We start from the raw sequence: 55,824 nt of genomic DNA, 5'->3' as shown, positions 1-55,824 counted from the left end.
CGCCGTGAACACGTCGGGCCGCAGCAGCGCCGAGTTGGCCGCGATCGTCGAGCCCCAGTCATGCCCCACGATCGTCGCGGTCTGCGCACCCGTCTTCGCACCCGCACCCGCACCCGCGTCCGCACCCGTCTCCGCGCTCAGGGCGCGCACCACTCCCACGTTGTCGGCGACGTGCGCCAGCACCCGGTACGCGTCCACGTCACGCGGCTTCGACGAGCGCCCGTAGCCCCGCACATCGATCGCCACCGCACGGAAGCCCGCCTCGGCGAGCACCGGGAGCTGGTGGCGCCAGGAGTACCAGGACTCGGGGAAGCCGTGGACGAGGAGGACGAGCGGGCCGGCCCCCTGCTCCACGAGGTGAATCCGCCCACCGGGTACGTCCACCAGTCGGTGGCGCTGCGCGTGGCGTTGCCCGTGGCGTTGCGCGTGATGCGGCATCTGCCCCTCCCGGATCAGTGAGTACGTCGTACGTCATGATCCTGGGCCCATGCCTCCCCCGCCCGCGAGAAACTTTGCCGGGTCGGCAAATGGCTCAGCCCGCGCCGGCCCGGAAATCCGATGGACAGCGCCCGGCGCCGTCGCCGATAGTGCCGCGCATGGCCTCTCTTGTGCGTCACCTCACCTTTGACTGTTCCGATGCCTACCGTCAGGGCACCTTCTGGGCCGAAGTGCTCGGTGGGAAGATCGCCGAGGATGACTTTCCCGGGGACCCGGAAGCCCTGGTCACCGCCGACGGCATCACCGTGCTCTTCGTGACCGTGCCCGACACCAAGACCGTCAAGAACCGTCTGCACGTCGACCTCCAGCCGCAGGACCGCACCCGCGACGAAGAGGTCGAGCGGATCGTCGCGCTCGGCGCCAAGATCGTGGGCGACCACCGGGTGCCCGACGGGCGCGGCTGGGTCACCCTCAGCGACCTGGAGGGCAACGAGTTCTGCGTCGAGCGCAGTGCCGCCGAGCGTGCGGCGAGCAACTAGGTCCGGCGGAAGCGGAGTTCGTGTTTGACGACCTTGCCGCTCGCGTTCCTCGGCAGGTCCGTCACGAACTCGATCTCCCTGGGGACCTTGTAGTTCGCCATCTCCCGGCGTGACCAGGCGATCAGGTCGTCCGCCGTGAGGACCGCACCCGGGCGCCGGACCACGTACGCCTTTCCGACCTCACCGAGCCGCGGGTCCGGTACGCCGATCACCGCCACGTCCGCCACCTGCGGGTGCACGCCGATGAGTTGCTCTATCTCGGCGGGGTAGGCGTTGAACCCGCCGACGATGAACATGTCCTTGATGCGGTCGGTGATGCGCAGGTTGCCCGCCTCGTCGAGGACCCCGACATCGCCGGTCCGCAGCCAGCCGTCCGGCGTGAGAGCCTTCTCCGTCTCCGCCGGGTCCTCGAAGTAGCCCTGCATGACGTTGTGTCCGCGTACGAGGATCTCGCCGGGGTGGCCCGGCGAGAGCACCTCGCCGCCGGGGCTCACCACCCGCACCTCCGTGTCCGGGATGGCCCGTCCGGAGGTGGAGGCGATGACTCGCGCGGGGTCTCCCTGGCGGCACATCGTGACGATGCCGCTCGCCTCCGAGAGGCCGTACGCCGTCAGGACGGTGGCGATGTGCAGCTCGGTGCGCAGGCGCTCGACCAGTTGCAGCGGGACCACCGCCGCGCCCGTGACCACCAGGCGCAGGGCCGACAGGTCGTGCTGGTCGCGGGCGGGATGGTCGAGGAGGGACTGGTGGAGGGTCGGCGGCCCGGGGAGCACCGAGATCCGTTCCGCCGCGATGTTCGCGAGGACGGTGTCCACGTTGAACACCGGTTGCGGGATCATCGTCGCGCCGCGCATCAGGCAGGCGATGATCCCCGCCTTGTAGCCGAAGGTGTGGAAGAACGGGTTGACGATGAGGTAGCGGTCGCCTTCCCGCAGGCCCGCCAGCTCGCTCCAGATGCCGTAGCAGCGCATGGTCTGGGCGTGGGTGATGACCGCGCCCTTGGGGCGGCCGGTCGTGCCCGAGGTGTAGACGATGTCCGAGGGGGCGGCGCTGTCGATGCCCGCCGACCTGGCCCGCACCTCGTCGCCGCTCACCCCGTCGCCGCCGGCCACGAACTCCTTCCAGGTGCGGAAGTCCTCCGGGGCGTCGTCCGCGAGCACGACCACCTGTTCCAGGTGCGGGAGACCAGGCAGCGGGCCGTCCCCCTTTCCGTCCCCGGCCGCACGGCGCAGCGAGGCCACGTACGACGTGCCGAGGAAGGTGCCTGTCGCGAAGAGCAGCTTGGCGCGGCTGCGGTGCAGTACGTAGGCGGCCTCGGCGCCCTTGAAGCGGGTGTTGAGGGGCACCAGGACCGCGCCCGCCGACACCGCGCCCAGCGCCGAGACGATCCAGTCGAGGGTGTTCGGGGCCCAGACGGCCACTCTGTCACCGGAGTTGACCCCGCAGGCCATGCACGCGGCGGCGGCCCGCTCCACGCGCCGGGCGAGTTCGGTGTACGAGATGCGGGTGCGGCCCTCGACGACCGCCTCCCGGTCCCCGTACCGCTCGGCCGCCGCTCGGACCAGCCCCGGGATGCTGTCCCACTCCAGGTCGCCGTGCATCGCAAGCCCCTCCGCCGCAGTAGCTGACTAACCGTCAGATTAGCTGTAACCTGACGCGCTGTCAGCAGTCGGGACGACGTAGGGCGAAGCCCCGGTGCCTCGCCACTCGCGGAGGTGTCGTTGCCCATGGCTTCACTCAAGGACGCTACAGCGATAGTCGGGATCGGGCAGACGGCGTTCGCGAAACAACTGCCCGAGGACGAGAAGACGTTGGCCTGCCGGGCGATCGTCGCCGCGCTCGACGACGCGGGCATCGCCCCGTCCGAGGTCGACGCCTTCGCCTCGTACACGATGGAGGAGACGGACGAGGTCGAGGTCGCCAAGGCGATCGGCGCGGGTGACGTGACCTTCTTCAGCAAGGTCGGTTACGGCGGCGGCGGTTCCTGCGCGACCATCGCGCACCTCGCGTCCGCCATCGCCACCGGACAGGCGAGCGTCGGCATCGCCTGGCGCTCCCGAAAGCGGGGCAGCGGGCCACGCCCCTGGAAGAACACAGCGGTCCAACTCCCCACCCCCGGCCAGTGGACACGCCCCTTCGGCCTGCTCCGCCCGGCGGACGAGATCGGGATGCTGGCACGCCGCTACATGCACGAGTACGGGGCGACCCGCGACCACCTGTTCAACGTCGCCCTCGCGTGCAGGAACCGGGCGAACCAGAATCCGGCCGCGATGATGTACGAACGCCCGCTGACCCGCGAGATGTACATGTCCTCGCGCTGGATCAGCGAGCCGCTGTGCCTCTTCGACAACTGCCTTGAGACGGACGGCGCGTTGGCGTGCGTGATCGTCTCCGCAGAGCGGGCGCGGGACTGCCGCCAGAAGCCCGTGTACGTCCACTCCGTCGCCCAGGGGCTGCCCGCGCAGCACCACGGGATGGTCAACTACTGGAACGAAGACCCGCTGACGGGCCCCGCGTGGACGGCGGCCCGCCACCTCTGGAAACAGGCGGACTTCGCCCCCGAGGACGTGGACGTGGCCCAGATCTACGACGCGTTCACCCCCCTGATCCCGCTGTCCCTGGAGGGCTACGGCTTCTGCGGCCGGGGCGAGGGCGGCGCGTTCACGGAGGGCGGCGCGCTGGAGAGCGGGGGCCGCCTGCCGATCAACACCGGGGGCGGCGGCCTGAGCGAGGCGTACGTCCACGGCTTCAACCTCATCAACGAGGGCGTGAAGCAGCTGCGGGGCACGAGTACGGCGCAGGTGCCGAACGCGGCCACGTGCTTGGTGACGGCGGGCGAAGGTGTGCCCACGTCGGCGGTGCTGCTCCGGGCCCCGTAAGGAGCGCGGGGAACTGCGCGAGCAACCACATCCCACCCGCAGCCGCAAAAGGACACTCCCATGGCAGACGCGACGAGCGAACCCCTCCTTGCGCCCACGATCGACGCAGACGGCGCCCCCTTCTGGCAGTACGCCGCCCAGGGCGAACTGCGGATCCAGGCCTGCGCCAACCCCAGCTGTGGGGAGCTCCGGTGGCCGCCAAGGCCCTGCTGCCCCCACTGCCAGTCCTTCGAAAGCGAGTGGCAACGCATGAGCGGCAGGGGCCGCATCTGGTCCTACGTCCGCCCTCACCCACCCCTGCTCCCCGCGTACGCGGAACACGCCCCGTACAACGCGATCATCGTGGAGCTGACCGACGCCCCCCGCATCCGCCTGGTCGGCAACCTCGTCACCGCCCCGGACGCCCCGCTGGACTCCGTCGACCCCGACCGCCTCCGTATCGGCGCGAAAGTGCAGGTCACGTTCACCGACGTGGACGGCATCGCGATGCCCCGCTGGCTCCTGGAGCGGCCATGAGCGTGCGGACGGCGATCGACAAGGACACGGGCGTCACGGTCGTCACCCTCGACCGCCCCGCCCGGCACAATGCCATCGACGCGGAGACGGCATCCCAACTCATCGCCACCTGGAAGGAGTTCCGCTTCGTCGACTCCGTGCGGGCGATCGTCCTCACCGGCGCCGGGGAGAAGGCGTTCTGCACCGGCATCGACCGCGACACGGATGTGCCGCAGCCCGGCTCCCCCTACTCGATGGACGATCCGCTCCTGTCCGTCGGCCCCAAGGCCAACGACCTGTGGAAGCCGGTCATCGCCGCCGTCAACGGCATGGCGTGCGGCGGCGCCTTCTATCTCCTGGGCGAGGCGGAGTTCGTCATCGCCGCCGAGCACGCCACGTTCTTCGACCCGCACACCACGTACGGCATGGTCAGCGCGTACGAGGCGATCCTCATGGCGCAGCGCATGCCGCTCGGCGAGGTCGCCAGGATGTCGCTGATGGGTACGGCCGAGCGGATCTCCGCGCGGAGGGCGTACGAGACGGGTCTGGTCTCCGAACTGGCCCCGCCCGCCGACCTGTTGGCGGCGGCCACCCGCGCCGCGGAGGTCATCGCCTCGTACCCGACCGAGCCGGTCCAGGGCACGGTACGAGCGATCTGGGCGGCGAAGGAGGCCGCCCGCACCCAGGCCCTGGCCCAGGCCCCGCACCTCATCGCACTCGGCAATCTGCCCCCGGAGCGACAGGCGGGGCTTTTCACGGGGCGCGGCCGCGACTTCCGGATCAGGTGAGCGAATCAAACAACCGCCTCGCGCGGTTCACGCACTCGGCGTAACGTCACGAGTGGACGGCCGCCGTCCGGAGCCCCTTCCAAAGCTGGTACGACGGCCGTCACGAGGCGCGTCCCGCACCTGACGCGGCTCGACGCGGGGTGCTCGGGTGGCGGGCGGGGAAAAATCCGCCGCGAAGCGGCGGCGCAGGCCGGACACAACCCGCACCCGAGAGACAGGCACCCAGGTCCGCTAGGACCGCGCGGTGCCCGTCCCCCGCTCCGCGTCCAGCGCGTACACGCACCGGTCCTTGCTGCACGCGTACACCACGCCGTCCCGCACCACAGGCGCCCCGGTGATCTCGCCGCCCGTGGCCAGCTTCCAGCGCAGGCGGCCGTCGTCCGCCTTCAGGGTGTACAGCAGGTGGTCCGTCGAGCCGAAGTGGATCCGCCGGTCGGCCACGACGGGCGTGCCGACGACCTCGCCGCCGGCCTGGAACCGCCACTTCGGCGTGCCCGTCACCGCGTCCAGGGTGTAGAGCCCCTTGCCGCTGCCCACGTGGACGTGGCCGTCGGCCACCAGGACGGGCTCGATCGACGCCCGGGACTCCGTGGCGATGCGCCACCGGTCGCGGCCGTCCGTGGCGTCGAGGGCGTACACGGTTCCGAGGTAGTCCGCGAGGTACACGCCGCCGCCGGTGACCGCGGGTCCCGGCGCGAACGCGGGCGGACACAGGAACGCGGCGGGCGCCTCGAAGTGCCAGCGGACATGCCCGCCGGACACGTCGATCGCGAGGACCCGGGAGCCCGCGGACACGTACACGTACCCGTCCTGGGCGGGCGCGAGCCGCACGGGCACGCCGCCGCAGGAGGCCGCGTCGCCGATGGGGTACGACCACCGCTCGTCGCCGGTGCGGGCCTCCAGGGCGCGCAGGCGCGCGTTCTGCCAGACGTAGACCGTGCCGTCGTGGACGACGGGGCCCGCCTCGGGGGTCTCGAAGTCGGTCTGGGCCCCGGTGATCTCCCAGAGCTTCTCGCCGTTCGCGGCCTCCCAGGCCTGTACGCCGCCGCCGCGTGTCCCGGTGACGACGGTGCCGCGGTCGGCCTGCAGGGAGTACACCCAGGCGTCGGTGTTCAGGCGCCACAGGTCGGTGCCCTCGGCGCCGTCCAGGGCGTAGAGCGTGGGGCCGTCGGAGGCGTGGATACGTCCGTCGGCGACCGCCATGGACCAGGCGACGTCCCGCGTCTTGAAGCTGCGGCGGCCCGTTCCGACGTCCAGGGCGTGGACCTCGAAGGACGTGACGTACACGAGGTTCCCCGCGACGGCGGGCGTCCCCCACACGTCGTTCGACATCCGGAACCGCCACGGCCGCCACGCGGACCCCGCGTCCGGCGCGGCGGAGGGGGCGGGCACCACGGGGTCGACGCCGTTCGCCGCGGCCTTGGACCGCGACCACGAGGCGGCGAGCCCGGTGTCGGCGGGCACGGTGCCCACGGCGGCGCGTGCGTCGGCCACCCGCGGCCCCGGACCGATCGGCACCTTCGCCCCGGCGAGGTGCACGGGGCCTGCGTCCGGCACGCCTCCGAAGGGCGGCGGCTGCGTGGGCGGTGGCGGCGGGGCGTGCTGCGGAGGGGGCGGCGCGACGGCGGGGGCACCGCCTCGGCCACCGCTCCTGCCCGAGGAGGCGAGCACGGCCCGCGCGGGCGGACGGCCGCCCCTGCGGGCCTCGATCAGCGCGACGGCCCGCTCCGGCAGCCACGCGGACGCGGTGCCGCTGTCGCCGTCCTCGCTCTCCGAGGCGAAGAGGTGCGGCGCGAGCTGGGCCTGGAGGTCGGCGGGGCTCGGCCGCAGCGCCGCCTCCATCTGCATGCACGTCTCGATGAGCGGACGCAGCTCTTCCGGGAGTCCCTCCAGGTCAGGGCCTTCGCGGAGCAGCATGAAGACGGTCTCGACGGGGTTCGCCCCGTGGAAGGGGGCGTGCCCGGTGGCGGCGAAGACGAGCATCGAGCCGAGCGAGAAGACGTCGCTGGCGCCGGTGACGCTGCGCGAGTCCTTCGCCTGCTCGGGCGACATGTAGGCGGGCGTGCCCACGGCGACGTTCGTCATGGTCAGGCGGGTGTTGGAGACGCCGGACGCGATGCCGAAGTCGATCACGCGCGGGCCGTCCTCCACCACGAGGACGTTCGAGGGTTTGAGGTCGCGGTGGACCAGGCCCGCGCCGTGGATGGACTCCAGGGCCTCTGCGACGCCGGCCGCGAGCCAGCGCACGGCCTGGGTGGGCAGCGGCCCGTGCTCATTCACTATTTCCTCGAGCGAGGGAGCGGGCACATAGGCGGTGGCCAGCCACGGCACGGCCGCACGCGGGTCGGCGTCCACCACGGCGGCCGTGTAGAAACCGGACACCGCCCTTGCCGCCTCGACCTCGCGCGTGAAGCGGACGCGGAACAGCTGGTCCTCGGCGAGCTCGGTCCTGACCGTCTTGATCGCCACGCGCCGCCCTGACGCGGAGCGCGCGAGGTAGACAAGGCCCATGCCACCGGCTCCGAGCCGGCCGAGCACCTCGAACGGGCCGATCCGCCTCGGATCGTGCTGCGTCAGCTGATCCACCACTTGCCCTGCCACCTCCCCGTACGCGGGCGCCGTATGGGCGGCCCCGTGCAGCGTCTCACCACCGAGCCGCTACGGCGGCACGCACCCTGATTCTTCCTGTCCGGGGCGGTGGTTGCGAACCCGGGGCGGGATCGGGGTGTTGTGGGACAAAGAAGACGCAAGAAGAAGGAGATATGTGAGCGAAACCGGATTCGAACCTGTGGTCTATTCCATTCCGGCGCCCGGCAGTCGCCCGATCCGCCGCCGGACGGTCGTCCCACCGGCGTGCGCAATCGAGGCGGATACGCCCCTCAATTCGGCCCCCAACCCCATTTGCACTCGGCCGAATCGCGCTCCGATCACCCCTCGGTAAGCTGACGGCATGACAGGACAGGTACGTACCGTCGACGGCCGCGTGGCCGGTCGACGTGGTCAGGCGACGCGTCAGAAGCTGCTCGACTGCCTCAGCGAGATGCTCAGCTCCTCGCCCTACCGGGACGTCAAAGTCATCGACGTCGCCCGGAAGGCGGGGACTTCACCCGCGACCTTCTATCAGTACTTCCCCGACGTCGAGGGCGCCGTTCTCGAGATCGCCGAGCAAATGGCGGCCGAGGGCGCGGAGTTGACCCAGCTCCTCGACGGCCGCTCATGGGTCGGCAAGGCGGGGTGGCAGACCGCACAGGAGCTGGTCGACGGCTTCCTCGACTTCTGGCGCAAGAACGACGCGATCCTGCGGGTCGTCGATCTGGGCGCCGCGGAGGGCGACAAGCGCTTCTACAAGATCCGCATGAAGATCCTGAACTCGGTCAACAACTCCCTTACGGACACGGTCAAGGAACTCCAGGCCAAGGGCAAGGTCGACAAGGACGTGAGCCCGGCGGCGATGGCGGGTTCACTCGTGGCCATGCTCGCCGCGGTCGCCTCGCACCAGCGCGGCTTCCAGTCCTGGGGCGTCAAGCAGGCCGAACTGAAGCCCAACCTCGCACTGTTGGTGCATCTGGGCGTAACAGGCAAGAAGCCGACGAAGTAGGGCATCGAGTACGTTACTTCTGACGCTTTCCCAAGTCCTGTCACCTCAGCGGCGGATCACGGTGTTCCAGTGATCCGCCGCTGTTCGCTACCCGGACGGCTGCTCCGCGTTCCCCCTGGCCGTACGCCGCTCCAGCCGGAACAGACGGATCTCCCGCTCCACGCGGGACTGGTACGTCGCGTACGGCGGCCAGAACCTCAGCACCGCCTCCCATGCCGCCGCCCGCTCATCCCCCGCCAACAGCCTTGCCCTGACCGGAATGTCCGCGCCCTGCCAGCTGACGTCGGCGTCCGGATGGGCGATGAGGTTGCCGGTCCACGCCGGATGCCCCGGACGGCCGAAGTTGGAGCCGATCAGGATCCAACTCCCCGGCTCCTGTGGCATGCAGGCCAGGGGAGTGCGTCGCGGGACGCCGCTCCTGGCGCCGCGCACCGTCAGGATCACCCCCGGCAGCATCTTCGCGCTGAGCAGCACCTTGCCGCGCGTGAGGCGGTGCACCGTGCGGTCCATCGCGGGAATGAAGTGCGGGGCGATCTTCGCGAAGGCCCGGGTGGACGACACCTTCTGCATCAGGCGGACACCGGGCGGCATCAGACGGCCACCGTCGGCTGCGCCCTGGGGGTCGACGCCGTCGCCGCGCCGAACAGCTCGGCCCGCTCCGCCGCGCGTGCCCGCAGCCGGTGCACGGGCCCGAAGAGCAGCTCGTCGCTCGACGCCCGCTTGAAGTACAGATGCGCCTCGTGCTCCCAGGTGAACCCGATGCCGCCGTGCAGCTGCACCGCCTCCGACGCGGCAATCCGCAGCGCGTCGAGCGACTGCGCGAGCGCGACCCCCCCCACCTGCTCGGACGTCTTCCCGGCCCCCTGCTCGCAGGCCGCCCCGGCGGCCCACGCCGCGTAGTACGCCGCCGACCTCGCGGCCTGCACCTGGACGTACACATCCGCCAGCCGGTGCTTGACCGCCTGGAAGGAACCGATGGCCCGCCCGAACTGCTCGCGCTGCTTGACGTACTCCACGGTCCGCTCAAGGGCCCGGTCCGCGGCGCCCACGGCCTCCGCGGCGAGCACGGTCGCGGCGATGTCGCCGACGGCGGCGAGCGCGCCCGGCACATCGGCGTCGTCGGTGGCGCCGAGCAACTCCGCCTCGACGTCCCGCAGTTCGACGCGGGCCTGCGGTCGTGTCTCGTCGAGGGATGTCTGCCGGGTCCGTACGAGCCCGGCGGCACCCTCGCGCACGAGGTAGAGGAGCGTACGGGAACGGGCGAAGCCCCCCGTGTGCGCGGCCACGACGAGCAGCCCCGCGCTGTGCCCGTCCAGGACCTGCTCGGCCTGGCCGTAGAGTCGCCAGCCGCCGTCCGCGAGCTTGGCCTGCACGCCGCCGGCCCGACCGCCGCCCGACCAGTCACCGAGGTTGTCGCCGGTCAGGCCGAGCGCGGTGGCGAGCCCGGTGCCGGGCACGGCGAGCGCGGCGGTGAGAGCGCCCGCGGCGATCCGGGGCAGCAGCTCGGACCGCTGCTCGTCGGCGCCGAGACGCTGGAGGAGCGGGGCGACGAGTGCGGCGGTGGCGAAGAGGGGCGAGGGGGCGAGCGCGCGGCCGAGCTCCTCGCTGCTGAGGGCGAGCTCCGCCGAGCCGCACCCCACTCCCCCGTACGCCTCGGGTATGGCGATACCGGGCAGGCCGAGCTGTTCGGCGAGGGCGGACCACAGGGCGGCGTCGTATCCGGCGGGGGTGCGGACCGCGGCCTTCACCTCGTCCGGCCCGCAGCGTTTGGTGACGAGCTCACGAAGGGTGCGGCGGATTTCTTCCTGCTCCGCGGTGAAGGCGGCGTCCATCGGCGGGCTCCTCCCCCGGGTCGCGGCCGTGCCCCTCGGCGCCGTGCACGAGGGCGAGCCGACCCGGATCTGACGGGCCGTCATGCTAAGGCGGCATCCGCCAGATGCACAGGGCCGCGACAGGACGTAACACCTCCCTGACCGAGCCGTATCTGATGTACCGTCAGATTTATGCCAACTCCCCTCCCTCCCAGCCCCCGTGAGGCGCCGACCAGTGCGGGCGCGGCGGCGGTCCGCCCCCGCAAGGTGGCCGTCGTCGGCATATCCCTCTCCGACTGCGGCCGCGTCGACGAGGCAACCCCCTACGCCCTGCACGCCCAGGCGGCCCGCCGCGCACTGGCCGACTCGGGCCTTGGCCGCGAGGTCATCGACGGCATCGCCTCGGCCGGCCTCGGCACGCTCGCCCCCGTCGAGGTCGCCGAGTACCTGGGCCTGAAGCCGCGCTGGGTCGACTCCACCTCCGTCGGCGGCGCCACCTGGGAGGTCATGGCGGCCCACGCGGCGGACGCGATCGCCGCCGGGCGCGCGAACGCCGTACTCCTCGTCTACGGCTCGACGGCGAGGGCGGACATCAAGGCGAGGCGGCGCACCTCGAACCTCTCGTTCGGTGCGCGCGGGCCCCTCCAGTTCGAGGTCCCGTACGGCCACTCCCTCATCTCCAAGTACGCGATGGCCGCGCGCCGCCACATGCACGAGTACGGCACGACGCTCGAACAGCTCGCCTCCGTCGCGGTCCAGGCACGGGCGAACGCCGCCACCAACCCCGACGCGATGTACCGCGACCCGATCACGGTCGACGAGGTCCTCGGCGGCCCGATGATCGCTGACCCGTTCACCAAGCTGCACTGCTGCATACGTTCCGACGGCGGCTGCGCGGTGCTCCTCGCGGCGGAGGAGTACGTGACCGACAGTGCTTCCACCCCCGTCTGGGTGCTCGGCACCGGCGAGCACGTCTCGCACACGACGATGTCGCAGTGGGAGGACTTCACGCTCTCCCCCGCGGCGGTGAGCGGGCGTCTGGCGTTCGAGCGTGCGGGGGTGCGCCCCGAGGACGTCGACGTGGCGGAGATCTACGACGCCTTCACCTACATGACCTTGGTGACCCTGGAGGACCTGGGGTTCTGTGCGAAGGGCGAGGGCGGCGCGTTCGTGGAGAAGGGCCGCCTGCTGCGGGACGGCGAACTGCCGACGAACACGGACGGCGGGGGCCTGTCGGCCCAACACCCGGGAATGCGCGGCCTGTTCCTCCTGGTCGAAGCAGTACGGCAACTGCGCGGAGAGGCGGGCGAAGGCCGCCAGGTACACAAGACGCAGGGACGACTTCCCGAGGTGGCGGTGGCGTCGGGGACGGGCGGCTGGTTCTGCTCGTCGGGGACGGTGGTCCTTGGCCGGGGGTGATGAGGGAGCCCTGAGGGGCGGCGCCTCTCCGGGGTGCGCGGCGGCACCTCACGTAGATTCGCCGGATGGACGACACCGATACCAGGCCTGATGACACCGCCCACGGCCGCGCCCTCCTCCGCGCCCTGCGCGTCTGGGACGTCGAACTGCCCGCCTTCGACCCGGAGACCGCCCCCGCCGACCCGCTCCCCCTGTTCTGGCAGTGGTTCGTGGACGTGGCCGAGGCCGGTCAGGTGGAGCCGCACACCATGAGCCTGGCCACGGCGGACGAGTCGGGCCGCCCGGACGTACGGACGCTGATGCTGCACGACGCGGACGCGGCCGGCTGGCACTTCGGCTCGCACGCGGGCAGCGCCAAGGGCCGTCAGCTCGCGGCACGCCCCGAGGCCGCGCTCGGGTTCTACTGGCCCGCGCAGGGCCGCCAGGTCCGGGTGCGGGGCCGGGTCACGACGGCGAGCGCCACCGAGAGCCGCGCCGACCTCGCGCGCCGCTCGCCGGGCGCACTGGCTTCGGCACTGGTGGGCAGGCAGAGCGAGGTGCTGCCGTCGTACGGGGATCTGGTGGCGGCAAGCCAGGCCGCTTGGGAGCACGCGCAGGCGGAGCCGGATGCTCCAGCTCCGAGTTGGACGCTGTACGTACTCGAACCGGAGGAGGTCGAGTTCTTCCAGGGGGACGCCCGGCGCCGGCACGTGCGGCTGCGGTATCGGAGGGAGAGGGATGGGAGCACGGGCGGGGGCTGGGTCAAGGAACTGCTGTGGCCGTGAAGTTCACCGCGTACGAGCAGTTCTCCGCGTAGGGGATCACGGTGCAGGGGGATCACCGTGTACGGGATCACGGTGCAGGGGGATCACCGTGCAGGGGATCACCGTGCAGGGGATCACCGCGTGAAGCTGTACTGCGTGAAGTCCCGCACCGGGCGGAACCCGAGCCGCTGATACAGCCCGTTGCTCGTGGGGTTGCCGACGTCGGTGAAGAGCAGCACCTCTTCCGCGCCCGCCGCGAGCGCCGCGCTGCTCACCGCGGCGGTGACGGCGCCCGCGTAGCCGCGCCCGCGCTGGTGAGCCGGAGTGTAGACGGGGGCGATCCGGACCTGGCCCGCGATCCGGCGGGTGTTGCCGGCCATGGCGACGGGGGTGCCGTCGGGGGCCTCCCAGAGGGTGACACCCCCGTAGGAGATGCGGGAGTCGGCCCACTCGCCGGCATCCGTCCCGCCCTTCTCCCCCATGGCCTCGTGGAACTCCCCGTGCCAGCGCGCGAGCAGCGCCCGGTCTGCGCCGGTGACGACGCGCGCGCCGCCGGCCGGTGCGGGCCCGGCCGGGGTGAGGGTGCCGAGACGGTACAGCCGCTGGGGGAAGCTGACGGCGGCGGTGGCGTTCGTCCGCCGCTGCCAGGCCGCCGAGAACGCGGCCGCGGTGGCGCTCTCGGCCCCGACCCCGGCAGGCGCAAGGCCCGCGTCGGCGAGCACTCCGGCGAGCTCGTCGGCTGCGGCATCGTCGGCGAGCGGGCTCAGGGCGAGCCGGTGCGGCGGGGTCCACACGAAGACGCCCTCCACGGCGCCGCGGTCTCCGGAGCGGATGCCAAAGTGGGGCGCGTCGTCCCCGTAGACATGGAGCCCGCGCGTGCGCAGCGCGTCGGTGACGCTGAGCTGCACGGTGTGCAGGGCGGGGGCCGAATGCAGGAAGGCCGCCGCGCGGTCGTGGAAGTCGTCGAGGTCGGTGGTCAACTGCCAGGCAGCCGGGCGTGAGTTCGAGGGGGCCATAGGCCATGATCCCCCGTGCCGCACGGTCGACGGAAGCGAATTACGGCTCCCCGAAGTGAGTCCGTAGGACGGTGAAGCCGTAGGACGGTGAAGCCGTAGGACAGTGAAGCCATGGGTGTGCGATGTGTCCCGTGGAGCTACGCAGCAGCCCGGGGCCGGAACACCGGAATCACCGCCCCCTCACCCACGTCCCGGAACCCCGCCTCCAGCGCCATCCCGATCCGCAACACGCTCTCCTCGCAGTCGACGATCTCCGTCATCATGCGTGGGCCTTCGGCGAGGTCGACGACCGCGGCGACGTACGGCACGCGGGTGCCGAACGGCGGCAGATCGTTTCGGTGCACGACGGACCAGGTGTAGAGCGTGGCGTGGCCGCCCGCCCGCTCCCAGGTGACGTCCTCGCTCCAGCAGTGGGGGCAGAACTCCCGTGGGTAGTGGTGCGCCTTGCCGCAGCCGCCGCAGCGACGTATCAGCAGGTGCCCCTCGGCCGCCGCGTCCCAGTAGGGGCGGGTGAAGGCGTCGGCCTCGGGGAGGTCGAAGCGCGGTGTCACGTCATTCACCAACCTCTGTAATTCCTTGCACTTCTGACGGTACGTCAGTTCAGCGCACGCTCGCCGTGTGCGCAAGAGGTGTACGCATGGGGGCGTACGTCACGCGGGCCCGCCGACGTGTCGCGAAACCCCCGGACGGAGGGCGTACCGCGCATACCCGTGATCAATTCGCAACCGGTTTGGCGCTTGACCGTCCCCCATCAAGTGACCACGTGATTACTCTCAGGTTCATGGCCGACACCACTCCCCCACAAGCACCACAGCAAGACCGCCCTGTGTACGTCGTCGGCGGCGGACCCGGTGGGCTCTCCGCCGCGGCCGCGCTGCGTGCCCGCGGCATACGCGCGGTCGTGCTCGAGAAGTCAGACCGGGTCGGCGCCTCCTGGCGCACGCACTACGACCGCCTGCACCTGCACACGACGCGCCGCCTCTCCGCCCTGCCGGGTCTCGCGATACCGCGCTCCTTCGGACGCTGGGTGTCACGTGACAACGTGCTCCGCTACCTGGCGAAGTACGCCGAGTTCCACCAGCTGGAGATCGTCACCGGTGTCGAGGTGTCCCGCCTGGAGCGGGCGGCCGACGGCGTCGGCTGGCTGCTGCACGCCACCGGCGGACGGGAGTTGACCGGCAGCGCGGTGGTGATCGCCACCGGGTACAACCACACGCCCCACGTGCCGGACTGGCCGGGGCGCGACACGTACTCGGGCGAGCTCGTGCACGCGAGCGCCTACCGCGACCCGAGCCCCTACGCGGGCAAGGACGTCCTGGTCGTGGGCGTCGGCAACACAGGAGCCGAGATCGCCGTCGATCTCGTCGCGGGCGGCGCGGCGCGCGTCCGCCTCGCGGTGCGCACCGCGCCGCACATCGTCCGCCGTTCCACGGCGGGCTGGCCCGCGCAGCGCACGGGAATCCTGTGCCGCAGGCTGCCCGTCCCGCTCGTGGACCGGCTCGCGGGCCCGATCGCCAAGGTCAGCATCCCCGACCTGTCCGCGCGGGGGCTGCCGCGCCCCGGCACCGGCCTGTACTCCCGCGTCAAGGAGGGCGCGATCCCGGTCCAGGACATGGGCCTCATCGACGCGGTGCGCAAGGGCAAGGTCGAACCGGTCGCGGCCGTCGACTCCTTCGAGGACGGCAAGGTCGTCCTGGCCGACGGCACCCGGATCGTCCCCGAGGCGGTCATCGCGGCCACGGGCTACCGCCGCGCCCTCGAACCACTCCTCGGCGACCTCGGCGTACTCGACGAGAAGGGCACCCCGCTGGTCCGCGGCGCCCGCACCCCGAAATCGGCCCCCGGCCTCTACTTCACCGGATTCACGAACCCCATCAGCGGAATGCTGCGCGAGATGGCCCTGGACGCGGAAAAGATCGCGAAGGCGGTGGCAAAAACGCTGGGCACGCACCGCTGACGGCGAGCGCCCCGTAAGGGGCGCGAGGAACAGCGCGACCAGCCAAGACGACGCCGCACCCACCCCACAACCCTTCACAAGCCCCCCCGTGGCCGGTACTGCACCCTCCCGGAAGCCTCCCGGAAGCCCGTCCCCCGGAGGGGGAGTAGCCCCCCAGGGCACCCGGGTACTGCTAAAGGGCCGCCCCCACTTCGTGCAGCACTGTTCCTGACACAGCGTCAGTTCAGTAATCTGACTATGCGTCAGTTGAGTTGCTGTCACACAGGAGCGGGGCGGACCGATGCTTGGATCGACTTACGGCACCTTCACCACCGACCCCCGCCGCGCGCGTGTTGTGGCCTGCGGCGAAGCCCCGGCACCCGCCGTCCACGGACAGGCCGCCACGGCGGACGACCTGGACGTCAGCGGACGCCCCCTGCACGCCGACATACCGGATCTGGACCGGTTCTTCTGCCCGGAGTCCGTCGCCGTCATCGGCGCTTCGGACGCCGAGGGGCGGCCGAACACCGGCATCACGCGCCAGCTCATGGACTGGGCCGAGCGGGGCGGCGCCCGGCTGCATCCCGTGCACCCCACCCGTCAGACCGTCTTCGGCACCCCCTGCTACCCCTCCGTCGCGGACCTGCCGGAACAGGTCGATCTGGCCGTACTCCTCGTCAGTGATCCCCTTGCCGTGATCGAGGAACTCGCCGAGTCCAAGGTGAAGTTCGCCGTCGCCTTCGCCTCCGGATTCGCCGAGACCGGCGAGGAGGGCGCGGCGGCCCAGGCCCGCCTCGCCGCCGCCGTGGAGCGCTCGGGGCTGCGGCTGCTCGGGCCCAACACCAACCTCAACGCCTTCGAGAAGTTCCGTGACGACCTCGAAGGCCCTGCGATCGCCCTGATCACCCAGTCCGGTCACCAGGGCCGCCCCGTCTTCACGATGCAGGAGATCGGCGTACGCCTCTCGCACTGGGCGCCCACCGGCAACGAAGCCGACCTGGAGACCTCCGACTTCATCTCCTACTTCGCCGAGCGCCCCGAGGTCGGAGCCATCGCCTGCTACGTCGAGGGCCTCAAGGACGGCCGCGCCTTCCTGCTCGCCGCCGACCGCGCCGCCCAGCGCGGCGTGCCCGTCGTCGCGGTCAAGGTCGGCCGCACCGAGACCGGCGCCCGCATGGCCGCCTCACATACCGGCAAGCTCACCGGCGCCGACACGGTCGTCGACGCCGCGATGCGGCAGTACGGCGTGATCCGCGTGGACGGGCTCGACGAACTCCAGGACACCTCCGCCCTGCTGGCGCGCGCGAGGCCTCCGCAGGCCGAGGGCGTCGTCGTGTATTCGATCTCGGGCGGCACGGGCGCGCACTTCTCGGACCTGGCGACCGAGGCGGGGCTGCGACTTCCCGCGCTCTCGGACGCCAAGCAGGCGGAGCTGCACCAGTGGATACCGGACTATCTGAACGTCGCCAATCCCGTCGACAACGGCGGTCACCCGGTGGGCGACTGGCGCGGCCGGAAGATCATCGACGCGATCCTGGACGATCCGGAGGTGGGGGTGCTGATCTGCCCCATCACCGGCCCCTTCCCGCCGATGAGCGACAAGCTGGCGCAGGACCTGGTGGACGCGGCGGAGCAGACGGACAAGCTGGTGTGCGTGGTGTGGGGCTCGCCCGTCGGCACCGAGGAGGCCTACCGCACGACGCTGCTCGGCTCGTCGCGCGTCGCCACCTTCCGCACCTTCGCCAACTGCATCACGGCCGTGCGGGCCTATCTGGACCACCACCGGTTCACGACCCGCTACCGCTCCCCCTTCGCCGAGGCCCCGCGCACGGCCTCGCCGTCCTTCCGCAAGGCCCAGGCCCTGATGCGGTCCGGCCAGCAGCTGAGCGAGCACGCGGCGAAGCAGCTGCTGCGCGCGTACGGGATTCGCGTACCGCGCGAGCAGTTGGTGACCAGTGCCGCGGCGGCCGTGCGGGCGGCCGGGCTCGTCGGCTACCCGGTGGTGATGAAGGCGTCCGGCGCGCGGCTCGCCCACAAGAGCGAACTGGGGTTGGTGAAGGTCGGACTGACCTCCGCCAGTCAGGTGCGGGACGCCTATCGGGAGCTGACCGACATCGCCCGCTACGAAGGGATCGCGCTGGACGGTGTCCTCGTCTGCCAGATGGTGGCGCGAGGCGTCGAGATGGTGGTGGGCGTGACGCAGGACGATCTCTTCGGACCGACGGTGACCGTCGGGCTCGGGGGTGTCCTTGTCGAGGTCCTGCGGGACGTGGCCGTGCGGGTGCCGCCCTTCGGGGAGTCCCAGGCCTCCGCCATGCTCACCGAACTGCGCGGGCGTGCGTTGCTCGACGGGGTCCGGGGGGCGCCCCCTGCCGACGTCGACGCGCTGATCGAAGTCGTCCTGCGGGTGCAGAGGATGGCCCTTGAACTGGGTGATGAGCTGGCGGAGTTGGACATCAATCCGCTGATGGTACTGCCGCAGGGGCAGGGGGCGGTCGCGCTGGACGCGCTTGCCGTCTGCCGGTGAGTTGCCTTTCAGGCCGCCGCCTCGCGGCGAATCTCTCCCGCCCACCCATCCGTTTACCCCGCAGCGAAATGGAGTGCCTCGCCCCATGTCACCCTCCCCCGAAGTCGGAACTGATCCCCTCGACTCATTGGTACTCCACGCCACTGACAACGGCGTCTCGTGGATCACGCTCAATCGGCCCGAAGCCATGAACGCCGTCACCTGGGACCAGCGCGAACGCGTCATCTCGCTGCTCGCCGACGCCTCCTCCGACCCCGGCGTCCGCACCGTCGTGATCACCGCGACCGGCAAGGGCTTCTGCGCGGGGGCCGATCTGCGCGGTACCCCAAGCGGCGCCGAGCGCGTGCCCGGTGACGTGGCCCGCACGATCAGGCTGGGCGCCCAGCGCCTCATCGCCGCCGTCCTGGACTGCGAGAAGCCGGTGATCGCCGCGGTGAACGGGACCGCGGCCGGGATCGGCGCGCATCTCGCGTTCGCCTGCGATCTCGTCGTCGCCGCCGAACAGGCCAAGTTCATCGAGGTGTTCGTGCGCCGGGGCCTGGTGCCCGACGGTGGCGGGGCCTATCTGCTGCCGCGCCTCATCGGCCCGCAGCGGGCCAAGGAGCTGATGTTCTTCGGGGACTCCGTGCCGGCCGCGGACGCCGAACGGCTCGGGCTCGTCAATCGAGTCGTACCGGCCGACGAGCTGGAGAAGACGGCCCGCGCCTGGGCGGAACGCCTCGCGACGGGGCCGACCCGCGCCATCGCCTTGACCAAGCAACTGGTCAACGCGTCCCTGGAATCGGACCGCGCTTCAGCCTTCGCGGCGGAGGCCGCGGCGCAGGAGATCAACATGACGACGGCGGACGCGAACGAGGGCGTGGCCGGCTTCGTGGAGCGACGTCCACCTTCTTTCGAGGGCCGCTGAGGCTGCCCCCGGCCCACCAGAAGCCGGAGGCTGCCTCAGTCCTTCACCAGTTTCTCGATCTCGGGGGCGTCCGGGTCGCCGGACGTCACGAACAGCTCGGGGGTGTCCTCCGTGCCGCCGATCGACCAGGCCTGCGAGCCCTGGCAACCGTCCAGCTCGATGTCGACCGTGGGCCGGCCGTCGGTGTCGTCGACGCCGACCGTCCAGGTGCCGGTCACTTCGCAGCCCGAGAGCCCCGTCTCGTCCAGGGCATCTTCGGGGGCGACGATGCCGGGCTGGTCCTCCTCGTCGGCCGGAAGCTCCGCGAGCTCGGCGTGCCCGTCCGCCGTCAGCTTCAGTACCGCCCTGTCGCCGCCCTCGTCCCGCCACACCCCGGCGAGCTGCTCATCGCTGAGCCGCGGCGGCTCGTACTCCTTGATGAGTCCCGTGGCGGTTGCCACACCGGCCACCGCCACGAGCAGCACGCACAGCCCCACCGAGGCGAGCCCCGACCGGAACCAGATCCTGCGCAGTCGCACGGGCCCCTCACTCGCCCGCCTCTCCCAGTACGCGAGGGCCAGCGCGGGCAGCACCCCGCTCGCCGCCCCCCACAGCATCGGTTCGACGAACGGCCCGCCCAGAGCGGCGAAGAGGAGCCCCCACCCCACACCCGGCACCATTTGGGCACCGACCACCCAGGCCCGCTCCGGGCCCCGCCCGGCCTTCTGCCGCGCCGCCCGCCCGATGAGTGTCGCCGGAACGACCTGCACGCACGCGTGCACCAGGCCGAGGACCGGAAGGAGCAGCGGCAGGAAGACGACGACGCAGGCCAGGCCGATGGCGCCGCCCTCGGCTGCCCCGTAGTTGTCGTTGTCCAGGGAGAGCACGAAGGCGACCACTCCGGCCGCGGGCAGTTGAGCGGCGCACGCCGCACTGGCCGCCGCCATTCCGCCGCGCCAGGGATCCCGCGCGCCGCCTCGTGTGTCCCCCCACTTCATGGGCCTGAAAATACGCGGGCCCTCCCACGGCCGATAAGGCAGCCCGCACCCTTCCTATCTGACGGCCCGTCAGCTTCAATGGCTGGTGTGATGGGACACGCAGGGATGGCGGCCACCGTCGTCCGATACCTCAGGTCGGTCGGCGCACCGACCACCACCGGCCCGGTCGAAGCCCTTCCGCGCCCGCAGCTGCGGGCGGTCGGTGACGACGAGCGTGCGCCGCTCGACCCGGGTGAGTTCCGGCGCGTGCTCGGGAACTTCGCGACCGGCGTGACCGTTGTCACGGCACCGGCATCCGAAGGCGAGGACGGCCCGGCCGGATTCGCCTGCCAGTCCTTCTCCTCGCTCTCCCTAGACCCTCCCCTGGTCTCCTTCATGGTCGCGCGTACGTCGACGACGTGGCCCCGCATCGCGCGCGCGGGCGTCTTCTGCGTGAACGTCCTCGGCGCCGACCAGGGCACACTGTGCCGCGGCTTCGCGGTGAGCGGCGCCGACAAGTTCGCCGGTGTCGTGTACGACGCGGCGCCCGTCACCGGCTCGCCCCGCCTGACCGGCGTACCGGCCTGGATCGACTGCACCATCCAGGCGGTGCACACCGGGGGCGACCATCTGATCGTGGTCGGCCGGGTGGACGCCCTGGGCGCCACCGACGACGGCGAGCCGCTCCTCTTCCACCGGGGCAAGTTCGGCAGGTTCGACACGCCTGCCACACCCAACACATCCCGCACACCCAACGCATCCAACACATCCAACACATCCGCTACGTGAGCGCGGGCCCCGCCACCTTCTCCTCACCGGCCCGCCGGATGACCAGAGCCATCAGCGCCGCCGCCGCGCACAGCGCCCCAGAGGCGATCCACATCACGTCGTACGACCCGAAGGTGTCCCGTACGACACCGCCGACGACGGCCACGATCGCGGCTCCCACCTGGTGCGACGCGAGCACCCAGCCGAAGACGATGGCGCTGTCGTCGCCGTACTGCTCGCGGCACAGGGCCAGGGTCGGTGGCACGGTCGCCACCCAGTCGAGGCCGTAGAAGACGATGAAGAAGATCATCGGCGGGTGCACGGTCGGCGCGAGCAGCAGCGGCAGGAAGAGCAGCGAGACGCCGCGTAGCGCGTAGTACACGGCAAGCAGCCGCCGCGCGTCGAAGCGGTCCGTGAACCAGCCGGACGCGATCGTCCCCACGACGTCGAAGACGCCGATGACGGCGAGGAGCGACGCGGCCGCCGTGATCGGCATGCCGTGGTCGTGCGCGGCGGGCACGAAGTGCGTCTGGACCAGGCCGTTCGTCGAGGCGCCGCAGATGGCGAAGGTGCCGGCGAGCAGCCAGAACGGGCCGGTGCGGGCCGCCTTGAACAACACGGTGACCGCACGCCGCGCGGCGCCCGTGGTGGGCGGGGGCTTCTCCACGAACTCCTCGGAGCCGTACGGCTTCAGGCCCACGTCCGCCGGATGGTCGCGCAGCAGCAGCCACACGAACGGGACGACGGCGAGCGCGGCCAGGGCGACGGTCACCGCGGCGGGCCGCCACTCGTGGGCATCCACGAGCCAGGAGAGCAGCGGCAGGAAGATCAGCTGGCCGGACGCGGAGGCCGCCGTCAGGATGCCGGTGACGAGCCCGCGCCGCGTGGTGAACCAGCGGTTGGTGACGGTGGCGGCGAAGGCGAGCGCCATGGACCCCGAGCCGAGGCCGACGAGCAGCCCCCAGCACAGCAGCAGCTGCCAGGCGTGCTGCATCCACACGGTGAGCCCGGAGCCGAGAGCGATCACGACAAGAGCGACCGCCACGACCCGGCGGATGCCGAAGCGGTCCATCAGCGCGGCGGCGAACGGCGCGGTGAGCCCGTACAGGGCGAGGTTGATGGAGACCGCGAGGCCGATGGTGCCGCGCGACCAGTGGAACTCGCTGTGCAGCGGATCGATGAGCAGGCCCGGCAAGGAGCGGAACGCGGCGGCGCCGATGATCGTCACGAAGGTGACGGCGGCGACGAACCAGGCCCGGTGGATACGGCGCCGACGGCTCGGCACCTCCAGGGGCGGCTCGACCGTCTGATTCACGTCTGTCTGGGTCACGACAACCAGCATCCGGATCCGCCCACTCCCGAACGAGTGGCCCAAAGGACAGCATTAGCTAGGATCGGGCCATGGCCTCAGTGACCGGCGCCCCGAGTTCGACCACCCCTCGCCACCGCGTGGTGGTCCTGGCCCTGGACGGTGTCATCCCCTTCGAGTTGGGCATCCCGCAGCGGATCTTCGGCCGCGCGAGAACCGCCGAGGGCCGGCGCCTCTACGAGGTCATCACGGCCTCCATCCGCCCTCCGGGCCCGGTGCGCACCGACGCCGACTTCTCGATCCTCGTGGAGAACGGCCCGGAGTGCCTGGCCACCGCCGACACAGTGGTGATCCCCGCGTCGTACGAACTGGGGCCGGTCTACGAGGAGGGTGTCCTGACCGAGGAACTGGCCTCGGCCCTGACGCACATCACACCGGGCACGCGCCTGATCTCCATCTGCACGGGCGGGTATGTGCTGGCCGCCGCGGGCTATCTCGACGGCCGCACCGCGACGACGCACTGGTCGTCGGCCGAGCACTTCCAGCGCCTCTTCCCCCGGATCACGGTGGATCCGGAGGTCCTCTTCATCGACGACGGGGACGTCCTCACCTCGGCGGGCGTGGCCGCGGGCCTCGACCTCTGCCTCCATGTCGTACGCGGTGACCACGGGGCGGCGGTCGCCAACGACGTGGCCCGGCGTACGGTGGTGCCGCCGCACCGGGACGGGGGCCAGGCCCAGTACATCCAACGCCCTGTCCCCGAGCCCCAGTTCGCGACGACGACCTCTGCGCGGGCGTGGGCCCTCGCGCGTCTGAACGAGCCGATTCAGCTCCGCGACATGGCGGATCAGGAATCCATGTCCGTACGCACCTTCACGCGCCGCTTCCGTGAGGAGGTGGGGATCAGCCCCGGCCAGTGGCTGGCGCAGCAGCGGATCGAGCGGGCCCGCCACCTTCTGGAGTCCAGCGATCTCTCCGTGGACCGGGTCGCGCGGGACGCGGGCTTCGGTACGGCGCAGTCGATGCGGGGGCACTTGCAGGCGGCTCTGGGGGTGACCCCGACCGCCTATCGCCGCACTTTCCGTGACGGCGCGCTCTCCGGGCCCGGGCGGTGACCCCGGCCCCCCGCATCCACCCCTGCCCGAACAAGCCTTTCCCACCACCCACCCGATCACCCCGCATCCACCCCTGCCCGAACAAGCTTTCCCGACCACCCACCCGATTGCCCCGCGGTGATGGGGGTGGGTGGGAGCAAGAGTGCGGCGGGGCGAGGGGGAGATGGCAGGTGGGGTGGGATGGGACAGCTCCACGCGCCCGCAGTCGGCATCGAGACGCGAGGGGACGTGCCGGTATGTCTGCCCGGAGCACGGTTCGCGGCGCTCCGGTGCCGAAGCAGCCGCGCGGCCACCGGACGATAGCGAGGACGGACATACCGGCGCGGCCCCGCCCCCCGGAAGGCCAGCCCCGCTCCGGCACCGGAAACGGGGCCCCGCCCCCAGGACGGACCCGCACCGAACCCCACCCAAGCCCCGCAGGGACCCCACGGGCCCCACCCCCAAGACAGACCCGCACCGAACCCCACCCAAGCCCCGCAGGGACCCCACGGCCCCCACCCCCAAGACAGACCCGCACCGAACCCCGCCCAAGCCCCGCAGGGAACCCACGGCCCCCACCCCCAAGACAGACCCGCACCGAACCCCGCCCAAGCCCCGCAGGGAACCCACGGCCCCCACCCCCAAGACAGACCCGCACCCCACCCAAGCCCCGCAGGGAACCCACGGCCCCCACCCCAAGACGGACCCGCACCGAACCCCGCCCAAGCCCCGCAGGGACCCCGCAGGGAACCCGCAGAGACCCCTCAGAACGTCAGCACCCCCCGCGCCACCCGCCCCGCCTCCGCGTCCCCCACCGCCTTCGCGAAGTCCTCCACCGGGTACGTCTCCGTCACCAGCTCGTCCAGCATCAGGCGCCCCGCCAGATACAGCTCCGCGTACAGCGCGAAGTCACGCTGCGGGCGGGCCGAGCCGTAGCGGCAGCCAAGGATCGACTTGTCCAGGAACAGGGACGACACCAGGAACGACGCCTCGGCCGTGGCCGGTGGCACCCCCAGCAGGATCGCCTGTCCATGCCGGTCCAGGAGGTCGATCGACTGGCGGATCAGTTCGACCCGGCCCACGCACTCGAAGACGTGGTCGGCCCCCGTCGGCAGCAGCTCCCGCACACCCTCCGCCTCCGCCGACACGAAGAAGTGCGTGGCGCCGAACTGCCGTGCCACGCCCTCCTTGTCAGCGTTGGCGTCCACGGCCACGATCCGCGTGGCCCCGGCGATCCTCGCCCCCTGGAGGACATTCAGCCCGATGCCTCCCGTACCGATGACCACCACGCTGTCGCCCCGGTCGACCTTCGCGCGGTTCAGGGCGGCGCCGACCCCCGTCACCACCCCGCATCCGATCAACGCCGCCGACGTCAGCGGAATGTCCTGGGGGATCTTCACGGCCTGCACGGCCTTCACCACCGTCCGTTCCGCGAAGGCGGAGTTCGCCGCGAACTGGTAGATCGGCTCGCCGCCCCGCGAGAACGGCTGATCCGGCATCCCGATCGCGCGCCGGCACATGGTCGGCCGCCCGCGATTGCACTCACCGCATGTCCCACAGCTGGCGATGGTCGAGAGCGCCACGTGATCACCGGCCGTCACATGGGTCACCCCCGCACCGACCGCCTCCACCACCCCCGCCCCTTCGTGCCCGAGCACCACCGGCGAGGGGAAGGGGATGGTCCCGTCGATCACCGAAAGGTCGCTGTGGCACAGGCCCGCCGCCGCGACCGCGACAAGGACCTCCCCCGGCCCCGGACCCCGCACCTCGAGGTCGTCGACGACCTCGACCCTGCTCCCCTCGGCCCTGCTCCTGTCGAAAACGACACCCCTCATCGCGCCTCCCTCGGCAGGCCGAGCACACGCTCGGCGATGATGTTGCGCTGAATCTCGTCGGAGCCGCCGTAGATGGTGTCGGCCCGCGTGAAGAGGAAGAGCCTTTGCAGGGCGTCGAGTTCGTACGGCGCGCTCTCGCTCCAGTCCCCCGGGCCGACCGCCCCCACGACACCCCGCACCGCCATGGCGAGCTCCCCAAGGCGCTGGTGCCAACCGCCCCACAGCAGCTTGGCCACGCTCGGCGCCCCCGCGGCTTCGTACCCGCCCGAACTCCCCAACGTACGCAGGGCGTTGAAGCGCATGACCCGCAGCTCCGCCCACAGCCGCACAAGTCGGTCCCGCAGCACGGGATCGCCGACGGCCCCCCTGTGGACCGCCTCCCGGACGACGCCTGCCAGCTCCTCCGCGAACCCGATCTGCTGCACGAGGGTGGAGACACCGCGTTCGAAGCCGAGCAGTCCCATGGCGACGCGCCAGCCGTTGCCGGGCCCGCCCACCACATGCGCGGCGCGCGCGACCGCACCGTCGAAGAAGACCTCGTTGAACTCGCTCGTCCCCGTCAACTGCCTGATGGGGCGCACCTCGACACGTCCGGGCTGATCCATCGGCACCAACAGGAACGAAATCCCCCGGTGACCGGTGGACCCCGCCTCCGTCCGCGCCAGCACGAAGCACCAGTCCGCCTCCTGGGCGAGCGAAGTCCAGACCTTCTGCCCGGTGACACGGTAGACCTCGCCGTCCCGCACCGCCGCCGTCCGCAAGCCCGCAAGGTCCGACCCGGCCCCGGGCTCGCTGTACCCCTGACACCACAGCGCCTGCCCGCGCGCGATGGGCGGCAGGAACTCGTCCCGCTGCTCCTGACTGCCGTACGCGAGCAGGGTCGGGGCCAGCAGGTTCTCGCCGATGTGGCCGTAGCGCCCGGGTGCCCGCGCCCGCGCGTACTCCTCGGCCCAGACGACCTGCTGGGTCAGCGTCGCCCGCCGATTCCCGTACGTGTGGGCATCCCCCGCGGACCAGCCGATCCCGATCCAGCCGCCCTGGCCCAACTCCCGCTCCCAGGCCCGGCGTTCCGCGGCGTCCTCATGCTCGCTGCCGGGCCCGCCCCGCCCCGCGGCTCCCGCGAACACCCCCGTCAGGTGCTCGCCGAGCCAGGCCCGGGCCTCCGCGCGGAACTCCTCGTCCCGCGGCCCGAATCCGAACTCCACCGCCCGGCCTACGCGTTCGGCCGGTCTTTGGCGGCGGCGGCCTTCGCCATCGCCTCCAGCTGGGCCAGCATCGGCATCGGATCGACCCCCACCGTCCCCGGCAGGAAGTCGGCGATCTTCTCCGGGGTCCAGCCGCCCTCGACATACCCGGCCCGCAGCTCACGCGGCTGCGCCCACACCGCGATCTTCGGGCCCGCGACCGTGTAGACCTGCCCGGTGATCCTCTCCTCCCGGGCCCGCTCGCTCAGCAGATACGTGACAAGGGCGGCCACGTCCTCCGGCTCCCCGATCTCCTTCAGCTCCATGGGCACGTTGGCGGACATCCGGGTCCGCGCGACGGGCGCCACCGCGTTCGCCGTCACCCCGTACTTGTTCAGGCCGAGCGCCGCGCTGCGCACCAGCGAGATGATCCCGCCCTTGGCCGCGCTGTAGTTGGCCTGCGCGACGGACCCCTGGTGGTTGCCGCTGGTGAAGCCGATCAGCGTGCCCGTGCCCTGCTTGCGCATGACCGCCGAAGCGGCCTTGAAGACGGTGAACGTGCCCTTCAGGTGCGTGGCGACCACCGGGTCCCACTCCTGCTCGGACATGTTGAAGAGCATCCGCTCCCGCAGGATCCCGGCCACGCACACCACACCGTCGATGCGCCCGTACTCGGCGAGCGCGACGTCCACGATCCGCTGCCCGCCCGCCATGGTCGAGATGTCATCGGCGACCGCGACGGCTTCGCCGCCCGCCGCCCGGATCTCCTTGACCACGCCGTCGGCTATCTCACTGGTCGGCTGCGCGCCCTCCATGGAGACGCCGTAGTCGTTCACCACGACTCTCGCACCCTCGGCCGCGGCGGCGAGCGCGACCGCCTTGCCGATGCCGCGCCCGGCGCCGGTCACGGCCACCACCTTGCCTGCCAAGAAGTTCCCCACGTCCGGCCCCTTCCCGCGGTTTCTGACGGACCGTTAGATTCTATGACCCGTCAGATACCGGAATACAAGCCCCGGGGAGGGCCCATGTCTCTGCCGCCCGAATTCCACGACATCGCCAAACGCGTGAACAACTGGGGCCGTTGGGGCACCGACGACGAGATCGGCACCCTCAACCTCATCACCGACGAGGTGGTCCGCGAAGCCGCCGCCACCCTCCGCACCGGCCGCCGCATCCCGCTCGCGCTCGCCCTCAAGGAAGACGGCGTCCAGACGGGCCTGATACCCGGCCGGGTCAACCCCCTTCACACGATGGTGCAGATCAACCAGGAGCTCTTTGGTCCCGGCACGGTCGCCACCAGCGACGACGCCGTCACGATGGGCCTGCAGACAGCCACCCACTGGGACGCGCTCACCCACGCGTCACACTCGGGGAAGATCTACAACGGCCGCCCCGCGGACACCATCACCGCCCACACCGGCGCCCGGTTCAGCGGAATCGACAAGGTGCCGCACCTCGTCTCGCGCGGCGTACTGCTTGACGTCGCGCGCGCCAAGGGCGTGGACCGGCTGCCCGGCGATCACGCGGTCACCCCCGAAGACCTGGCGGAGGCCGAGGAGTTCGCGGGGATCACCGTCCGCGCCGGCGACATCGTCCTCGTACGCACCGGGCAGATCCAGACCTATCTCGCGGGCGACAAGCACGCGTACGGATATCCGTCCCCCGGCCTCTCGGTCCGTACCCCCGAGTGGTTCCACGCGCGCGATGTCGCGGCGGTCGCCAACGACACCCTCACCTTCGAGATCTTCCCGCCCGAGATCGAGAACCTCTGGCTGCCCGTGCACGCGCTCCACCTGGTCGAGATGGGGATGCTGCAGGGCCAGAACTGGAATCTGGAAAAGTTGTCCACAGCCTGTGCAGAAGTTTCCCGCTACAGCTTCCTTCTCTCCGCGATGCCCGAGCCGTTCATCGGCGGCACGGGGACACCGGTCGCGCCGGTAGCGGTGCTGTGAGCGTTCCGTGACCCTCCCCCGGCCCTTCCCCTGAGCCTTCGGATGGCGACGGCCCGGCTCCCGCCCCGAGCGCGTCGCCGCGCGCGCCGCCATCCGGCTCCGGCGCGCTGGTCCTGCCCTCTGCGGCCACGAAGGGACCGGCGCCGACGGCGACCCACGTCTCGTCAAGGACCGGGTCACAGACCACCGCCCCTCGACGTCCCCTCGCGGCGAATCGCTGCACACAAGCGTGATCAATCGGACACGGTACGTCAACACCCGTCCGGCGGTTAATGAATTATGCCGCTTTTGCACCGACCGCGCACGGCCGCGCACCGTGGCACGTGACGGCGCATACGGGCGCCCGGCACGGCCGCGCGGGACTCAGGCCTCATCCGCACGGGACCCAGACCGCAGCCGCGCGGGACTTCAGACCGCCTCGTACGCGACGTCCTCGTAAGTCGTTCCGTCGAACGCGACCGCCGCGACGCCCGGCTCGCACCGGTCCACCTCGCACCAGATGCTCTTTCCCGCGCCTTCGGTCTGCCAGCCCCAGCGGTCGGCGAGGCCGTCGACGAGTTCGAGACCCCGGCCGTTGGTCGCGTCGCCGTCCGCGTGCCGCTGCTTCGGCGGACGCGCGCTGGCGTCGGCCACCTCGACCCTGACCGTCCCCGGACCGGCCTCCGCGGCCTCCTCGGGCACATCCGGGACGTCCGGCAGCAGCATGCGCAGCACGGCCGGACAGCCCGTGTGCACCACCGCGTTGGTGACCAGCTCCGAGATCAGCAGGATCAGCGTCTCGGCCAGTGGCTCGTCGGCCTCTATCCCGCACACGGCGAGCCGCGAGCGCGCCCACCTCCGGGCCCGCCCCACCTCGGCGGGGTCGGGCCTGACCTCCAGCTGAACTTGAAGCACCTGCACCGCTCACACCATCCGAACCGGCGGACACATCGCCTCGCGACTCCACGGGGTCACGGAACGTGATCCCCTTGAGAGACAGCATGGTTGACGTTCAGTCACCCCAACAAGCGCTTCAGGCATATTCCAGCGCGAAGGAGTACGCGTGCGGCATACTGTGCGACGCGCGCTGCGGGGGGTCGAACAGGTGGGCATGAAGCCCCTTCCTGCACTGCGAGCGGCACGCATTGCCGGGTCCGGCGCCGCCTCAGGGGCAACACCGGCATGGCTCGACCTCAGAACCACTCGCATCTCACACAAGGTACCGGAGCGGAAGCCCGACTCCATGCCGTGACGAGTCACGCATAGGACACAACCCGGTATCGACGCTCAGTAGCCTCCCCCCACTTCGGGAACTTCACAAGTCGATCACTCTCCGCGCCCACGAAGGCTCACAGCGCCGCCGCCAGCTCCTCCTCCGCGCCGGACGCCGACTGCCCGAGTCCTGCCCGCACCCAGGCACGCTTCAGATGCAGATGTACGTCGGCTTCCCAGGTGAAGCCCATTCCGCCGTGCACCTGAAGGCAGTCGCGCGCGCCCCGCACCGCCGCCTCGTCGGCGAGCAGTCCGGCCGCCGCGATCTCCGTTCCGTCACCGGTCACTGACGCCGCGTACACGGCGGCACGGGCGACCTCCGTGCGGACGAGCATCTGGGCGCAGAGATGTTTCACGGCCTGGAAGGATCCGATGGACCGGCCGAATTGGGTGCGCTCTCGGGCATACCGGACCGCCATCTCGCAGGTCCTGCCCGCGCTGCCGAGCTGTTCCGCGGCGAGCAGCAGATCCGCATCCGATGCCGCCGCCCCTCCCGGGTGTTCGCCCGGCATCCGGTGCAGCGGCGTCAGCGGGTCGACAGAACGCAGGGGTACGGCGCCGGAGACATCCCCGTGGACCACGTCCGCCGCGTCAAGCCAGGGAACGAGCCCGCCCGAGGCTGCCGTCACCACGGTCGTCCCCTGGGCGGCGCCCGCGACGTCGCCCGCCGCGAGGAACGTGGCCACCAGCGGCCCGGGGAGCAGCGCGCGCCCCGCCTCCTCGAAGACCAACACGGCCTCCGGGAGCCCGAGTCCGACCCCGCCTTCCTCCTCCGGCACCCGCAGCGAGAAGAACCCGGCGTCCCCGAGCTCCCGCCACAGGGCCCGGTCCAGCGAGGGGGCCCCGGAGTCCGCGGCCTCCCGCAGGGCGGCCCCGTCGAAGCGGCCCTCCAGGAGCTCCCGCATCCCGCCCCGCAAGGCCCGCTGGTCCTGCGTGAGTTGGAAGTCCATCCGCGCCCTCACCGCCCCTTCGGCAGGCCGAGTATCCGCTCGGCCACGATGTTCTGCTGGATCTGCGAGGTCCCCGCGGCGATCGTGTACGAGAGGGAGGAGAGCCGGTCCAGGGTCCACTCGTGGCCCAGGTCGAGCGCTCCGGGCCCGAGGACCTCGCCCGCCGCCTCGTACAGCTCCTGGCGTGCGTGCGAGTAGCGGAGCTTGAAGACGGACCCGCCGATGCCCGGGACCCCGCTGCCCGCCCGCTGCGACTCGCTGACGTTCCACTGCGTGAGCCGCCACAGCGCCCCGAACTCCGCGCTCAGCCTGCCGAGCCTGCGCCGGAGGGCCGCGTCGTCCCAGCGCCCGTTCTTGCGGGCCTCGCGGGCGAGATCGCCAAGGACCCGGCGGCAGGCGACGACCTCCCCCACGAAGGCCGTCCCGCGCTCGTACGACAGCGTCACCATCGTCACGCGCCAGCCGTCGTTCTCCGCGCCGACGCGGTTGGCCACCGGGATGCGCACCTCGTCGAGGAACACCTCGGCGAACTCGGTGGAGCCCGCGAGCGTACGCAGGGGGCGGACCGTGATCCCGGGGGTGTCCATCGGCATCGCGAGCCACGAGATGCCGCGGTGCTTGGGCACGTCCTCGCTCACCGGCGTCGTCCGCACGAGGAGCTCGCACCAGTCGGCGACCTCCGCGTGCGAGGTCCAGATCTTGGACCCGCTCACCACGTAGTCGTCGCCGTCCCGCCACGCGCGCGTGCGCAGCGACGCGAGGTCGGAGCCCGCGTCCGGCTCGCTGAATCCCTGGCACCACACCTCGTCACCGCGCAGCACGGGCGGCAGCCACCTGGCCCGCTGCTCCGGCGTTCCCTCGGAGGCGATGGTGGGGCCCGCGTGCAGCAGGCCCACGAAGTTCGCCCCCACATAGGGCGCTCCCGCCTTCTCCGTCTCCTCCAGGAAGATCAGGTGCTGTGTCGGGGTCGCTCCGCGGCCACCGGCGTCGACGGGCCAGTGCAGCCCCGCGTACCCGGCGTCGTACAGCCTGCGCTGCCATCCCATGTCGTACGCCCGGCGCCCCGGCCAGTCCAACGGGTCGGGTCGCGGGGGCAGTTGAGGGAGCGTTCGGGTCAGCCACTCGCGCAGGCCCGCCCGGAAGGATTCCTCCTCCTGCGTGTAGGTGAGGTCCACGTCGTCTCCTCCGGTCATCCCTCCGGCCCCTCCGGGATATCTGATGACCCGTCAGACGGCAGGCTAACTGTGCGCCTCTGGACCGACAAGGCGGTGAGCCTTACGCTCTCGACACGATCTGACTGACCGTCAGTTAGTCGCCTTGCGTGAGGGGATCGCATGAGGAGCTCGGACAACGAGACCGCGTACGAACTGGGAGCGTCCCGCACTCTCTGGGAGCTCGTCGAACGCCGCGCCGCACTCACCCCCGACGCCCCCGTCCTCATCCAGGCCGCGGCGGACCCCGCCGACGACCGGACGCTGACCTTCGGCCAACTGCGGGCCCGCTGCGAGCGCGTGGCCGCGGGGCTCCACGAGATGGGGGTGCGCCCCGGCACCGTGGTGGCCTGGCAGCTGCCCACCCGCATCGAGACCGCCCTGCTCTCCTTCGCGCTCGCCCGCATCGGCGCGGTCCAGTCGCCGGTCATCCCCTTCTACCGCGACCGCGAAGTCGGCTTCGCGCTGCGGGAGTCGAAGGCCGAGTTCTTCGCCGTGCCCGACGTGTGGCGCGGCTTCGACCACACGGAGATGGCACGACGGCTCGGCGCGCGCGGCGTCTTCGGGGCACACGCCTACGAGGACCTGCCGGACGGCGATCCGTCCGTCCTGCCACCGCCGCCCTCCGACGGGACGTCGGTGCGCTGGATCTACTGGACGTCGGGGACGACGTCCGACCCCAAGGGCGTGCTGCACACGGACCGTTCACTGATCGCCGGCGGCTCGTGCCTGGCGCACGCCCTGCACCTCTCGGCGGACGACGTCGGCTCGATGGCGTTCCCCTTCGCGCACATCGCGGGCCCCGACTACACCGTGATGCTGCTCCTGTACGGCTTCCCCGCGGTGATGTTCGAGACCTTCGCGCTGCCGGACGCGCTCGACGGCTACCGGCGGCACGGCGTGACGGTGGCGGGCGGTTCGACCGCGTTCTACTCGATGTTCCTCGCCGAGCAGCGCAGACTGCCGTCCGGCGAGAAGCTCATCCCCTCCCTGCGCCTCCTCGCGGGCGGCGGGGCGCCGAAGCCGCCGGAGATCTACCACGCGGTCGTACGGGAGATGGGCTGCCAGCTCACCCACGGCTACGGCATGACCGAGGTGCCGATGATCACCATGGGGGCGCCGGACGACACCGCCGAGAACCTGGCGACGACGGAAGGGATGCCTCCGCAGGGCATGGAGATCCGGGTCACGGACGCCGACGGCAAGGAGGTCCCCGCCGGTGTCGACGGCGAGGTGCGGCTGCGCGGGGAGGCGGTCTGCCAGGGCTACCTGGACCCTGAGCAGAGCGCGGGCGTCTTCGACGCGGACGGGTTCCTGATCACGGGCGACCTGGGGCACGTACGGACGACGGGGCACCTGGTCCTGACCGGGCGGGCCAAGGACATCATCATCCGCAAGGGCGAGAACATCTCCGCGAAGGAGATCGAGGACCTGCTCCACCGGCATCCGGCCGTGGGGGACGCGGCGGTGATCGGCCTGCCGGACCCCGAGCGGGGGGAACGGGTCTGCGCGGTGGTCGAGCAGCGGTCGGGCGCGCATGACGACGCGGGCACGCTGACCCTGGAAGCCATGACGGCGTATCTGCGCGGGGAAGGACTCTCCACGTACAAGCTGCCGGAGCAACTGGAGCTGGTGGAGGCCCTCCCCCGCAACGAGACGCTGCGCAAAGTGCTCAAGTACAAGCTGCGGGAGCGGTTCACGCGGGGCTAGCTCAGCGGGGCTAGCTCAGCGGGGCCGGCTCAGCGGGGCCGCCTCACGTGCCTGCTCACTCGGGAACGGTGAAGTACCCCGCGAAGGCCGCGACGATCTCCTCCTCCGTCACCCGCCCGTCCCCGTCGGTGTCGAGCGAGCCGCCCGCGGCGCTCGCGATGTCCTGGGGGACGCCGAGCGCCTTCAGTGCGCGCTCGACCTCCTGAGGGCTGACCGAACCGTCCCCGTCGCCGTCCGCGACAGCGATCACGGCGTCCAGGAACGGCCGTGCGATCTCGGCGAACCGGGCCGGGTTGTCCCGCAGGCGCTTCACCGCGCCGCCCACGAACTCCGGCTTGGTGATCCGCTGGTCGCCGTCACGGTCGGCGATCCCGGCCATGCCCTGCCAGAAGCCCTCGGCCCCGATGTACAGGGCCTGCCCCTTCTCGGAGCGTGCCGTCGCGCCGAACTCGGTGAGCAGGGCGGCGGCCGCCGTGCTGAAGTCCTCACGGGAGATGTAGCCGTTGCCATCCTGGTCGAAGGTGGCGAAACGGGCCGCGATCCTACGCTCGTACTCGGCACTGTCCATGGTGTTCGGGCCGCCTCACTTCTGCGGTTGGGTGCGTGTGCACAGGGGGTTCCCCGGGGTGTCTCTGGCAGCGAGCGTACGTGTTCGGCGACCGCCCGGAGGCGGGAAGCCGACGCTTGTGCCAAGACCGGGACAAGAGAGGTTGTACCAGGAGTCGGGCGTCGGTGATCTTCTGGGTCCGCCTGGGGTCCGCCTCACGCGGAGAGCGGGATCGCCTCGTCGTCCACCGCCGCCGTCACGTCCGGGAAGACCTCGAAGAGCCGGCGTACGCCGAGGGCCGCGAGGACGCGGTTCACATGGGAGCCGTCCTCGGCGCCCTGCGCGGGCAGTATCAGGCGCAGGCGCCCCTGGCAGGAGCGGAACAGGCGGCGCGTCGCGATCAGCACGCCGACACCGCTGGAATCGCAGAACAGCACGTCGGAGAGGTCCAGGACGAGACTGCGGCGGCCATCGGCCACGGCGTCGTGCACGCGCTGGCGCACGACAGGCGAGGTCACCAGGTCCATCTCGCCGGACACCCGCAGCACGGCCCAGCCGTCCTGCTCGTCCACGGCCACCTGCAGCGTCACTCGCACGCCTCTCGCTCGCTGATACCGCTCGCTCGTAGCTCGCCGATGCGGAAGCCTTCCCTACGCTTCCTACGTCGCGGCTGCCCCGCCTCTTCTCCATGAAACACCAGGGATGCCGCTCCCTATCATCCGAGGCCGGGCGCGGGCGCACTTTGCCTTAAAGGGAGTGCGTTGTCGGCGGTGGCGACTACATTCGATGGAGGGTTTCGATCGGGTCGGGCAAGGAACGGCACGCGCAGAGGGGGCCGCATGGCGAAGGAAGCGCCGCGCCGCTGGGACCGCCGCATGCAGCAGCGACTGGCGCACGGGGAGGCAGCCGCGCTCGGCGAGCTGTACGACCGCTTCGCCTCGCTCGTGCACGGCCTCGCCCACCGCGTGCTCGGCGACGAGGACGCCGCCGACCGGATCACCCGCGAGGTCTTCGCCCACGTCTGGGAGAACCCCGACGCGTACGACCCCAAGCAGGGCCCCCTGCGCTCCTGGGTGGCCACGCTCACCCACCAGCGGGCCGTCCGGCGCCTTCGCCAGACCGAGTCCGCCGCCCTGGCCCGCGGCGGCGAGGGCACCACGGAGGACCTGGAGCGCAAGGTGCGCCGCGCGTCGGCCGCCGCCCGCGCGGACTACATCGTCACGGCCATGCCCGCCCCCCTGCGCGCCGCCCTGGAGCTCGCCTACTTCCAGCGGCGCGACTATCGCCAGACGGCGGCCGATCTCGGCGTGACGGAGGACGAGGCGCGGCGCCGCCTCCGCCTCGGCCTGCAGCTGCTCTCCACCGCGAACGACGTGGCGGGGCCTGCGGAGCCGCACCCCTCACCGGGCGCCCGTCCCGGTTACGGGAGAGCGCTGTGAAGGGGCCCGGCCGGCAGGAACCGTTCGAGGAACCGGACCGCCCCGAGAACGGCGGCGAGGGCGCCGGCGGTCAGGGAGACGGCGGCGGCGAGGGCGCGGGCGGCCACGGAGGAGGCGGTCAGAACGACGCCCGTCGACCGCCTCGCATACCGCTGCCCCGCACCTCCATAGAAGACACCGGGAAACCCTTGCCCGACCCGCCGCTCGCCCTCGACCACCGCGTCCTGAAATCCCTGCTCGGGGCCTGGGCGCTCGCCGCCTGCTCCGTCGAGGAAGCCGTCGCCGTCGAGGAACACCTGGGCCACTGCGGCCCCTGTGCGGAAGAGGCGCTGCGGCTGCGCGACGCGGTGGGCCTGCTGCATCAGGAGGAGAGCCTCGACCTCGACCCTGGCCTGCGCAACCGCGTCATCGAGAGCTGCCTCGGGCGGCGCCCGCCTCGTATCCCGGTGCCCGAGTGGGCCGTTCCGTACGACGCCGAGACCGCGCGGCTCGACGCGCTCCTACGGGACATCGGCGACTCGGAGTGGCACGCTCCGGTGCGCCTGCGATGGTTCGACGAGGACCATCCGGTCAGCCGCAAGACGACGGTGGCCGGGGTGATCGCGCACCTCCTCGCCGTCGACGGCCTGGTCGCGCTGGCCCTGGGCCTGGACGACCCCCTGGGCAGGGAGACACCGCCGCGGTCCGACCCGGGACAACGCACCGAGGCGTACTGGCGCGCTTCGTACTTCCCGCCCACGCGCGCGGTGCGCGGGCCCTGGCGGGAGCAGACCCACGAGCTGATCCGCACGGTGTCCTTCACGGGAGGCGGCACGCACGGCTGCGGCTCCGGCGGCCTCACCGTCCCGTACAGCGCCCCGGACGAACGGGGCCACCGCGTCGAACTGCCGCTGCGGGACTCGATGCTGGACCGCGCCTTCGAGTGCTGGATCCACGCGGGCGACATCGCGGAGGCGGTCGACTACCCCTACGAGCCGCCGTCCCCGCGCCATCTGCACCGCATGATCGACCTCGCCGCCCGGCTGCTCCCCGGCACGCTCGCCGACCGCCGCCGCGCGGGGCTCGCCGCTCCCTCGCACGGTCTGGTCGCGGCGGGCGCACCCGGCCGGAGCCTGCGCCTGGAGGTCGAGGGCATGGGCGGCGGCGAGTGGTTCATCCCTCTCGACTCCCCCGGCGCCAGCGCGTCGGCGGACCGTGAGGTGGCCCATGTCGCGCTGGACGGCGTCGAGTTCTGCCGCCTGGCCGCGGGCCACGTGTCTCCACAGGAGGCGGCAGCGGGGCAGGTCGGGGACCGCGAGGCGATCAGGGACGTGCTGTTCGCGGCGGCGTCGCTGAGCCGGATGTAGCTCGGGGAGACGCGCTACGCGAAGACGACCGTCCGGCGGCCGTTCAGCAGGATCCTGCGCTCGGCATGCCACTTCACGGCCCGGGCGAGCGCCTGGCATTCCACGTCCCGGCCGATCGCGACCAGCTGGTTCGGCGTGACGTCGTGGCCGACCCGCTCGACCTCCTGCTCGATGATCGGTCCCTCGTCGAGGTCCGCCGTCACATAGTGCGCGGTGGCGCCGATCAGCTTCACACCGCGCGCGTGCGCCTGGTGGTACGGCTTCGCGCCCTTGAAGCTCGGCAGGAAGGAGTGGTGGATGTTGATGATCCGGCCGCTGAGCTGCTTGCAGAGGTCGTCCGAGAGCACCTGCATATAGCGGGCGAGCACGACGAGCTCCACGTTCTCCGCGCGCACCAGCTCCAGGAACTGTGCCTCGGCCTGCTCCTTGTTGTCCTTCGTCACCGGGATGTGGTGGAAGGGGATGTCGTACGAGGCGACCAGCTCGGCGAAGTCCGTGTGGTTGGAGACGACCGCCGCGATCTCGACCGGCAGCGCGCCGATCCGCGAGCGGAACAGCAGGTCGTTCAGACAGTGCCCGAACTTCGACACGAGAAGGACGACGCGCATCTTGTCGTCGGCGCGGTTCAGCTGCCAGTCCATGTGGAAGGAGTCGCCGATCGCCGCGAAGCTCGCCCGCAGCTTCTCCACCGTCACCGGCGGCTCCGCCGAGAAGTGGACGCGCATGAAGAAGAGTCCGGTGTCGTGGTCGCCGAACTGCTGGCTGTCCTCGATGTTGCACCCGGTCATGAAGAGATAACTCGACACTGCGTGCACGATGCCCTGCTTGTCCGGGCAGGAGAGGGTGAGGACGTACTGCTCAGCGGGGGCGGGGACCTTCTCGTTCATGCGCCCAAGGTTCCCACAACCGAGGCACCCCAGGGGACCAAAGGCCGTTCCCCCTGACCTGCCGACCGGCCCGCCGACTAGCCCGCCGACCGAGTCATGATCCGCAGCACCTCGAGCGTCCGCGGCGGTACGTCCGGTTCCTCCCCGTCACTGACGGAGAGCCGCACATGCGCGTCCCGCGCCGCACGGACCGCCTCCGGCCACCCCGGGTGGTCCAGATAGGCGGAGACCAACGCGTCGGGCCCGACCTCGTGCATGATCCGCAGCACTCGCAGAACCGCCGCGTCGACCAGGGCCGCCTCCTCCGCGTCGCGGAAGATCGTCCCCACGTACTTCTCGGCGGACCAGTTGTCGAGCCACGTGTCCTCGACGAGCCGGTACACGGCGTCGGTCACGTCCCCGTACTCGTCACGCCCGGCGAGCCAGCACTCACGCTGGAACCCCGGGTCGGAGAGCATGTGCAGCGCCGAGCGCACGTTGCTGCGCCAGCGCCACCACGGCATGTCGTTCGTTGGCATGCCGCCCATGGTGCTTGAGCGACGGCCACGACGGGAAGAGTTCTCCGAACCTTGCACGGTCATCGATCGTACGTTCCCCCTCCAGGCAGCCGAATCGGCCCCTGCCATTCACCTTCTTGTCACCATGCGTTGAGAGCGCGTCACTCCTTGGTTGGCGCTGTGGCGGAATCGTGCATGACCATGCCCGTCTCGCGACGCACCTTGCTCCCTCGCCCCTCCAAGACCGCAGCGCTCACCGCGTCCGCCCTGGTGGCGGCGGGTGCGTCCTTGATCACCGCGTGCGAGGTCATCCCTGGTTCCACGGGGGGATCCAGGGAAGACCCCGTGACCGTCATGACCTGGGCCCCCGAGAAGACCAAGGCCACGAACAAGCCCGGCGTCCCCGCGATGGCCCAGGCCTACGCGCGCTGGGTCAACGCGAACGGCGGCCTGGACGGCCGTGAGCTCAAGGTCATCACCTGCAACGACCACAACGACCCGGTGGGCGCCGCCGACTGCGCCCGCAAGGCGGTCGACATGGACGTCGCCGCCGTCGTCGGCTCCTACAGCCAACACGGCCGTTCCTTCCTCTCCCCTCTCGAAGTCGCCGGTATCCCCTACATCGGCGGGTACGGAGTCACCGACGAGGAGTTCAGCAGCCCCCTGTCGTATCCCGTCAACGGCGGCGAACCGGCGCTCATGGCGGGCAACGGCCGCCAGCTCGCCACCCGCTGCGAGCGCGTCTCCCTCGTACGCCCCGACACGATCGCCGGCGACGATCTCCCGGGGCTCCTGGACGCGGGCCTCACGGAGGGCCACCGCAGGCCCTCCTCCGACATACGGGCACCCGAGGACGGCACCGACTTCACCGCGCAGGCCGAGCAGGCCCTGGAGCGGGCGGGCACCGGCGGCTGCGTGACGGCGGCGCTCGGCGAGCGCACGGACACGTTCTACGACTCCTACCGGCGCACCGAGGACGCGTACCCGACCGCGAGAGTCTCCTCCGTGCTCGGCAGCGTCGACCAGTCCCTCGTCGACCGCACCGGCGGCGGCAACGGCCCGTACGAAGGCGCCTACCTCACCGGCTGGTACCCCGCGGCGAGCGACGCCCGCTGGGGCGCGATGCGCGAGGTCATCCGCCGGCATGCCTTCGGCGACAACCGGGTGGACCCGACGGACGCGGGCGTGCAGACGACGTGGATCGCCTACACCGTCCTGAAGCAGACCGTCGAGTCGCTCGACGGCGGCGAGGTCTCGAAGCGGACGCTGCGGCGGGCCCTGGACGATGGGCTCAAGGTGCGGACCGGCGGGCTCACGCCGACCCTGAGCTGGCGCTTCAAGGACATGCTCGCGGCGAGCGACTTCCCGCGTCTGGTCAACGCCGACGTCACGTTCCAGATGGTGCGCGACGGCCGCCTGGTCCCGGCCCGCAAGGGGTTCGTGAACGTCTCGAAGACCCTGGAGCAGGTGAGGTGACCCGGCTCCCCGGCCCGCGCTCCCGCCCTACAGCTGGGACTTGTCGCGCGTCGTGAGCCCGTACTGCTTGGCGATGGCGTTCCACAGCCCGGCCGCTTCCTGCTTGGCCGTGGTCGCCTCGCCGCTCGACTTGTTCGCGGCGACCGCCTGCGGCGTCGTGCGGGCGTGGCCCTTCTTGCAGCCCTTCTTGCCCGCGACCTGGCCCGCCCACGCGGCGTAGTGGTTGTCGGCCGCGGCGGACGCCTTCCAGGCCTTGGTGAGGGAGGCGGTCAACTGGGCGTTGGCCGGGAGCTTGTCCACGGAGAGCCCCGACAGACGCGTGACCAGGCCGTTGCGCTGCTTGGCCGCGTTGCGCAGGTCGGTGGCCGACTTGGCGAGGTCGGCGCACTTTCCTACGTTGCGTACGGCGCCGATCACCGAATCACGGCTGTTGTTGCTGTCGGCGAGGAGCTTGTCCAGGGCGACGGCCTGCTCCTTGGCGGGGTCGACGGACGGCGAGGGTTTCTCGTCGGCGGGCGCGGACTCGGAGACCGTCTTGGGACTGTCCTTCTCCTCGTCACCGCCGCCACTGAGGAGGGCGCCCGCTCCGACGCCGATCAGCGCGATGACGACACCGGCGGCCGCGAAGATCGGCACCTTCGATCCGGTGCGGCCCCCGCCGCTCCCGCCGCTTCCGCGCGAGGGAGCCGCCGCGGCGGCGCGGCGCGATGCCCGGCCCCCGCCGTCACCGTGGGCCGCGGGCTGGGGCGGCTCGAAGCGGGGCATCTGCTGGGTCGACGCGGGGCCTTCGGGCTCCGGCTGCTCAGTGCGGAAGAGGCTGTCGAACTCGGCGGGCGGCTGCCGGTCGCCGGGGGCGCCTGGACGTATCCCGAAGGGCGCCTTGCCGGGCTCGGCGGGCACGGGGGCGATGAACTGCGTGGGCTCGTTGTCGGAACCGGCCGCCGGGGGCATGGGCGCACCCGGCATGGGCGCGCGCCCCAGGAACTGCGTGGCCTCTCCCGCGGGAGCCTCGGGCGGCAGGGCGCCGGGAGCCACGGGGGGTATGTACTGCGTGGCTCCTTCGTCGACGCCTGTGCCTGCGGCGGGCGTAGCGGGTATGTACTGCGTCGCGTCCGCGTCACCCGCGCCGGCGGGCGGCAGCGGTGCGAGGCCTCCCGCGACGGGCGGCAAGGGCGCACCCGCACCGGAGCGACCGGAGCCACCAGCGGGAAGCTGCCCGGCCTGAGCGGCGGGCGGAAGCTGCCCGGCCCCTCCGTGCTGACCGGCCTGCGGAAGCGGTTGTCCCTGCCGGCCGGGATACGAGTCATCGGCGGGCTGCCCGGCGTGCGCTCCACCCGCCTGCTGTCTCGCGTGGGCGCCACCCGCGGGCTGCCCGGCGTGGGCCCCGCCCGGGCTCTGCCCCGCGTACGGCACATCGGTGGCGGGCTGCCCCGCGTGCTGGCCGCCGTGAGCGTGGCCCGCGTGCTGGCCATGCTGGGGCTGACCGCCGTGCGACTGACCCGGGTACTGCCCGCCCTGCGGCTGACCGCCGTACGGCGCACCCTCGCCCTGCGCCGCCCCGTAGGCCGCCCCATAAGAGGCACCCGGAGCCTGCCCGCCGTAAGCCCCACCCGGAGCCTGCCCGCCGTACGTGCCGCCCTCCGGCTGAGCTCCGTACGAGCCGCCCATCGGCTGGCCCCCGTAGGAAGCGCCCGGCGTGTAGTCCTGTCCGTGCTGTCCGTGCTGTCCGTGCTGTCCGTGCTGCGCGCCCTCGGCGGGCAGCGGGGTGCCCGCTCCGTACGTCTGCTGCGGGGGTGCGGAGTCCCATGCCTGGCCCGAGCCGGGCGGCGGGTCCGCGGGGGCCGGGCCCCACGGCTGGCCCCAGGGGCTGCCGCCCGCGGGGGCCACCTGGTCGCCGGTGGTGCCGGGCATCAGGGGCTCGCTTCCGTCGGCAGGCAGCACGATGCCTTCGTGCGCGTGCCGGTCCGCGGGATGCGGATCGGAGGAAGCGGCGCCCTGCCCGCTCTGCTGCGTCACCGGGACTCCTACGAATGGGGGACCTACGGAACCGTCGGCTCACGCTACCGGGTCGCCGCAGCCATCTGCCACGCAGCTCAAACCTCCGGCGCCGCATCAATCACGGAAGTAACAAAAGCTCTCCGCGAAACGCTGACTACGTCACCAGGGAGGACTGACAGCGGACGGGAGTTCGCCGTTCACGGTGCGGAAAGGGCGGGGACGGGCCACGTTCACGGGTGCGCGACACACATCACAAACTCTTCACGCCCCACGAAGCCCTCACCCACCCGATCCCGCGCTCCCTCACGCCGCCTGGGTGTCCATCCGCGCCCCGAACTCCCTTACCACCGGCTCCTCGCGGTACGGATCGAGCCGCTGCTGGAAGTCCTCCAGATACTCGGCGCCGCGGTTCGACCGCAGCGTGCCGAGCAGTTCGACCGCCTTCAGGCCCGTGTGGCACGCCTGCTCGACGTCCCGCCGCTGCACCTGAGCCGTGGCGAGCAGGACGAGACCGATCGCCCGCCGCCGCGCCCGTGTCTCCGGATGTCCCGCGAGGGACTCCTCGGCACTGCGGGCCGCGGCGTCCGCCTGCCCCAAGTCACGGTGGCAGTGGGCCAGTTCATCGGCCAGATAGGCGTGGTCGAAGTGCTTGATCCACACCGGATCGTCACCCGAATCCCCTTCCCCGGCCGCCCGGTCCATCGCCTCGACCGCACGGCCCGCGACGACCTGCGTGGAGCGCCCGTCCCCGAGCAGCGCGTGCCCCCTGGCCTCCGCGGCGTAGAACATGGCCTCCGCGCGCGGGGTGACCCGCCCGCGCGTCCCCTCCTGGGCCGCCCGCGCCAACTGCGCGATCTCCCGCGGGTTTCCGAGCTGGGCCGCGAGATGGCTCATGGACGCGGCCAGTACGTAACCGCCGTACCCGCGGTCGCCCGCGGCCTGCGCGAGCCGCAGCGCCTGGATGTAGTACCGCTGGGCCAGGCCCGGCTGGCCCGTGTCCACCGCCATGTACCCGGCGAGCTCCGTCAACCGCGCGACGGCGGAGAACAGTTCGCGCCCCACCGCCTCGCGGTACGAACCGGCGAGCAGCCCCGACACCACGCTGTTCAGGTAGTGCACGACGACCGGCCGCACATGCCCGCTGCCGTACTGGTGGTCGAGCTGCTTCAACGCCTCCGTCATGGCCCGCACCGCCGCCACGTCACAGAGCCCGACCCGCGGCCCGGCCATCCGGCCGACCTGCGCGTCCGGGGACGAGATCAGCCAGTCGCGGCTCGGCTCGACGAGCGCGGACGCGGCGACGGAGGAGCCGGACAGGAAGTCCCGCCGCCCCACGTCGCTGCGCCACAGCTCGCAGACCTGCTCGATGGCGCCGAGCACGGTGGGCGAGAACTGCAGGCCGACACCGGAGGCGAGGTTCTTGCCGTTCGCCATGCCGATCTCGTCGATCGTGACCGTCCGGCCCAGCTTGCGGCCAAGGGCCTCCGCGATGATGCCGGGCGCCCTGCCGCGCGGCTGCTGACCGCGCAGCCACCGGGCGACCGACGTCTTGTCGTAGCGCAGATCGAGACCATGCTCCGCGCCGCACATGTTGACCCGGCGGGCCAGGCCCGCGTTCGAGCAGCCCGCTTCCTGAATGAGTGCCTGCAGCCTTTCGTTGGGCTGCCGCGCGACGAGCGGCCTTGCGGCCATGGCGTACCCCCTGATGTGCACCGTGGTTCATCTGACGGAGGGGCCGGAATCGGCCACCCCAGATGATCAATGCCCTTGGAACAAACGGAAGATGCACCACAAACGGACGATAAGTCGGCAACTGGGCATCTTCGGAGTGCCACAGCCTTGGCTACCCGCACATGGAACCCATTCCCCATGCGCGCCCCCGCCCGTGCACCCATGCGCCCCACATGCAGGATCGATGCTCCGCCCCCGCGCACGCGCGAGCCGTAACCGTAGGTGTCGGGCGGAGTTGAGAAGTCCGTGGAAGAGACCATGGGAGTCACGTCAGCCGCGCACATCCCGAAGCAGCGCGGAGAATCCTTGCTGGACACGGCCGTGCGATACGCGGAAGAGCGCCACTGGGACGTGTTCCCCGGGACGTGGCTCGAGTCCGCCGAGGGGGCCGAAATCTGCTCGTGCGGTGACACCGCGTGCACGACACCCGGTTCGCACCCGGCGCGCGAGGACTGGGCCACGCAGTCGACGGGCAGCGCGACCGTCGCAAGGCGGCTGTGGTCCAAGCAGCCGAAGTCGTCCATCCTGCTGCCGACGGGCCGTACGTTCGACGCCATCGACGTGCCGGAAACGGCCGGGTTCCTCGCGCTCGCCCGCATGGAGCGGATGGAGCTGACGCTCGGCCCCGTGACATGCACACCCGATCGCCGGATGCAGTTCTTCGTCCTTCCCGGCGCCACCGCGAAGGTGCCCGACCTGGTACGCAAGCTGGGTTGGCCGCCCGCCGCGATCGACCTCGTGTCACTGGGCGAGGGGGCGTACGTGGCCGCGCCCCCGACCCGCTTCGGCGCGTCGGGCGCCGTGCAGTGGGCCTGCCGCCCCACCGCGGCGAACCGCTGGCTCCCCGACGCGGAGGAGATCATCTCCCCGCTGGCGTACGCGTGCGGGCGCGAGGCGCGGCGGTAGCCGGCACAGGGGGCGCAGACGCCGGACGGGCTGGATATCCAGCCCGTCCGGCGTTTTGGCTGCCGACCGACGTATCGTGCGGAAACGGCGACGAAGGGCGGACACGGTGAGCGGAGAAGTACCGGCAGCTGTACGGGTGCAGGGGCTCTGGAAAGCCTTCGGCGAGCAGATCGCCGTCGCCGGGATCGATCTCACCCTCCCCGCCGGCAAGTTCATCGGCCTCGTGGGCCCGAACGGCGCCGGAAAGACCACGACCCTCTCCATGGTGACCGGGCTCCTGCGCCCCGACCGGGGCACGGTCGAAGTCGTCGGCCACGACGTGTGGACCGACCCCGTCCAGGTCAAGGCCCGCATCGGCGTCCTGCCCGAAGGGCTGCGGCTCTTCGAGCGCCTCTCGGGACGCGAACTCCTCGCCTACACCGGGCGGCTGCGCGGGCTCCCCGGCGACGAGGTCGACAAGAGAGCCACCCAGCTCCTGGACGTACTCGACCTCGCGGGCGCCCAGCACAAACTGGTCGTCGACTACTCGACGGGCATGCGGAAGAAGATCGGTCTCGCCGCCGCCCTGCTCCACAACCCCGAAGTCCTCTTCCTCGACGAGCCCTTCGAGGGCGTGGACCCGATCTCCGCACAGACCATCCGCGGCGTCCTGGAGCGCTACACCGCGTCCGGGGCGACGGTCGTCTTCTCGTCGCACGTCATGGAGCTCGTCGAATCGCTCTGCGACTGGGTCGCCGTGATGGCCGCGGGCCGCATCCGCGCCCAGGGCACCCTCGCCGAGGTCCGCGGCGACGCCCCCTCGCTCCAGCAGGCGTTCCTGGAACTGGTCGGCGCGAACAGCCGCGACACCGGCTCGCACCTCGACTGGCTCGGTGGCGGCAGGCTCGGCGGCGCCCGATGAGTACCGCGCCCTCCCCGTCGGTCACCCCCGTCTTCGTACGGCTGAAGCTCTCGCTCCTGCGCAACGGCCTGCACCAGTCGACAGGACGCCGCGCCGCCTACATCGTGTCCGTCGTCGCCGCCCTCCTCGTCGCCGCCCTCCAGCTCCTCGGCCTGATCGCCCTGCGCGGCAACGAACACGCCGCCACCGTCTCCGTCCTGCTCACCGCCGTGCTCGCGCTCGGCTGGGCCGTGATGCCGCTGTTCTTCGCCGGCGGCGACGAGACTCTCGACCCCACCCGCCTGGTGATGCTCCCGCTGCGCCCACGCCCACTGGTGCGCGCGCTGCTCGTGGCGTCCCTCGTGGGCATCGGCCCCCTCTTCACCCTCTGCCTCGCGCTCGGCTCGGTCATCTCACTCGCGCACGGCGCGACGGCGGCCCTCACCGGCGTCCTGGCCATCGCCCTCACCCTGCTCATCTGCGTGGCCCTGGCGCGCACGGTCGCCGCCGCCAACATCCGCCTGCTGACCAGCCGCAAGGGGCGCGATCTGGCCGTTCTGAGTGGTCTGGTCATCGCGGTCGGCGCGCAGGTCGTCAACTTCGGCGCGCAGCGGCTCGGTTCGTCCGGGCTCTCGCAGCTCAACCCCGCGGCGGACGTCGTGCGCTGGATCCCGCCCGCGTCGGCGATCGGCGCCGTCGACTCGGTCAGCGAGGGCTCGTACGCCACCGGGATCGCCCAACTCGCCCTGAGCGCGGCGGCCCTCGTCGCCCTCCTCGCCCTCTGGCAGCGCAGCCTGACCCGCCTGATGACGTCCCCGGACGGCTCGACGCTCGCGGCGGCGGAACCCTCCAAGGTCCGCGCGGCACGCGGTCCGGGACGGCTGCTCCCCGGCGGACGCACCGGCACGGTCATGGAACGCAGCCTGCGCTATGTGTGGCGCGACCCCAAGACGAAGGCGGCCTGGGTGACGTCCCTGGCCATCGGCCTCATCGTGCCGCTCTTCAACGCCCTGCAGGGCACGGGATCGATCTACTTCGCGTGCTTCGCGGCCGGAATGCTCGGCGTCCTGATGTACAACCAGTTCGGCCAGGACACGTCGGCGTTCTGGATGGTCGCGATGACGATCTCGTCGACGTACGACGCGTACGTGGAACTCCGCGCCCGCGCACTGGCCCTCCTCGTGATCACCCTCCCGTACGCGACGCTGGTGACGGTCGTCACGGCGGCCGTACTGGGCGACTGGACGGGCCTCGCGGAAGCCCTCGGCCTCTCCTTCGCCCTGCTCGGCGCGATGCTGGCGACCGGCGCCTGGTCGTCGGCCCGCTTCCCCTACTCGATCCCGCAGGAGGGCTACAAGAACGTGGCCCCCGGTCAGGCGGGCCTGGCCTGGATCTCCATCTTCGCCGGGATGGTCGCGGCGGCCCTGCTCTGCGCCCCGGTGCTCGCCTTCACCATCTGGCTGCACGTCTCGGGCGAGAGCTCCTGGTCCTGGGTGCTGCTGCCACTGGGCGGGGCGTACGGAGCGGTGATCACATACCTCGGCCTGCGACTCGCGGCGCCGAGGGTGGCGCGGCGGCTGCCGGAGATCCTGACGGCGGTCAGCAAGGGCTGAGGGTTCGCGCGGGCCCGGAACGCAGACGACCCGCGAGCCGTGGTCCCCGCCGTACGGAACGGCGGGGAGCCGGCCGGACGTACCGGCGGCTCGCGGGTCGGGTGACTGCTTGGGATTGGGCCGGCTGCACGCACGTCACACGTGCTGGTCCGGCGCCGAAATCGAGTTGCGACGACGGGCCACTAGCCCGCAGTCACCTCACGCGTCCGGTTTCCATACATCTGCCGAACCACCTCCTCTCCGTGATGACTCACACCATAGGAACCGGGTCGGCTCGGCTCAACCGGTTTTTCGAGAAGGTGACGAGACGAGCTCCGGCCGAGTGTCGTAGGCGTATCCGTCGCCGCGCTGCAGCAGCCGCAGATTCCTGTACGAGACGTTGATCCGCCCCGCCGGCCCCCCTTGAGTCGGTCCCCCGCACTCATGGAGTGGGTGTCGAACGTGACGCTCTCCACGTGAATATCCGTCACCGGCGCGTAGCGACAGAAACGGTGAGCGAGGGAGGTCGTGGTGTCGACCCGGTGGCGCAGCGATGGGGCAAGCCATCGCGCCGGACGGGTGCGGTTGTCGCTTCTCGGCGCTCGGTGACGGAGGTTCGCGGATCGTCGTCTGCGCCGGTACCCGGCGCGCTGTCCCATGCAGTGCCGGATCTGCTCGCCGCGGTGCCGGAGCTCGGCCGTCACCAATCCCCGGCGCACGAGGACCGCGTGTCCGCGCTTGTCGGTCTCCGTCTTCTCGTCCGTGAGGGCGAGGCCGGTCCCTTGCGAGCCGGGGTCGACACGTAGCTGCACTCCGTCGACCTCTGAGTCGGCGGTGGCACGGCATCAACGGCCGCTGCTCCTTGGCCAGTACGAACACTCTGCTCGCACCGACGCCCCCGGTGTATCCGGGGGATGCGGGAACGTCACCGCTCCCGTTCTCTGCCGTCTCCGCCGTCGCAGCGGCCGATTCGGCGTGACGCCGACGGGGTTTGACGCGATGCCCGCCGGTCTCCCCTCGCCCATGTTCCCCGCCGGTGCCCCGCACGGTGGCGGGGAGTCCGTGAGCCGTTTCGTCCTTGCTCCTGAGGGTGTCTGCTCTCACGGATTCCAGAGCGGGCTGCTGAGGAAGCACAGCCCGGTGGGTCTGCTCGCCTGCGGAAAACGTAGTCATCGAAGAGCGCCTTTTCTCTGACCTGTAGGCCTGCCTCGATATGGCCTGATGGTCTTGATGACTGGGGCTGATCACTCGGCCTGTCCCGCGAGGGGCCAAGCTCCGACTTGAGCCGAAGAGCGAGTGATCTCCCTTCGTGTGTGTCCGTTGCCGACGCTATCGATCACCCGGCTCCGGGCATCTGAAGCACTCGACGCCAGCCGTTTGTGCGAATCTTTGGACGTGCGTCTGATTCTGGGCACCCCGCCCCCGCTCCACATTTCGCGGGCAACGATTTCGTTCGACTTCTGGGAAGTACCTGTGGGCTGCGTCACGTTCGAGTTCAATGATCTGACGTGCGGTACACGCGGAACATGCAGCTCATGAGGACACGGCCTGCAGGGGGTGCCAGGTGAGTGCTTCCCGGCGTAGCGGAACCACCGACGAGCTGGGGCCTGAAGAACCCGAGCCCGGTGGGGCCGAATTGCTCGCGGCATTGCTGGACGGGATGGACGCCGCCCTGTGCGCGTTCGACGCCGATGGGGTGGTGACGCACTGGAATCGTGAGGCCGAGCGGATTCTCGGGTGGTCGGCGGCGGAGGCCGTCGGACGGCAGGGGTTCGCGGGGTGGGCGGTGCGGACCGCCGACGCCGAGGAGGTCGAGGCGCGGCTCCTGTCGGCCATGGAGGCGCACGGGCGGCAGGTGCACGAGTTCGCGCTCCTGACGAAGGACGGCGGGCGGGTGCTCGTGCGGACGCAGTCGGCGGCCGTGCGGGGCGGGGACGGGAAGCCCTCCGGGGTGTACTGCGCGTTCAGCGAGGTTCATGCGCAGATCGACCTGGAGCGGTCCATCGCGCTGAGCGAGGCGTTGTTCGAGAGCGCGTCGTGGGGTGTGGTGCTCGTCGATGCCGATCTGCGTCCCGCCGTGGCGAACGAACATGCCGCGCGGGCCCTGGGCATGGGGCGTACGGCCTTGCTGGGGCGGCCCCTCGGGGAGTTGCTCGGGCAGGGTGTGGAGGAGCTGGAGAGCGCGCTGAGTCATGTGCTCGCCGAAGGGGCTCCGCCGGCGCCCGCCGAGATGTGGGTGTCCGTGCGGGCCACGGAGAGCGGTGAGCCGGAGCGACGTTGCTGGCGCAGCGGCTTCCTGCCGCTCGCGTCGCCGCTCGCGGAGGAGCCGGTGCCGCTGGGGGTCGCCTGGCTCTTCCTGGACGTGACGGAGGCCAAGCAGACGGAGCAGGAGGCGGCGCAACTGCGCTTCCGCTCGCAGCAGTTGCACCGAGCCGCGCGGGCTGCGGGCGAGTGCGAGGACCCGACGGAGGCGGCCACCGTCCAGCTGGACTTCGCGCTGGCCGGTTTCGCCGATCACGCGTTGATCGATCTGGTGGCGGGTGACGAGGATCCGGTACGGCTCGTGCGCGCCGCCGCCACGCCCGCGGGCGCTCCCGGCCCTTGCCTGCCGGTGGCCAAGGCAGGCCTGCCCGTCCGCTATCCGCCGGGTCACCCGGCCCCGCAGTGCGTGGATCGGGTGGGTTCCGTACGGGCGAGTGCCGGCACCGCGCCGCCGGAGCGTGCCCGGGAGTGGGCGGCGGCCAGGCAGTGGCCGGAGGACTCCGTCCACGCTCTGTGCACGGTGCTGCGCAGTCGGGGGCGGACGTTGGGGGTGGTGACGTTTCTCCGGGGGGCGTCCCGTGCCCAGTTCGAGCGGGCGGATGCGGTGTACGCGGAGAGCGTCTCGGCGAGGGTTGCGGCCTCGCTTGACCTGGCCCAGGTGCTGGGCGGCTGAGGGCTCGGCCCTCCTCCCCCCGGAGGGGGGCTCCCTGCGGGGGCGGGTGTTCGAAGCCGCCACGTCCCCGCCGTCCGGTGGGCGGGTGATCAAGGCCGCCGCTGCGCGGCGAATCTGTCCCACCCACCCATCACCCGGCGGTGTCCGCCGCCGGGCAAACGGGTGGGCGGGTGGGGAGAATCCGCCGCGGAGCGGCGGCCTTGAGACCGGCCGGCGGCCAGCCGAGACGCATCCGCCTTGAGACCGGCCGGCGGCCAGTCGAGACGCATCCACCCAGGCCCTGGCCCCCGGCCCCCCGGCCCCCCGGGGGCCCGAATTCCGTCCGCCCGGCCGGCTAGGCCGCGTGCAGCGCCAGCGTCGGGGACAGGCGGGCCGCCCGTACCGCGGGGTACAGGCCCGCCACCGTCCCGATGACCAGCGTCGCCCCGAATCCGCCGCTGACCGCCCACAGGGGGACCACCCAGGGGAGCCCGCCCGACGCCGCGTACGCGGCCGTCGCCGCCGCGCCCAGAGCGATTCCCGCGAGGCCGCCGAGGCCCGACAGCATCAGGGACTCCGTCACGAACTGGATCCGGATCTGCCCCTTCGTCGCGCCCATGGAGCGGCGCAGGCCGATCTCGTACCGTCTCTCCAGGACTGAGATGATCATGGTGTTGGCCACTCCGACGCCTCCCACCAGCAACGCGATCCCGCCCAGTCCAAGCAGCAGCGTCGAGAACGCGCCCTCCGTCGCCGCCTTCGCCTGCAGCGCCGATGACGGGTCGGTGACCTGGACGTTGCGGGGGTTCTCGGGGTCGATCGAGGCGGCGAGCAGCTTCCGGACATCGTGTACCGAGGCGTCGGTGGACCGCTCGTACACCGACGTGGGTCGGCCGTCGAAGCCGAGTTCGCTCTTCGCCGCGTCCCAGCCCACGAGGGCCGAGCGCTCCACGTCGGGCGAGAGCGGCAGCGGGTCGAGGATGCCGACGACCGTGAAGTACCGGTCGTCCACCCAGACTTGCTGACCGGCCCGCGTGATGCCGAGGCGGTCCGCCGCGACATGGCCGAGGACGATCGACGGGTAGCGGCTGTTGGCTGCGTTGAACCACGTACCGCTGCCCATCTCGCCGCGCAGCACCTTCAGCAGACCCTCGGTCGCCGCCCTGACGGCGATGCCGCCGGTCTCGTCCTCGGGGATCTTCTCGCTGCGCCGCACGGTGTTCTCGAGGTCGCCGGTCGCGCCGACGTCCTGTACGCCCTCCACGCGGGAGACCCGGCCCGCCGCGTCACGCGGCAGTACCACCTTCTCCCCGGAGAACATCGGCTCCCCCGGGGCGGCCACCAGCATGTTCGTACCCAACTCATCCAACTCCTCCATGAGTTGGGCCTTGCTCGATGAAGAGATGCCTACCACCGCGATCATCGTCGCTATCCCGATGGCGATGCCGAGCGCGGAGAGCACGACCCGTACCGGGCGGCTGCGCAGGCCCGCCGAGCCGACGTGCAGGACATCCCGCGGGCCGAGCCGCGCCGCCCTCAGCCGGGCGCTCCTGACCCGCTTCACATGCTTGACTCGCTTCGTACGGATCATCCGGCGAACACCTCCGACGCGGTCGCGGAGCGGTCATCCGCCACCACCTGCCCGTCCCGGATCCGCACCTGCCGCGGCAGCCGCTCGGCGATCTCCGTGTCGTGGGTGATGACGGCGATGGTGGCGCCCTCCGCGTTGAGGTCGTGCAGGAGCTCCATCACCGCCTCGCCGGACGCGGAGTCCAACGCCCCGGTCGGTTCGTCGGCCAGGAGCAGGTCCGGCGCCCCGACCACCGCGCGCGCGATGGCGACGCGTTGTTTCTGGCCGCCGGAGAGTTCGTGCGGGCGGTGTTTCATGCGGTCCGCGAGGCCGACCCGGTCAAGGGCTTCCGCGGCCCGCGCGCGGCGCTCCGCGCGCGGGAGCCCGGAGTACAGGAGTCCCTCCGCCACGTTGTCGCGCGCGCTGATCCCCGGTACCAGGTGGAACGCCTGGAAAACGAAGCCGATGTGCCGTGCGCGCAACGCGGAGAGGCTGCGGTCGGCGAGCGTCGCGACGTCGTGTCCCGCGATGGCCACCGAGCCCTCCGAGGGGCGGTCGAGCGTGCCGATGATGTGCAGGAGGGTCGACTTTCCGGACCCGGAGGGGCCGACGATGGCGAGGAGTTCGCCCTCCTGCACCGTCAGGTCCACGCCACGCAGGGCGGCGACCCCGCCCGGATATTCCTTGGTGACCCCGCCCAACTCCACGACGGCGCTCATATCTTGGGCACCCCGACCTTCATGCCGTCCTTCAGACCGCCGCCGGTCACCTCGACCCGCCCTTGGCCGAACATGCCGAGCTCGACCTCCACCTGGCGGGCGCGGCCGTTCTCGACGACCTGGACGCCGTAGCCACCGCCGGGCAGCGCGAGGAGGGCGTTGACCGGGACGGACAGGACGTCCTCGCGGGTCTCTCCGGTGAGGTTCACCGTGACCGGGGACTGGTCGAAGCCGTCGACCTTGCCGGGGTCGTCGAAGGAGACCGTCACCGGGATCTTGGGCGTCTTGTCGGCCGGGTCGTCGCCCGGCTTGGCGGTCTTGCCGACGGAGGCGACCTTGCCCTTGGCCGTCGAGCCGTCCGGCAGGTCCACGGTGACCTTGGTGCCCACCTTGGCGAGCTTCCCCTCGGCGACGTCGAGCTGGAACCGTACGACCCGCTCGGAGCCCGTGGTGCTGAGCACCGGTTTGCCCGGCGCGACCTGGTCGCCGACGGCCGAATCGGTGGACTTCACGCGGACGCCGCCCGGCGAGAAGGCGATCTGGTCGGGGCCGACGCGGCCCGTCTGCTTGCGCTCGTGCGCCTTCTGCCACTGCTTGACGGCGTCCGCCGTACCCGCCGTGTACTCGTCGTCGACGGCGAGCCCGGCGCCGTAGCCGAGCGCCTGGAGGTTCTCCTCCAGCTGCCGTACGTCGTTGCCCTCGTCGCCGGTCTTCAGCGTGCGGTACATGGGCTCGGTGCCGTACATGAGGCGCACCGGGACGCCGTTGACCTCGTACAGGCGCCCGTCGCGCTTGATCGTCGAGCCGCTGCCGGCGGACCAGGTGAGGGTGCCGGTGGTGCCCGCGTTGACCTTGCGTTCCTTGGCGTAGCCGAGGGTGCCGTCGGTCTGGGTGCCGCTGCTGAGGTCGCCGCGTTCGACGGGGGCGGTGGCGGGCGGCAGGCCGGCGTCCTGGCTGACGGACCCGTCCTTGCCGTTGTCGGCGAGGGCCGTGACGGCGACGCCGCCACCGGTGATGGCGAGCAGGGCCACGACGGTGGCGACGACGGCGGTGCGGCGCCTCACGCGACGATGTCCTTGCACGCCTTGGCGGCCTTCTCCATCTTCTTCGCCTCGGCGCCCTTGGGCATCTTCTGGGCTTTCATGACGCCGCCGTCGAACTTCGGGTCGGGCATGTCGAAGCCGTTCTTGCGCATGCACTGGGCGTACTTGAGCATCTTGTCCTTGTCGGCCTGCGAGGGAGCGCCGCCCGACATTCCGCCCCCCTTGCCCATGCAGGCCTTCATGGCGGCCTCCATCTTCTCCTTGCTCAGGTCGCCGCCGATGGTGATGCCGCGGGTGTCCTCGCCGGACTTGGGCTCGGGCACCTTCAGGCCGTGCTTGCGCAGGCACTCGCGCTCCTTGAGGGCGGCGTCGGCCTGCTTGCCCTTGCCGCCGTCGGCCTTGTCCTGGCTGCTGTCGCCGCCGCCTGAGGAGCAGGCACCGGCGAACAGGGCGAGTGCGGCGAACCCCGATGCGATGGCGGTCGAGCGCGTACGAGTCCTCATGGCAGTCCTCATGGCTTCCCCTTCACTGGTCGCGTCGGCGCGGCAGCGCACCGACGCGCTCAGGCTGACGGGAAGGGAGGTTTCGTTTCTCTCAACGGAGACGCTTACACCGACGAAAGGTGCACTTCAGGTACACAGGGCCGATGCGCGTACTGCTGGTGGAGGACGAGGAATTTTTGGCCGAGATGATCGCCGACGGGCTGCGCCGCGACGCGCTCGCGGTCGATGTCGCGGCCGACGGCCTGACGGCGCTGCGCAAGCTCCAGCTCGGCGAGTACGACGTCGTCATCCTGGACCGGGATCTGCCGGGCCTGCACGGCGACGAGGTGTGCCGCAGGGTGGTGTCGCAGCGGCTGCTGACCCGCGTTTTGATGCTGACGGCGTCGGCCACGATCAGGGACCGGGTCGCGGGCCTGGGTCTTGGCGCCGACGACTATCTGACGAAGCCCTTCGCGTACGACGAGCTCCTGGCCCGTGTCCTCGCCCTCGGCCGCCGCACGCGCCCCGCGCTCCCGCCCGTGATCGAACGGGCGGGCCTGGTCCTGGACACGGCCCGCCGCCAGGCGAGCCGCGACGGCCGCCATCTGGCGCTCTCCCGCAAGGAGTTCGCGGTCCTTGAGGCGCTGCTGCGGGCGGAGGGCGCGGTGGTCAGCGGCGACGACCTGATCGAACAGGTCTGGGAGGAGGACACCAGCTACCGCACGAACGCGGTCCGCGTCACCCTCTCCAAACTCCGCACCAAACTGGGAGACCCCCCGGTGGTGGAGACGGTGCCGGGCGCGGGCTACCGGATCGCGGGCTGGTCGGCGTGAGGCGGCTGCGCATCGGCCGACTCAGCAGCGAACGCGGCCGCCTCACCGCTCTGTACGGCGGCATGCTCCTCCTGGCGGGAGCGCTGCTCACCGGGCTCGTCTACTTCCTGGTGCGGCAGGGGCTCTACTCGACGATCAGCACCGCCGTCACCACCGCCGTTCCGGCGCGCAGGCTGAGCCCGCCCTGGCGGATGCCGACCCCGGCCCCGTCCGCGTCACTCGCCAGGCGGGTGCCCGCCGACGGCGTCTCGGCCAACGACATCACGCAGGGCCTCGCCGTCACGAAGATCAGCGATGTCGCCGAGCAGGCGGCCCTGAGCCGGCTGCTCACCGTCTCCATCATCGTGCTGTTCGTGTACGCGGTGCTCTCCATCCTGCTCGCCTGGTGGATGGCGGGCCGCGTCCTGCACCCGGTGGCGGTGATCACCGGCACAGCGCGGCGCCTGTCCGGCGAGAATCTGCACGAGCGCATCGCGCTGGACGCCCCGCCCGGCGAGCTGAAGCAGCTGGCCGACACCTTCGACGAGATGCTCGGGCGGATAGAGCAACTGGTCAGCGCGCAGCAGCGGTTCGCCGCCAATGCCGCGCACGAGCTGCGCACCCCGCTCGCCGTGCAGCGGGCCGCCGCCGAGATCGGTCTCGCGGGTGAGCCCGACGCGCGGCAGGTGGCCCGGATCCGTACGAAACTCATCTCCGTGGCGGACGACAGCGAGCATCTGATCGAGGGGCTGCTGTTCCTCGCCACATCGGAGCGGGGGATCGAACGGCGCGAGCCCATCGCCCTCGATGTCATCGCCGACGTGGTGGCGGAAGGGCTCACCGTCCGGGCGGCCGAGCGGGACGTCACCCTCTCCCTGCACGCCGATCCGCTCACCGTGTCCGGGGACGGGGTCCTCCTGGACCGCCTGGTGCACAACCTGGTGGCGAATGCCGTGGACTACAACGTCAAGGGCGGTCGGGTCGAGGTGCGCACCGGTCCCGACGGCGTCGAGGTCACCAACACCGGCCCCGTCGTCCCCTCGGAGACCGTCCCGCACCTCTTCGAGCCCTTCCGGCGCCTTCGGGAACGTACCCACGCGCGCGGGGAGGGCGCGGGGCTCGGTCTGTCCATCGTCGCCGCGATCGCCCGCGCACACGGCGCACAGGCGTTCGCGGAGGCGAACGGGGAGGGCGGAGGGCTCACTGTCCGAGTGCGATTCCCATCGGCCCGCTGAGCACCTCTTCAGCGGCGCTCAGCGGTCCGGCGAGCGCCCCTCAGCGGCGCTCAGCGCCGGTAGAAGATCCGGTCTCCGTACTCCTCGAAGACCTTGCCGTTCCAGTCGTGTCCGCCGTCCACGTTCCCCGACCGGAGCAGCGGCGGTTCGAGGCCGCGTCCGGCGAGAGCCTCGACGGCGGTCGCCATCATCGCCTGCATGATCGCGTTGGTGACCACGCTGGAGGCGGGCCCGAAGGGCGTCTCGACCGTGTCGAGGCTGAGCTCCGCGTCGCCGAGGGCGATCTTCGAGTCGATCACCACGTCGCAGTGGTCCTTCAGGAAGGTGCCGGACACGTGCCGCGATTTCGTCTCCGTCGCGTACGCCACCGACGTCACCCCGATGACCTTCAGGCCGAGTGCGCGGGCGTTCATCGCCATCTCCACGGGCAGCGA

General features: G+C 71.5%; 51 protein-coding genes and 1 pseudogene (2 of these 52 cut by a window edge). 24 read left to right on the top strand and 28 right to left on the bottom strand.

Going from position 1 to position 55,824, the window contains the following annotated elements; genetic code table 11:
• Window positions 1–438, bottom strand: the 5' end (the start) of a protein-coding gene (locus ACZ5WE_RS30510) for an alpha/beta fold hydrolase (protein ID WP_467689645.1). The gene continues 633 nt to the left of window position 1, outside the view; the window shows 438 of its 1,071 coding nt (coding positions 1–438); its start codon is at window positions 436–438; its stop codon lies beyond the left edge, outside the window.
• A gap of 158 nt (window positions 439–596) precedes the next feature.
• Between ACZ5WE_RS30510 and ACZ5WE_RS30505 the strand changes: the two genes are divergently transcribed.
• Entirely contained in the window at window positions 597–977 is a 381-nt protein-coding gene (locus tag ACZ5WE_RS30505; RefSeq protein WP_467689646.1) for a VOC family protein, read from the top strand.
• Here the strand turns inward: ACZ5WE_RS30505 and ACZ5WE_RS30500 are convergent.
• Complete coding sequence (locus ACZ5WE_RS30500; RefSeq protein ID WP_467689648.1) at window positions 974–2,578, bottom strand: FadD3 family acyl-CoA ligase; 1,605 nt, start codon at window positions 2,576–2,578, stop codon at window positions 974–976. The two genes, ACZ5WE_RS30505 and ACZ5WE_RS30500, sit on opposite strands and share 4 nt — an antisense overlap.
• 126 nt (window positions 2,579–2,704) lie before the next feature.
• Here ACZ5WE_RS30500 and ACZ5WE_RS30495 point away from each other — a divergent pair, with 126 nt between their 5' ends.
• Genes ACZ5WE_RS30495 through ACZ5WE_RS30485 form a run of 3 tightly spaced genes read left to right on the top strand, consistent with a single transcriptional unit; the run spans window position 2,705 to window position 5,139 of the window.
• Window positions 2,705–3,856: a lipid-transfer protein gene (locus ACZ5WE_RS30495; RefSeq protein ID WP_467689649.1), complete on the top strand. Its 1,152-nt coding sequence runs from the start codon at window positions 2,705–2,707 to the stop codon at window positions 3,854–3,856.
• 60 nt (window positions 3,857–3,916) lie between these two features.
• Complete coding sequence (locus ACZ5WE_RS30490; RefSeq protein WP_467689651.1) at window positions 3,917–4,372, top strand: Zn-ribbon domain-containing OB-fold protein; 456 nt, start codon at window positions 3,917–3,919, stop codon at window positions 4,370–4,372.
• Window positions 4,369–5,139: an enoyl-CoA hydratase/isomerase family protein gene (locus tag ACZ5WE_RS30485; RefSeq protein WP_467689652.1), complete on the top strand. Its 771-nt coding sequence runs from the start codon at window positions 4,369–4,371 to the stop codon at window positions 5,137–5,139. Before ACZ5WE_RS30490 ends, ACZ5WE_RS30485 begins: the two co-directional genes overlap by 4 nt.
• Window positions 5,140–5,370: 231 nt before the next feature.
• Here the strand turns inward: ACZ5WE_RS30485 and afsK are convergent, their stop codons facing one another.
• Window positions 5,371–7,728, bottom strand: a complete 2,358-nt coding sequence (afsK, locus tag ACZ5WE_RS30480) for a protein serine/threonine kinase AfsK (RefSeq protein ID WP_467689653.1) — start codon at window positions 7,726–7,728, stop codon at window positions 5,371–5,373.
• 361 nt (window positions 7,729–8,089) lie between these two features.
• On the opposite strand from afsK, the gene ACZ5WE_RS30475 reads away from it, so the two are divergent.
• Window positions 8,090–8,737 carry a TetR family transcriptional regulator gene (locus ACZ5WE_RS30475; protein ID WP_367042988.1) on the top strand — a complete coding sequence of 216 codons (648 nt, stop codon included), beginning with the start codon at window positions 8,090–8,092 and terminating at the stop codon, window positions 8,735–8,737.
• Between the two features lie 87 nt (window positions 8,738–8,824).
• On the opposite strand, the gene ACZ5WE_RS30470 is transcribed toward ACZ5WE_RS30475, so the two are convergent.
• On the bottom strand, window positions 8,825–9,328 hold the full coding sequence (locus ACZ5WE_RS30470) for a nitroreductase family deazaflavin-dependent oxidoreductase (protein WP_467689655.1): 504 nt from the start codon (window positions 9,326–9,328) through the stop codon (window positions 8,825–8,827).
• Window positions 9,328–10,569: an acyl-CoA dehydrogenase family protein gene (locus ACZ5WE_RS30465; RefSeq protein ID WP_467689657.1), complete on the bottom strand. Its 1,242-nt coding sequence runs from the start codon at window positions 10,567–10,569 to the stop codon at window positions 9,328–9,330. Before ACZ5WE_RS30465 ends, ACZ5WE_RS30470 begins: the two co-directional genes overlap by 1 nt.
• A 171-nt stretch (window positions 10,570–10,740) precedes the next feature.
• Here ACZ5WE_RS30465 and ACZ5WE_RS30460 point away from each other — a divergent pair, with 171 nt between their 5' ends.
• Together ACZ5WE_RS30460 and ACZ5WE_RS30455 are read left to right on the top strand one after the other, a co-directional pair.
• Window positions 10,741–11,967 (top strand): thiolase C-terminal domain-containing protein, encoded by a 1,227-nt coding sequence (locus tag ACZ5WE_RS30460; RefSeq protein ID WP_467689658.1) that lies wholly within the window; start codon window positions 10,741–10,743, stop codon window positions 11,965–11,967.
• A gap of 65 nt (window positions 11,968–12,032) precedes the next feature.
• Window positions 12,033–12,731, top strand: a complete 699-nt coding sequence (locus tag ACZ5WE_RS30455; protein ID WP_467689659.1) for a pyridoxine/pyridoxamine 5'-phosphate oxidase — start codon at window positions 12,033–12,035, stop codon at window positions 12,729–12,731.
• A gap of 113 nt (window positions 12,732–12,844) precedes the next feature.
• Here the strand turns inward: ACZ5WE_RS30455 and ACZ5WE_RS30450 are convergent, their stop codons facing one another.
• Entirely contained in the window at window positions 12,845–13,726 is an 882-nt protein-coding gene (locus ACZ5WE_RS30450) for a GNAT family N-acetyltransferase (protein ID WP_467689661.1), read from the bottom strand.
• 137 nt (window positions 13,727–13,863) lie between these two features.
• Window positions 13,864–14,286, bottom strand: coding sequence for a Zn-ribbon domain-containing OB-fold protein (locus tag ACZ5WE_RS30445; RefSeq protein ID WP_467689663.1), 423 nt, complete (start codon window positions 14,284–14,286; stop codon window positions 13,864–13,866).
• A gap of 221 nt (window positions 14,287–14,507) precedes the next feature.
• Between ACZ5WE_RS30445 and ACZ5WE_RS30440 the strand changes: the two genes are divergently transcribed.
• From ACZ5WE_RS30440 to ACZ5WE_RS30430, 3 genes are all read left to right on the top strand, one after another.
• Window positions 14,508–15,683 carry a flavin-containing monooxygenase gene (locus ACZ5WE_RS30440; protein ID WP_467689664.1) on the top strand — a complete coding sequence of 392 codons (1,176 nt, stop codon included), beginning with the start codon at window positions 14,508–14,510 and terminating at the stop codon, window positions 15,681–15,683.
• Window positions 15,684–15,963: 280 nt separating this feature from the next.
• On the top strand, window positions 15,964–18,189 hold the full coding sequence (locus ACZ5WE_RS30435) for an acetate--CoA ligase family protein (protein WP_467689665.1): 2,226 nt from the start codon (window positions 15,964–15,966) through the stop codon (window positions 18,187–18,189).
• 85 nt (window positions 18,190–18,274) lie between these two features.
• The gene (locus ACZ5WE_RS30430) at window positions 18,275–19,096 is read left to right on the top strand and encodes an enoyl-CoA hydratase/isomerase family protein (RefSeq protein ID WP_467689666.1); all 822 of its coding nucleotides are present in this window, start codon (window positions 18,275–18,277) and stop codon (window positions 19,094–19,096) included.
• A 35-nt stretch (window positions 19,097–19,131) separates the two neighbouring features.
• On the opposite strand, the gene ACZ5WE_RS30425 is transcribed toward ACZ5WE_RS30430, so the two are convergent.
• Window positions 19,132–20,073, bottom strand: a complete 942-nt coding sequence (locus ACZ5WE_RS30425) for a hypothetical protein (RefSeq protein ID WP_467689667.1) — start codon at window positions 20,071–20,073, stop codon at window positions 19,132–19,134.
• A gap of 105 nt (window positions 20,074–20,178) precedes the next feature.
• Between ACZ5WE_RS30425 and ACZ5WE_RS30420 the strand changes: the two genes are divergently transcribed.
• Window positions 20,179–20,841, top strand: a complete 663-nt coding sequence (locus ACZ5WE_RS30420) for a flavin reductase family protein (protein ID WP_467689822.1) — start codon at window positions 20,179–20,181, stop codon at window positions 20,839–20,841.
• On the opposite strand, the gene ACZ5WE_RS30415 is transcribed toward ACZ5WE_RS30420, so the two are convergent.
• Window positions 20,834–22,162, bottom strand: coding sequence for an MFS transporter (locus ACZ5WE_RS30415; protein WP_467689668.1), 1,329 nt, complete (start codon window positions 22,160–22,162; stop codon window positions 20,834–20,836). The genes ACZ5WE_RS30420 and ACZ5WE_RS30415 overlap by 8 nt on opposite strands.
• A gap of 59 nt (window positions 22,163–22,221) precedes the next feature.
• Between ACZ5WE_RS30415 and ACZ5WE_RS30410 the strand changes: the two genes are divergently transcribed.
• A complete protein-coding gene (locus ACZ5WE_RS30410; protein WP_467689670.1) occupies window positions 22,222–23,244 on the top strand; it encodes a GlxA family transcriptional regulator in 1,023 nt (340 codons plus the stop codon).
• A 743-nt stretch (window positions 23,245–23,987) separates the two neighbouring features.
• Here ACZ5WE_RS30410 and ACZ5WE_RS30405 read toward each other — a convergent pair.
• From ACZ5WE_RS30405 to ACZ5WE_RS30395, 3 genes are read right to left on the bottom strand one after another with little or no spacing between them, the layout of a single operon-like run.
• Entirely contained in the window at window positions 23,988–25,058 is a 1,071-nt protein-coding gene (locus tag ACZ5WE_RS30405) for a Zn-dependent alcohol dehydrogenase (RefSeq protein WP_467689672.1), read from the bottom strand.
• Complete coding sequence (locus tag ACZ5WE_RS30400; protein ID WP_467689673.1) at window positions 25,055–26,263, bottom strand: acyl-CoA dehydrogenase family protein; 1,209 nt, start codon at window positions 26,261–26,263, stop codon at window positions 25,055–25,057. Before ACZ5WE_RS30400 ends, ACZ5WE_RS30405 begins: the two co-directional genes overlap by 4 nt.
• A gap of 8 nt (window positions 26,264–26,271) precedes the next feature.
• On the bottom strand, window positions 26,272–27,183 hold the full coding sequence (locus ACZ5WE_RS30395; RefSeq protein WP_467689675.1) for an SDR family NAD(P)-dependent oxidoreductase: 912 nt from the start codon (window positions 27,181–27,183) through the stop codon (window positions 26,272–26,274).
• A gap of 84 nt (window positions 27,184–27,267) precedes the next feature.
• Here ACZ5WE_RS30395 and ACZ5WE_RS30390 point away from each other — a divergent pair, with 84 nt between their 5' ends.
• Entirely contained in the window at window positions 27,268–28,194 is a 927-nt protein-coding gene (locus ACZ5WE_RS30390; protein WP_467689677.1) for a cyclase family protein, read from the top strand.
• 408 nt (window positions 28,195–28,602) lie between these two features.
• Here ACZ5WE_RS30390 and ACZ5WE_RS30385 read toward each other — a convergent pair whose 3' ends face one another.
• The 3 genes from ACZ5WE_RS30385 to ACZ5WE_RS30375 all read right to left on the bottom strand — a co-directional run bounded on the left by ACZ5WE_RS30385 (window position 28,603) and on the right by ACZ5WE_RS30375 (window position 31,570).
• On the bottom strand, window positions 28,603–29,094 hold the full coding sequence (locus tag ACZ5WE_RS30385) for an ATP-binding protein (protein WP_467689678.1): 492 nt from the start codon (window positions 29,092–29,094) through the stop codon (window positions 28,603–28,605).
• 428 nt (window positions 29,095–29,522) lie between these two features.
• On the bottom strand, window positions 29,523–30,395 hold the full coding sequence (locus tag ACZ5WE_RS30380; protein ID WP_467689680.1) for an acyl-CoA dehydrogenase family protein: 873 nt from the start codon (window positions 30,393–30,395) through the stop codon (window positions 29,523–29,525).
• A gap of 8 nt (window positions 30,396–30,403) precedes the next feature.
• Window positions 30,404–31,570, bottom strand: coding sequence for an acyl-CoA dehydrogenase (locus ACZ5WE_RS30375; protein WP_467689823.1), 1,167 nt, complete (start codon window positions 31,568–31,570; stop codon window positions 30,404–30,406).
• 159 nt (window positions 31,571–31,729) lie between these two features.
• Here ACZ5WE_RS30375 and ACZ5WE_RS30370 point away from each other — a divergent pair, with 159 nt between their 5' ends.
• On the top strand, window positions 31,730–33,316 hold the full coding sequence (locus ACZ5WE_RS30370; protein ID WP_467689682.1) for a class I adenylate-forming enzyme family protein: 1,587 nt from the start codon (window positions 31,730–31,732) through the stop codon (window positions 33,314–33,316).
• A gap of 55 nt (window positions 33,317–33,371) precedes the next feature.
• Here ACZ5WE_RS30370 and ACZ5WE_RS30365 read toward each other — a convergent pair whose 3' ends face one another.
• Together ACZ5WE_RS30365 and ACZ5WE_RS30360 are read right to left on the bottom strand one after the other, a co-directional pair.
• On the bottom strand, window positions 33,372–33,884 hold the full coding sequence (locus ACZ5WE_RS30365) for an EF-hand domain-containing protein (protein ID WP_467689684.1): 513 nt from the start codon (window positions 33,882–33,884) through the stop codon (window positions 33,372–33,374).
• A gap of 194 nt (window positions 33,885–34,078) precedes the next feature.
• Window positions 34,079–34,453 (bottom strand): STAS domain-containing protein, encoded by a 375-nt coding sequence (locus ACZ5WE_RS30360; protein WP_467689686.1) that lies wholly within the window; start codon window positions 34,451–34,453, stop codon window positions 34,079–34,081.
• Window positions 34,454–34,702: 249 nt separating this feature from the next.
• On the opposite strand from ACZ5WE_RS30360, the gene ACZ5WE_RS30355 reads away from it, so the two are divergent.
• Entirely contained in the window at window positions 34,703–35,302 is a 600-nt protein-coding gene (locus ACZ5WE_RS30355) for a sigma-70 family RNA polymerase sigma factor (protein ID WP_467689688.1), read from the top strand.
• Complete coding sequence (locus ACZ5WE_RS30350) at window positions 35,299–36,648, top strand: zf-HC2 domain-containing protein (protein WP_467689690.1); 1,350 nt, start codon at window positions 35,299–35,301, stop codon at window positions 36,646–36,648. Before ACZ5WE_RS30355 ends, ACZ5WE_RS30350 begins: the two co-directional genes overlap by 4 nt.
• A 14-nt stretch (window positions 36,649–36,662) precedes the next feature.
• Here the strand turns inward: ACZ5WE_RS30350 and purU are convergent, their stop codons facing one another.
• The 3 genes from purU to ACZ5WE_RS30335 form a co-directional block, all read right to left on the bottom strand.
• On the bottom strand, window positions 36,663–37,535 hold the full coding sequence (purU, locus tag ACZ5WE_RS30345; RefSeq protein WP_467689692.1) for a formyltetrahydrofolate deformylase: 873 nt from the start codon (window positions 37,533–37,535) through the stop codon (window positions 36,663–36,665).
• 77 nt (window positions 37,536–37,612) lie between these two features.
• Window positions 37,613–38,116, bottom strand: a complete 504-nt coding sequence (locus tag ACZ5WE_RS30340) for an SCO4402 family protein (protein WP_467689693.1) — start codon at window positions 38,114–38,116, stop codon at window positions 37,613–37,615.
• A 77-nt stretch (window positions 38,117–38,193) separates the two neighbouring features.
• Entirely contained in the window at window positions 38,194–38,343 is a 150-nt protein-coding gene (locus tag ACZ5WE_RS30335; protein ID WP_467689695.1) for a hypothetical protein, read from the bottom strand.
• Between the two features lie 43 nt (window positions 38,344–38,386).
• On the opposite strand from ACZ5WE_RS30335, the gene ACZ5WE_RS30330 reads away from it, so the two are divergent.
• Window positions 38,387–39,508: an ABC transporter substrate-binding protein gene (locus ACZ5WE_RS30330; protein WP_467689825.1), complete on the top strand. Its 1,122-nt coding sequence runs from the start codon at window positions 38,387–38,389 to the stop codon at window positions 39,506–39,508.
• A 27-nt stretch (window positions 39,509–39,535) separates the two neighbouring features.
• On the opposite strand, the gene ACZ5WE_RS30325 is transcribed toward ACZ5WE_RS30330, so the two are convergent.
• Window positions 39,536–41,524, bottom strand: coding sequence for a hypothetical protein (locus tag ACZ5WE_RS30325; RefSeq protein ID WP_467689696.1), 1,989 nt, complete (start codon window positions 41,522–41,524; stop codon window positions 39,536–39,538).
• Between the two features lie 285 nt (window positions 41,525–41,809).
• Window positions 41,810–43,198, bottom strand: a complete 1,389-nt coding sequence (locus ACZ5WE_RS30320) for a transcriptional regulator (RefSeq protein WP_467689698.1) — start codon at window positions 43,196–43,198, stop codon at window positions 41,810–41,812.
• A gap of 297 nt (window positions 43,199–43,495) precedes the next feature.
• Between ACZ5WE_RS30320 and ACZ5WE_RS30315 the strand changes: the two genes are divergently transcribed.
• The 3 genes from ACZ5WE_RS30315 (at window position 43,496) to ACZ5WE_RS30305 (ending at window position 46,636) form a co-directional block, all read left to right on the top strand.
• Window positions 43,496–44,143, top strand: a complete 648-nt coding sequence (locus tag ACZ5WE_RS30315) for a bifunctional DNA primase/polymerase (RefSeq protein ID WP_467689700.1) — start codon at window positions 43,496–43,498, stop codon at window positions 44,141–44,143.
• 106 nt (window positions 44,144–44,249) lie between these two features.
• Window positions 44,250–45,044, top strand: a complete 795-nt coding sequence (locus ACZ5WE_RS30310) for an ABC transporter ATP-binding protein (protein WP_467689702.1) — start codon at window positions 44,250–44,252, stop codon at window positions 45,042–45,044.
• Entirely contained in the window at window positions 45,041–46,636 is a 1,596-nt protein-coding gene (locus tag ACZ5WE_RS30305) for a transporter (protein WP_467689704.1), read from the top strand. Before ACZ5WE_RS30310 ends, ACZ5WE_RS30305 begins: the two co-directional genes overlap by 4 nt.
• Window positions 46,637–46,818: 182 nt before the next feature.
• On the opposite strand, the gene ACZ5WE_RS30300 is transcribed toward ACZ5WE_RS30305, so the two are convergent.
• Window positions 46,819–47,427, bottom strand: coding sequence for an RRXRR domain-containing protein (locus ACZ5WE_RS30300; protein WP_467689705.1), 609 nt, complete (start codon window positions 47,425–47,427; stop codon window positions 46,819–46,821).
• A 752-nt stretch (window positions 47,428–48,179) separates the two neighbouring features.
• Between ACZ5WE_RS30300 and ACZ5WE_RS30295 the strand changes: the two genes are divergently transcribed.
• Together ACZ5WE_RS30295 and ACZ5WE_RS30290 are read left to right on the top strand one after the other, a co-directional pair.
• Complete coding sequence (locus ACZ5WE_RS30295; protein ID WP_467689707.1) at window positions 48,180–49,550, top strand: PAS domain-containing protein; 1,371 nt, start codon at window positions 48,180–48,182, stop codon at window positions 49,548–49,550.
• A 51-nt stretch (window positions 49,551–49,601) separates the two neighbouring features.
• A pseudogene (locus ACZ5WE_RS30290) lies at window positions 49,602–49,754 on the top strand (DUF3459 domain-containing protein); the annotation flags it as partial.
• A 130-nt stretch (window positions 49,755–49,884) separates the two neighbouring features.
• Here the strand turns inward: ACZ5WE_RS30290 and ACZ5WE_RS30285 are convergent.
• From ACZ5WE_RS30285 to ACZ5WE_RS30270, 4 genes are read right to left on the bottom strand one after another with little or no spacing between them, the layout of a single operon-like run.
• Window positions 49,885–51,120: an ABC transporter permease gene (locus ACZ5WE_RS30285; RefSeq protein WP_467689709.1), complete on the bottom strand. Its 1,236-nt coding sequence runs from the start codon at window positions 51,118–51,120 to the stop codon at window positions 49,885–49,887.
• A complete protein-coding gene (locus ACZ5WE_RS30280; protein ID WP_467689710.1) occupies window positions 51,117–51,818 on the bottom strand; it encodes an ABC transporter ATP-binding protein in 702 nt (233 codons plus the stop codon). The genes ACZ5WE_RS30285 and ACZ5WE_RS30280 overlap by 4 nt, the downstream gene beginning before the upstream one ends.
• On the bottom strand, window positions 51,815–52,882 hold the full coding sequence (locus tag ACZ5WE_RS30275; protein ID WP_467689712.1) for a peptidoglycan-binding protein: 1,068 nt from the start codon (window positions 52,880–52,882) through the stop codon (window positions 51,815–51,817). Before ACZ5WE_RS30275 ends, ACZ5WE_RS30280 begins: the two co-directional genes overlap by 4 nt.
• Window positions 52,879–53,364: a hypothetical protein gene (locus ACZ5WE_RS30270; RefSeq protein WP_467689714.1), complete on the bottom strand. Its 486-nt coding sequence runs from the start codon at window positions 53,362–53,364 to the stop codon at window positions 52,879–52,881. The genes ACZ5WE_RS30275 and ACZ5WE_RS30270 overlap by 4 nt, the downstream gene beginning before the upstream one ends.
• A 143-nt stretch (window positions 53,365–53,507) precedes the next feature.
• Between ACZ5WE_RS30270 and ACZ5WE_RS30265 the strand changes: the two genes are divergently transcribed.
• Entirely contained in the window at window positions 53,508–54,176 is a 669-nt protein-coding gene (locus ACZ5WE_RS30265; protein ID WP_467689716.1) for a response regulator transcription factor, read from the top strand.
• 62 nt (window positions 54,177–54,238) lie between these two features.
• The gene (locus ACZ5WE_RS30260; RefSeq protein ID WP_467689826.1) at window positions 54,239–55,390 is read left to right on the top strand and encodes a sensor histidine kinase; all 1,152 of its coding nucleotides are present in this window, start codon (window positions 54,239–54,241) and stop codon (window positions 55,388–55,390) included.
• Between the two features lie 50 nt (window positions 55,391–55,440).
• Here the strand turns inward: ACZ5WE_RS30260 and ACZ5WE_RS30255 are convergent, their stop codons facing one another.
• Window positions 55,441–55,824, bottom strand: the 3' portion of a protein-coding gene (locus ACZ5WE_RS30255; RefSeq protein ID WP_467689717.1) for an SIS domain-containing protein. The gene runs 381 nt beyond the window's last position; only the last 384 of its 765 coding nucleotides appear in the window; its start codon lies beyond the right edge, outside the window; it ends in the stop codon at window positions 55,441–55,443.

It is taken from the genome of Streptomyces sp. NPDC033180 (assembly GCF_055577645.1).
Note: the sequence above shows the minus strand (reverse complement) of the source record. Positions and strands in the feature narration are given on the sequence as shown.

Coding starts and splice junctions, on each gene's coding strand:
- ACZ5WE_RS30280 (WP_467689710.1), bottom strand. CDS start 51,818: ATGAGCGCCGTCGTGGAGTTGGGCGGGGTCACCAAGGAATATCCGGGC.
- ACZ5WE_RS30285 (WP_467689709.1), bottom strand. CDS start 51,120: ATGATCCGTACGAAGCGAGTCAAGCATGTGAAGCGGGTCAGGAGCGCC.
- ACZ5WE_RS30460 (WP_467689658.1), top strand. CDS start 10,741: ATGCCAACTCCCCTCCCTCCCAGCCCCCGTGAGGCGCCGACCAGTGCG.
- ACZ5WE_RS30450 (WP_467689661.1), bottom strand. CDS start 13,726: ATGGCCCCCTCGAACTCACGCCCGGCTGCCTGGCAGTTGACCACCGAC.
- ACZ5WE_RS30330 (WP_467689825.1), top strand. CDS start 38,387: ATGACCTGGGCCCCCGAGAAGACCAAGGCCACGAACAAGCCCGGCGTC.
- ACZ5WE_RS30495 (WP_467689649.1), top strand. CDS start 2,705: ATGGCTTCACTCAAGGACGCTACAGCGATAGTCGGGATCGGGCAGACG.
- ACZ5WE_RS30265 (WP_467689716.1), top strand. CDS start 53,508: ATGCGCGTACTGCTGGTGGAGGACGAGGAATTTTTGGCCGAGATGATC.
- ACZ5WE_RS30440 (WP_467689664.1), top strand. CDS start 14,508: ATGGCCGACACCACTCCCCCACAAGCACCACAGCAAGACCGCCCTGTG.
- purU (WP_467689692.1), bottom strand. CDS start 37,535: ATGAACGAGAAGGTCCCCGCCCCCGCTGAGCAGTACGTCCTCACCCTC.
- ACZ5WE_RS30410 (WP_467689670.1), top strand. CDS start 22,222: ATGGCCTCAGTGACCGGCGCCCCGAGTTCGACCACCCCTCGCCACCGC.
- ACZ5WE_RS30420 (WP_467689822.1), top strand. CDS start 20,179: ATGGCGGCCACCGTCGTCCGATACCTCAGGTCGGTCGGCGCACCGACC.
- ACZ5WE_RS30490 (WP_467689651.1), top strand. CDS start 3,917: ATGGCAGACGCGACGAGCGAACCCCTCCTTGCGCCCACGATCGACGCA.
- ACZ5WE_RS30270 (WP_467689714.1), bottom strand. CDS start 53,364: ATGAGGACTCGTACGCGCTCGACCGCCATCGCATCGGGGTTCGCCGCA.
- ACZ5WE_RS30320 (WP_467689698.1), bottom strand. CDS start 43,198: ATGGCCGCAAGGCCGCTCGTCGCGCGGCAGCCCAACGAAAGGCTGCAG.
- ACZ5WE_RS30315 (WP_467689700.1), top strand. CDS start 43,496: ATGGGAGTCACGTCAGCCGCGCACATCCCGAAGCAGCGCGGAGAATCC.
- ACZ5WE_RS30435 (WP_467689665.1), top strand. CDS start 15,964: ATGCTTGGATCGACTTACGGCACCTTCACCACCGACCCCCGCCGCGCG.
- ACZ5WE_RS30380 (WP_467689680.1), bottom strand. CDS start 30,395: ATGGACTTCCAACTCACGCAGGACCAGCGGGCCTTGCGGGGCGGGATG.
- ACZ5WE_RS30425 (WP_467689667.1), bottom strand. CDS start 20,073: ATGAAGTGGGGGGACACACGAGGCGGCGCGCGGGATCCCTGGCGCGGC.
- ACZ5WE_RS30370 (WP_467689682.1), top strand. CDS start 31,730: ATGAGGAGCTCGGACAACGAGACCGCGTACGAACTGGGAGCGTCCCGC.
- ACZ5WE_RS30455 (WP_467689659.1), top strand. CDS start 12,033: ATGGACGACACCGATACCAGGCCTGATGACACCGCCCACGGCCGCGCC.
- ACZ5WE_RS30405 (WP_467689672.1), bottom strand. CDS start 25,058: ATGAGGGGTGTCGTTTTCGACAGGAGCAGGGCCGAGGGGAGCAGGGTC.
- ACZ5WE_RS30415 (WP_467689668.1), bottom strand. CDS start 22,162: ATGCTGGTTGTCGTGACCCAGACAGACGTGAATCAGACGGTCGAGCCG.
- ACZ5WE_RS30505 (WP_467689646.1), top strand. CDS start 597: ATGGCCTCTCTTGTGCGTCACCTCACCTTTGACTGTTCCGATGCCTAC.
- ACZ5WE_RS30485 (WP_467689652.1), top strand. CDS start 4,369: ATGAGCGTGCGGACGGCGATCGACAAGGACACGGGCGTCACGGTCGTC.
- ACZ5WE_RS30305 (WP_467689704.1), top strand. CDS start 45,041: ATGAGTACCGCGCCCTCCCCGTCGGTCACCCCCGTCTTCGTACGGCTG.
- ACZ5WE_RS30390 (WP_467689677.1), top strand. CDS start 27,268: ATGTCTCTGCCGCCCGAATTCCACGACATCGCCAAACGCGTGAACAAC.
- ACZ5WE_RS30500 (WP_467689648.1), bottom strand. CDS start 2,578: ATGCACGGCGACCTGGAGTGGGACAGCATCCCGGGGCTGGTCCGAGCG.
- ACZ5WE_RS30365 (WP_467689684.1), bottom strand. CDS start 33,884: ATGGACAGTGCCGAGTACGAGCGTAGGATCGCGGCCCGTTTCGCCACC.
- ACZ5WE_RS30340 (WP_467689693.1), bottom strand. CDS start 38,116: ATGACCGTGCAAGGTTCGGAGAACTCTTCCCGTCGTGGCCGTCGCTCA.
- ACZ5WE_RS30260 (WP_467689826.1), top strand. CDS start 54,239: ATGCTCCTCCTGGCGGGAGCGCTGCTCACCGGGCTCGTCTACTTCCTG.
- ACZ5WE_RS30470 (WP_467689655.1), bottom strand. CDS start 9,328: ATGCCGCCCGGTGTCCGCCTGATGCAGAAGGTGTCGTCCACCCGGGCC.
- ACZ5WE_RS30475 (WP_367042988.1), top strand. CDS start 8,090: ATGACAGGACAGGTACGTACCGTCGACGGCCGCGTGGCCGGTCGACGT.
- ACZ5WE_RS30335 (WP_467689695.1), bottom strand. CDS start 38,343: ATGACCTCGCACGCGGTGATCAAGGACGCACCCGCCGCCACCAGGGCG.
- ACZ5WE_RS30465 (WP_467689657.1), bottom strand. CDS start 10,569: ATGGACGCCGCCTTCACCGCGGAGCAGGAAGAAATCCGCCGCACCCTT.
- ACZ5WE_RS30430 (WP_467689666.1), top strand. CDS start 18,275: ATGTCACCCTCCCCCGAAGTCGGAACTGATCCCCTCGACTCATTGGTA.
- ACZ5WE_RS30355 (WP_467689688.1), top strand. CDS start 34,703: ATGGCGAAGGAAGCGCCGCGCCGCTGGGACCGCCGCATGCAGCAGCGA.